Here is a 57671-nt window from a genome sequence, read left to right on the forward strand (position 1 = left end):
GGACTGTCCGGCGGGCTCCTCCGGTGGCAGCGGCTCCGGCGGGGGGATGGCGCGGGGGTGACAGGCGGACAACATGAGCAGCAGCAGGGCGACGTGGCGCATGGGCGAGGGGAAACTCTACCTTGCACCTCTTGGAGCGCGGCGCGTAGATTGCCCGCGCGCTCATGGCCCGCGAAAAGGACAACATCGCTCTCTCCGACGAGCACAACACTCGTGGAATCGAGCTGGCGGACCGGGGTTGGCTCGACGAGGCCATCAAGGAGTTCAAGAAGGCCATTGACCTCGACCCGAGCTCCGCGCACGCCCACGACAACCTGGCGACCGTCTACGCGGAGAAGAAGCTCTTCCGCGAGGCCCTGTCGGAGTACCTCACCGCCCTGAAGCTGGAGCCGGAGAGCGCCACGGCGCACTACAACCTGGCCTGCTTCCTCTCCACCCACGCGGGGGAGATGGCGGTGGAGGAGTACAAGGAAGCCATCGAGCTGGACCCGGAGTATCCGGACGCCCACCTCAACCTGGGCCTCACCTACGCGGACCAGGGCCGCGTGGAGGAGGCGATGCGCGAGCTCCAGACGGCCATCGAGCTGGACCCCCAGGATGCCTTCCCCCGTCACGAGCTGGCCGCGCTGATGATGGACGAGGGCGACTACCGCTCCGCCATCACCCAGCTGAAGGAAGTGGTGCGCCTGGAGCCGGACAACTTCGAGGCGCAGCTGGATTTGGGCATCTGCTACGCGCAGAAGGGCTTCTACGCGGAGGCGGAGCGCGCCTATGAGCGGGCGCGGGCGCTCAATCCGGAAGACCTGCTGCTCAACTACAACCTGTCCGCCTTGTTCGCGCTGTGGGGGCGTCCCAAGGACGCCGTGCAGTACCTGCAGAAGTCGCTCACCGCGGACCGGCCGAAGGTAATGGGGTGGCTCTCCACCGACCCCATGTTCGACGCCCTCAAGGGTGACCCGGACTTCGAAGCCTTGTTCTGAGCCATGGGCAACGAATGGTTGTTCCTGGGGTTGGCGATCCTCCTCGTATTCGCCAACGGCTTCTTCGTGGCGACCGAGTTCGCCATCGTGAAGATTCGGGCCACGCGGCTCCAGGCCCTGGTGGACGAAGGTGCGCCGGGCGCGCCCACGGCCATGAAGATGGTGGAGAAGCTGGACGCGTACCTCTCCGCCACGCAGTTCGGCATCACCCTGGCCTCCCTGGGCCTGGGCTGGCTGGGTGAACCGGCCTTCGCGCGTTTGTTGGAGCCGGTGCTGGTGCAGCTGGTGCCGGAGGGCGCCGCCACCACGTTGGCCCACTCCGCGGCGGTGGTGATTGGCTTCAGCATCATCACCTTCCTGCACATCGTCCTCGGTGAGCTGGCGCCCAAGAGCCTGGCGATTCAGCGGCCCGAGGACACGACGCTCGCGGTGGCGCTGCCCATGCGGGTGTTCTACGTCCTGTTCTATCCGGCCATCGTCCTGCTCAACGGGCTGGCGGCGTGGGTGCTGCGCGTCTTCGGCCTCCAGGCGGTGGGAGAGGCGCACGAGGCGCACAGCGAGGATGAGCTGCTGGTCATCCTCCACAGCTCGGCGCAGGCGGGCGCGATTACGACGGCGCGCGCGGAGCTGCTGGAGCGCGCGCTGGAGATGGCGCAGAAGACGGCGCGGCAGGTGATGGTTCCGCGCAACCAGGTGAAGTTCCTGGACGTGGAAGAGCCGCTGGAGAAGTGCATCGCGGATGCTCGCGCGGCGGGCCACACGTGGCTGCCGGTGTGCCGGGGCAATCTCGACGAGGTCGAGGGCGTGGTGAACGCCAAGGACCTCTTCTTCCTGCTGTCCCGGGGCGAGCTGCGCAGCCTGGCGCAGGTGCAGCGGCCGGTACTGTTCATCCCCGAGGGCGCCACGCTGGAGCAGCTGCTGGCGGAGTTCCGGCGCCGGCGCCGGCAGACGGCGCTGGTGGTGGACGAGCACGGCGGCACGTCCGGGCTGGTGACGATTGCCGACGTGGTGGCGGAGGTGGTGGGCGACGTCGCGGAGCTGGGCCGCCGCATGGATGAGGTCCGCGCGCTGCCTGGCGGCCGCTTCGAGCTGCCGGGCACCGCGCAGCTCGACGACCTGGAGGAGCGGCTGGACGTCAGCTTCGACCTGGACGAGGACGAAGAGGGCGAAGTGACGACCATCGCCGGCTACCTCATGACGAGGCTGGGTCGTGTTCCCGTGAAGGGGGACACGCTGCGGCTCGACATGTGGCGCATCGTCGTGGACGCGGTGGAAGGGCCACGCGTGGTGCGTGTCACCGTGGAGCCGCAGTCGCGGTCGGCGCCCGCGCGCAACGTGTCGGACGGCTCGGCGGGCTCCGGTGAGCCGTCCCCGAGCGGCTCGAACGAGTCCTGAGCCCGTAGACGCTGGTTCCTGGCTGGGGCTTCTTCGCTGCGGGCGACCCGCGCTTCACGACGCGGCGGTTCAGTCTCGCCCTTCCCCTGGTCATGATGCGTGCGTGATGCCCTCCCGCACCCCGTTGGCACGCCTGCCTGTCAGGTGGGCATGGGCGGCGCGTTCGTGTGGGCTCGGGTGGGGCCGTGCCCAGGGCATGTCAGACCGGAATGCTACGTCCCGCGGAAGGTCACGCGCTCGCGTGGCGCAACAGGACTCAACAGGGCTGAAGCAGCCACACCGGCGGGAGGACGTCATGGGAGCGTAGAAGCGCGGTGCACACGCCGCCGCCTCGCAGTGCGCGCGCTACAGCTACAGAGCACGTCTGCTCTGTCGCAGACCAGGCAACCGAACGTATGGCGATGCGTGGCATGGCCATGCTTGATCGCCCGGAAGGTGGCTGGTACTCCTTTCTGCTGAACGCTCCGAGGCCGATTTTTCGGCCTCGCGCGCGATTTTCTCCTCGTACCGAGCCCGCTCTAGGAGCCCGCTGGCATGCGAATCAAGCGGTTGGACATCACCGGCTTCAAGTCCTTCATGGAACGGAGCGTCTTCACGTTCGACGAAGGCGTGACGGGCATCGTCGGGCCCAACGGCTGCGGCAAGTCCAACGTCGTGGACGCCATCCGCTGGGTGATGGGTGAGCAGAGCGCGAAGAACCTCCGTGGCCGCGGCATGGAGGACGTCATCTTCAACGGCTCGGAGAACAAGCCGCCGCTGTCCATGGCGGAGGTGTCGCTCACGTTCATCGTGGATGACACGGACCAGCTGGCGCCCCAGTACCAGGGCTTCTCCGAAGTGACGGTGACGCGGCGCCTGTTCCGCAACGGCGACTCCGAGTACCTCATCAACAAGACGGTGTGCCGCCTGCTGGACATCACCGAGTTGTTCCTCGGCACCGGCGTGGGCACGAAGGCGTACTCCATCATCGAGCAGGGCCGCGTGGGCCTCATCGTGTCCAGCAAGCCGGAGGACCGGCGCCACCTGCTGGAGGAGGCCGCGGGCGTCACCAAGTACAAGGCCCGCCGCAAGGCCGCCGAGCGCAAGATGGAGGCGACCGACGCCAACCTGCTGCGCGTCACCGACATCACCAACGAGCTGGAGAAGCGGCTCGACGCGCTGTCGCGTCAGGCGAAGAAGGCGGAGAAGTACAAGAAGCTCAAGGCGCGCATGCGGGACATCGACCTGCACGCGGCCACGCACCGCCAGCTGGAGCTGATGGCGGAGAAGAAGATGCTCCAGTCGCGGCTGGAGAACCTGGGCTCCGAGGAACGGGAGAGCCTGGACCGGGTGAAGGAGCTGGAGGAGACCATCACCCGGCGCCGCACGGAGCTGGAGGCGGAAACCGCCGCGCTCCAGGCGCTGGCCGCGGAGGTGCACGCGCTGGAGAGCTCCCTGCAACGCGACACGCAGGAGATGACCTACGGCAAGCGCGACCTGGAGGAGACGCGGGCCCGCGTGGCCGCCGCCCAGGTGGAGCTGGACGGGCTCCTGGCGCGCAAGGCGGAGATGTCCGAGGCCATGGCCGCCCGTGAGGCGGAGCTGTCGGGCATCGCCGGCTCGTGGAAGGAGGACGAGGTCGCGATGCAGGTTGCGCAGGAGGAACTGCGCCGCGTGTCCCAGCTCCAGACGGAGGTGGCGCTGCGCCTGGAGCAGGAGCGCGCCGGCCTGGTGGCCGTGGCCACGCGCCTGGCCAACCACGAGAGCAACCTGGTCAACCTCGCCCGCCAGCGGGGGGATTTGAGCGCCCGCCGCGCGAAGCTCCAGGGCGAGCTGGAAACCCTGCGCGCCCAGGAGCAGACGCTGGAGAACGTCCGGGGCGACGTGGCGAAGCGGGTGGAGGACACCCGGCACCTCGCCGCGGAGCTGGCCGAGCGCAAGGGCCAGGAAGAGGACGCGCTCACCCGCACCCGCGCGGCCTTCACGGAAAACGAAATCGAGGTCATCGCGCTGCGGGAGGAGCTGAGCGACAAGCGCAGCCGCCTCTCCACGCTGGAAGACATCCAGAAGAACTACGACGGCTTCGACCGCGGCGTGCGCGCCGTGATGACGCGCGCCGGTGTGCAGGCCCGCGAGCAGGGCATCTTCGGCCTGGTGGCGGACGTCATCAACGTCACCCCGCGCTACGAGCGCGCGGTGGAGGCCGCCCTGGGGGAGCGGCTCCAGCACGTCATCGTCGAGAGCCGCGACAAGGGCGTGGAGCTGGTGGACTACCTCAAGGGCCACGCCGAGGGCCGGGGCAGCTTCCTCCCGGTGCCCGCGCTGGATGCGCTGCCGGCCCCGCTGGAGCCGGACTTCAGCCAGCCCGGCGTGCTCGCGCATGCCCTGCGTGAGGTGACGTGTGAGGAGGCGCTGACGCCGCTCGTCCAGCTGCTGCTGGGGGATGTCGTCATCGTCCAGGACGTGGCCACGGCGCGCGCGTGGACCGAGTCGGGCGGCCCGGCGTGCACGCTGGTGACGGTGGAGGGCGAGGTGTTCCGCCCGGACGGCACCATCGTCGGCGGTGAGAGCGAGGGCGCGGCGGTGGGCGCGCTCCAGAAGAAGCGCGAAATCGCCGAGCTGGCCACCGAGGTGGCCCGCGTGGAGGAGCGCTACAACGAGATTCTCACCCGGCACTACACGCTCCAGAAGCAGATGGGGCACGCGGAGGGCGTCCTCAAGGGGCTGGCGAAGAACCAGCACGCCGAGGAGCTGAACCTCGCCAGCCAGGAGAAGGACCTGCACAAGGCGGGCGAGGACCTGGCCCGCGTGCGCGAGCGGGTGCGGGCCCTGGAGGTGGAGGAGGGGCAGCTCACCCAGAGCCACCAGGCCCTGGAGCACGAGGAGGAGGCGAGCCGCGGCGAGGTGGCGCACGGCCAGGCGGACCGCGAGGGCCGCGAGGAGCGGGTGAAGCAGCTGGTGTCCGAACAGGAGTCGCTGCGCCTGCGCGCGGAGACGGCCAACGGCGAGCTGACGGGCCTGCGCATCAAGGTGGCCGCCGGCAGCGAGCGTGGCGAGTCGGCCCGCAAGGAGCTGGACAGCCTCGTCTCCCAGCGTCAGGACATGGAGACGCGCATCACCCGGCTCCAGGCCACGGTGGTAGAGGGTGGGGCGCGCGTCGAGGAGTTGGAGCGACGCACGACGGACACCGAGGGCGGCCTGTCCCAGCGCGCCGAGGAGCACCGGCTCGCCGCGGAAGGGCTGGAGGCGCGTCGCGCGGCGCACACCGCGGCCTCCGCGGAAGTGCGTGAGCAGGACGCGACGTTCCGCGAGCTGCGCGGCCGCGTGGACGAGCTGATGCAGGGCCTGTCGCAAATCTCGCTGCGGGAGCGCGAAATCGCCCTGGAGCTGGAGCACCTGGCGGCGGGCATCCGCGAGCGGCACCAAGTGGAGCTGGCGAACGAACTGCACAAGTACCACATGCTGGCCGCGCTGGCCCCGGAGACGGAGGCGGAGCTGAAGGACCTGCGCGCGCAGGTGGAGAAGATGGGGGAGATCAACCTCACCGCCATCGACGAGCACGCGGAGCTGTCCAAGCGCTACGACTTCCTCACCGCGCAGAAGAAGGACCTGCAGTCCTCCATCGAGCAGTTGAAGGAGGCCATCCAGCGCATCGACGCCACCAGCCGCGAGCGCTTCAAGCAGACCTTCGACGTGGTGAACGAGAAGTTCCAGGCCATCTTCCCCCGCCTGTTCGGCGGTGGCCGGGCCAGCCTCATCCTCACCAACGAGGGGCCGGGCGGGGAGCCGGGCGTGGAAATCGTCGCCCAGCCGCCCGGCAAGAAGCTGCAGAGCGTCAACCTGCTGTCGGGTGGCGAGAAGGCCCTCACCGCCGTGGGCCTCATCTTCGGCATCTTCCTCATCAAGCCGACGCCCTTCTGCCTCCTCGACGAGGTCGACGCGCCGTTGGATGAGGGCAACGTGGGCCGCTACAACGACATGGTGAAGGAGATGAGCAAGCAGTCGCAGTTCATCCTCATCACCCACAACAAGCGGACCATGGAGGTCTCCAACACCCTCTATGGCGTCACCATGGAGGAGCCGGGCATCTCCAAGCTCGTCAGCGTGCGCATGCGCGAGGCGGGCGCGGCCAACGACGACAAGGTGACGGCGGCGTAGGCCCGTCCCGGGCGGGCAGGGCACCGGGCCTCCGGTGTCCGCCCCGCGGCGACGGTTTCCCCCTAGAAACACAGAAGGCGCGGGCCCCGGCTTCCGGGCTCCCGCGCCTTCGTGTTTTCCGCCGTGGGGCGGGGGACTACTTGAAGTTCTTCTTCGGGCAGGCGGCCTTGTCCTGCGCGGCCATCTTCTCCGCGTCGGCCAGTTCCTTCACGGACTCGTCGACGTTCTTCTGGGTGGCGGTGACGACGTCACCCCAGTTCTCCGCGTCCTTCGCCGCCATCTCCGTGGCCAGCGCCAGCGCGGCCTGGTCCGTGGCCTGGCGGGCCTTGATGGACTCGATGACGTCCGTGTCCGCCTTCACCAGCGCGTCGCACTTGCTGGACATCTCGTCGAACAGGCGCCAGTTCTTGGTCTTCTGGTAGCGGTCCACGACCTCGGCGTAGGCCAGGGCCGCCGGGGTGCGGGCGCCATCGGCGATGGCCGAGTCCGCCGCGCGCTGGGTGCGGTTGAGGTCCAGCTGGAGGAAGCGCAGCTCGGGCGGCAGGGCGGCCGACGCGGCGTCCGGCGCGGACGAGTCGAAGTGGACGAAGCGGTAGGAGAAGCCCAGCTCGTCGGAGCTCAGCTTCGCCGGCAGCGCGGCAATCTTCGGCTGGAGGCAGGCGGCCAACTGGTCCGCCTCGGTGTTGCCGGAGGGCGCGAAGGTGACCTCGGCCGGGGTGGGCTGCGCCTTCATCAGCTTGATCTTCGCCGTCAGCGGCGGCGGGACCTGCTCCTTGAAGTTGGCGTAGCACTCACACCAGGACGGCTGCGCCAGGCGCACCGCGCCGGTGAAGTCCGAGCCCTCGTTGATGTTGAAGGTGACGGAGTTGAGGCCGCTGGTGGTGTGCTCGAAGGGGATGGCCGCCTCCACCGGCTGCGCGCCCTTGGGCAGCGCGGACAGCTTCACCTGGGTGTCCACCACCTTCTGGATGCAGGCCTGGCCTTCCGGGGTGAGGTTCGTCCCAGTGACGGCGTGCGAGGCGCCCTGGTCCGTGACGGTCGTCTTGACCTCCACCGTGGTGCTCTTCTCCGCGCCCCGGTGCTTCGGGTCCACCAGGCACTCCATCACCTGGGGACGCGTGGTGAGCAGCGCGCCCAGCACGACGCCCTGGCTTGCCTGCTCCGGGAGCTGGAGCTCGCGCGGGAAGCAATTCACCAGGTCGAACGGGGGCTGGTTGGTGATGCGGACACGCTCCTCGGTCGACGTGGGCTGTCCGGCCTGGGCTGCGGGCTTCTGCTGGCCGGCGCAAGCGGCAGTGAAGACGACGGAGGCTACGGCAACACGACGCAACATGCGGTTGTTCTCCCTAGAGGTGGACCTGCTTGCGGACTTCTTTACTTCTCCAGGCCCTCGGCGTTCTTGAGGTCCTTGAGCCGAAGCCCGTTCTTTTTCAAAAGGCGATAAAGGCTCTGCATGGACAGGCCGGTGCGCTGCTCCGCGGCCTTCATGTCGAAACCCACGGTTTTCATGACCTCGGCGAAATACAGGCGCTCGAAGTCGGCCAGCACCCTGTCCTTGGCCTCGTGGTAGGGCAGGGTGCCCACCAGCGTGGCCACCTGGGTGGTGGGGGGCTGTCCCTCCGCGCGCCGCGAGGGCTGGGCGAGGAAGTCCAGCCAGCTGCTGTTGCCCGTCTCCTCCATGAGGGCGCCGCGCTCCAGCACGTTGCGCAGCTCGCGCACGTTGCCCGGCCACTCATAGCCCTCGAAGAGGGCCAGCGTCTGGGGCGTGAGGGTGATGCTGGCGCGCAGCGTCTGGGCCAGGGCCTGGGCCAGCGCGGGCAAATCGTCCCGCCGGGTGCGCAGGGGCGGCAGGCGCACGCGCGCCACCGCGAGCCGGAAGTACAGGTCCGCGCGGAAGCGTCCCTGGCGCACGTCCTCTTCCAGGTTCCGGTGCGTGGAGGCGATGACGCGCACGTCCACCGCCACCGGCTGACCGTCCAGCGACGGCACCTCGCGCGTCTCCAGCACGCGCAGCAGCTTGCCCTGCACGGGCAGCGGGAGCTCGCCCACCTCGTCCATGAAGAGGGTGCCGCCCCGGGCCGCCTCGAAGACGCCCCGCGCCTCGCGGTCCTCGCCGTCACCCGCGCGCAGGCCACCGAAGAGCTCGCGCTCGGCCTTCTCCTCGGAGATGAGGTTGCAGTCCACGACCTTGAAGGGGCCGTGGCGCCGCGCCGAGTGCTGGTGCACCGCGCGCGCCGCCAGCTCCTTGCCGGTGCCCGTCTCACCCTCCACGAGCAGGCTCATGTCCTCGCGGGCGATGCGGCGCAGCTCCGTGAAGACCCAGCGCATCTTCTCCGAGGCGCCCACCAGCGCGCCGAAGGACTCCGCCCCCGCCACATCCACCTCGGTGGGGCGCGGGGCGACCTTCACGGAGAGCTTCGTCTTGCCCAGCTCGACCTTGTCGCCGCTGGTCAGGTAGGCCTGCAGCACCTGCCGGCCGTCCAGGAAGGTGCCGTTGCGGCTGCCGGTGTCGCGCAGCAGCAGCCCGCGCGAGGTGCGCTCCACCTCCAGGTGGCGGCGGCTCACCGTGGCGTCGGTGAGGACCAGGTCGCAGGCACTGTCGGAGCCCACGCGGACCAGTCCGTCCTGCGTCTTCACCTTCTTGCCCTTGTCAGGTCCGGCAACCACCTCCACCGTCCATTCGGGGATGGGGATTCGGGTGGTGCGGCCTTCCTGCTCCGTCTGAGTGGTCTGGGTGACCTCGGGCCTATCCATATCGGGTCCTCTTTAGGTGCGAGTCGCATGGGCGGGCAAGCCCGACGCGAGCCTCTTCACATCGGGAAAACTCAAGGCAGTACGAGTGGAACAATCCTGCCTGAGGGTTGTTGAACGCGCGCTTCGACTGGCACGAGCGCCAGTCGTGCGCGGGCAAGTGTCTGGGGAAGTGCGGGGCGGCCGTCGAGCGTGAGCACCAGGTCCCCCGCGGAGAGCTTTGCGCCCTCGGGTGCGGCGCGCACATAGAGGCCGCCGGGGCGCCGCGCCAGTGTTTCCAGCAGCGCGGCGTCCGCGTCCGGGTTGGCGAAGCGCAGGCGCTGCATGCGCAGGCTTCGCGGGTCCTGCCCGGCTTCTGTGCGCAGCGGCGCTTCCAGGTCGGTCATGTCCTTGGGCATCCACGCTGCCATGTCGAGCACGTCCCACGGCGCCCACGCCAGGGAGGTGGCCAGCGCGGGGGATGGCGCGCGGGGTGGCTTCAAGTGGCTCGACAGGCCGCGGAGTGCTTCGCGCGTGAGCTCCTCCATGAGGCTCGTCAGCGCCGGAGCCGGGTCCGCGCCCTCATCGAGGATGTCTGCGTAGGGATTCACGGTGGCCTCCCCGAAGACCTCCAGCACCACCTCGTGCGTGGCGGGGTGGAGGACCTCGACACGGCCCACGTACATCACCACCTCGGTGGCGCTCTGGCCCACCGTGTAGCCCTCGGTGTCAATCAGTTCACGTTCACCGGACTGGGTGCGTTTCTCCGCCGAGGGGCGGAGGACCATCAATCCGTCAGGCCGGACGCCGTAGGAGGCCAAGGTCGCCACCACGGCGCGCGTCAGCCCCTTATCGCTGTCCTCGCCGGGCCGCGCCACCTGCAGCTCGGTGGGGCCGAAGAAGAGGGCCGCGTCACCCGTCTGCGCCAGGGCCACGTTCACCAGCCGCTGAGACAGCTCCACGGCGCGCCAGTCGGGCTCCGCCCACTGGAAGTCGAAGGGCTGGACGACCACCGCGGACGCGCCCAGCGATTCGGGCACGGCGCCCCGCACCTGGAAGGGCGTGCTCCGGCAGGCCGCGGCCAGGATGGCCACCATGAGCAGCATCAGGCGCGGGCAAGGGAAGGGAGCGGTGTGTTTCACGACCCCCCATACAAGACGAACGTTCGGCCAGAATCCAGAATCCTGCGTCACTCCCTCGCGGAAGGACGCAGGAATCCGGATGGGGCCTCAGTAGCGGGCCGGCGGGTCGCTTGCGGGAAAGCTCTCCAGCAGCTCCTCGTCCACGGCGTCTCGCGTCGTGTCATTGCCGCCTGAAGCGACGCTCGCGTTGGTGGGTTGCTTCTCCACCGAGTCCGCGCCGCGCCTGCCCCCTTGGGCCGAGCGCTTGCGGCCGGTGCCCGCCCTGGAGACGCCCGCCATGCGGGCGCCGAGCAGATTCTTGGCCCGCTCGGCGAGGTTTCGCTGCTCCTCCTGCCAATCGCGGAAGAACTGGGCGAGCTCGGGGTCGCCGATTTCCTCGGCATCCCGGATGTACGCCTCACTGGTCGAGGCCCCCTTGAGCAGGTGGTACAGGACGCTGATGAGGTTGTATTGCTCGTCCCGGGTCCCCGTCTGCCGCTCTTCGCCTGCCATGCCGCCTCCCGTGGATGAGTGAAGTGCCACGGAGAGAAAGCTATGCACGGCGAGCCGGGAGCCTTGGCGGGGGCGGCTGCCCGCCTGCCTGGGGTGCTCAGGCCTGGAGCATCGGCTCCAGGCGGCCCTCGGTGTCCAGGCGGGACAAGTCGGAGTAGCCGCCGACGTGCGTGTCGCCAATGAAGATTTGCGGCACGGTGCGCTGGCCACCGCTCATCTCCACGAGCTTCGCGCGCAGGTCGTCGTCTCCAGTGACATCCACCTCTTCGAAATCCACGCCCTTGCGCTTGAGCAGGTCCTTGGCGCGGACGCAGTAGCCACAGTAGGTGGTCGTAAAAATCTTCACGGGCTTCACGGGTGTCTCCTCCCTCGTATTCACCAAAGTAAGGGCCAGGAGGGCGTGCCGCCACCCAGCCCGCAAAGACGACGGCCTCCGGATCCCCATGAGGGAGCCGGAGGCCGCGTTCAGGACGTCACCCCGGACGGATGCCGGGGTGAGGGGCGGACTACATGCCCATGCCGCCCATGCCGCCCATGCCACCCATCCCGCCCATGCCACCGCCGGCGGGGAGGTCCTTCTCCTCCTTCGGACGCTCCGCCACCATGGCCTCGGTGGTGAGCATCAGCGAGGACACGGACGCCGCGTTCTGCAGCGCGGTGCGGCTGACCTTGGCCGGGTCGATGACGCCGGCGGCCAGCAGGTCCTCGTAGGTGCCCGTGGCGGCGTTGAAGCCGAACGGACCGGAGGACTCCTTGACCTTGTTCACCACCACGCTGCCCTCCAGGCCGCCGTTGCCGACGATCTGGCGGAGGGGCTCCTCGACGGCGCGGCGGATGATGTCCACGCCGAACTTCTCACCGCCGGACAGCTGCAGGCCGTCCAGCGCCTTGAGGCAGCGGATGTAGGCCACGCCGCCGCCAGGGACGACGCCCTCTTCCACGGCCGCGCGGGTCGCGTTGAGCGCGTCCTCGACGCGGGCCTTCTTCTCCTTCATCTCCGTCTCGGTGGCCGCGCCGACGTTGATGACTGCCACGCCGCCCACGAGCTTCGCCAGGCGCTCCTGGAGCTTCTCGCGGTCGTAGTCGCTGGAGGTCTCCTCGATCTGGGCGCGGATCTGCTTCACGCGCGCTTCGATCTCCTGCTGGCCACCGGCACCGTCGACGATGGTGGTGTTGTCCTTGTCCACCGTGATGCGCTTCGCGCGGCCCAGGTCCTGGAGGGTGATGGTGTCCAGCTTGATGCCCAGGTCCTCGGCGATCATCCGGCCGCCCGTCAGGGTGGCGATGTCCTCGAGCATGGCCTTGCGGCGGTCACCGAAGCCCGGCGCCTTCACCGCGCACACGTTCAGCACGCCGCGGATCTTGTTGACCACCAGGGTGGCCAGGGCCTCGCCCTCGATGTCCTCGGCGATGATGAGCAGGGGCTTACCGGCGCGGGCGACCTGCTCCAGGATGGGCAGGAGGTCCTTCATCGAGGAGATCTTCTTCTCGTTGATGAGGATGAGCGCGTCGTTGAGCGCCGCCTCCATGCGCTCCGGGTCCGTCACAAAGTACGGGGACAGGTAGCCGCGGTCGAACTGCATGCCTTCGACCACGTCCAGCGTCGTCTCCAGGCCCTTGGCCTCTTCGACGGTGATGACGCCTTCCTTGCCCACCTTCTCCATCGCGTCCGCGATGATGGTGCCGATGGTCTCGTCACCGTTGGCGGAGATGGTACCGACCTGGGCAATCTCCTTCTTGTCCTTGGTCGGCTTGGCCAGCTTCTTCAGCTCGGCGACGATGGCGCCCACGGCCTTGTCGATGCCGCGCTTGATGTCCATCGGGTTGTGGCCCGCGGCGACCAGCTTCGCGCCCTCGCGGAAGATGGCCTGCGCCAGCACGGTGGCCGTGGTGGTGCCGTCACCGGCGACGTCAGACGTCTTGGAGGCAACCTCCTTGACCATCTGCGCGCCCATGTTCTCGAACTTGTTCTCGAGCTCGATCTCCTTGGCGACCGTCACACCGTCCTTGGTGATGGTCGGGGAGCCGAAGCTCTTCTCGATGACGACGTTGCGGCCCTTGGGGCCCAGGGTGACCTTGACCGCGTCGGCCAGGATGTTGACGCCGCGGAGGATGGCCTCACGCGCGCGCACGTCGAAAAGAATGTCCTTCGCCATTTGGATGGTTCCTTGAAGGAAGAGTGGGGGAAGCCGGATTACTTCTCGATGACGCCGAGCACATCCTCTTCACGGAGGATGAGGTGCTCCTCGCCGTCGAGCTTGATCTCGGTGCCCGCGTACTTGCTGAACAGGATGGTGTCGCCGGCCTTGATGTCCAGCGGACGGACCTTGCCGTCCTCCTGCACCTTGCCGTTGCCCACGGCGATGACCTTGCCCTCGAGGGGCTTCTCCTTCGCCGTGTCGGGGATGAAGAGGCCGCCCTTGGTCTTGTTCTCCTCGGCGACGCGCTTGACGATGAGCCGATCCTGCAGGGGACGAATCTTCATGGCCTGCTCCTTACATGTCGCTTCCGGCGCCGTTTCCGTTGGCAACCGAAAGCTGCTTGGGGGTTGAAAAAGGGCCTCGCGACCCATGGGGTTAGCACTCGCACCTCATGAGTGCTAACGCCCAGGCGCGGCGGATAATAACCAGCGAAGTTGACCCGTCAAGCGACGCTGGCTGACCGCTCCCGAACGTGCCAACTGCGCGGCATTGCTGGGGTTTTTCCGTGACGTCCCCGACCCGCGGCTTCATGCCCGGCGGGCTGCCGTGGGGCGCTGGATTGGCACTCGCGATAGGAGAGTGCTAACGCAAGTGCCTGGAATCACTGGGAGTGGCTTTTGCCGCGCCCGCACCCGATTGCTACGCTTCCCAGGTCTCCTTCGGGCGACGTCCGCCCGGGGAATGACGGGAGGTGTCCATGAGTGGACTGGTGGCGTCCCTGTCTCTGAAGGAGTTCTTCAAGTCTCTTCTGGGCGAGGTCACGGGGCGGCAGCGGGTAGAACTGGCGGAGGTGACGGAGTTCTACCTGGTGAACCTGCTGTCCGAGTTCGCCGTCACCGACAAGCTGTTCACCCGCGAGGAGGACGGGCGCAAGGACCACGAGCCCCTGGCCATCCTCTACCACCAGGCCTTGCAGCAGGAGCGCGCCGAGCGCATCCGCACGCTGCGCCGGCTGGGCGACGTGTCGCTGTACACCGTGGGCTTCTTCTCCGGCGCGCTGCAGAGCGGCGTGGTGGGGCCGGACTACTACATCCAGATGGGTGGCACGGCGTATGGCCACGTGGCGGAGCTGACACCGGCGGCGGGCTTCGCGCAGGTGTACCGGGAGCTGTGCGAGAAGTTCCGCAAGGTGGTGGAGGTGCTGGAGGAGATCTCCGCGCGGGGCATGGTGCGTGCTGGCCCCAGCGGCGTGCTGAAAGTCTATGAGGCGTGGGTCCGCACCGGGAGTGACCGGCTGGAGCGCGTGCTGCTCGACGCGGGGATGATGCCGCGGCCCAAGGGTCAGCTCGCCAACTAGCCGGAGGTGGGGATGATTGGCCGCGTTCAGGACCACCTGGAGGCCATCTACGGCTTCACGTGCGAGGCAAGGGCGGAGGTCTTCGTGGTGGACACGGAGGCCGCCGCCCAACTGGGAGGCACCGGCCGCGCCGACGAGGAGCTGCTGGTGCACGAGGCTGGCGACGCGCTGGAGCTGGCCCTCTACCTGTCTCCGGCGCTGCTCGACAGGCTCAAGCCCTACGAATCCGGTCCGCTGGGTTACGTGCTGGACAGCGACCTGGCGGGTTACTGCCAGCTGGCCGAAGGCGTGAGCCACTTCCTCTACGTGGCCCACACGGCGGCCCACGGCCGGACGGTGTCGCTGCTGGAGCTGGAGGCGCAGGCGGAGGTGGACAAGTTCGCGGTGTGCCTGCTGCACCGGTGGGGCGAAGGCGTGGGGGCCTGGGCGCGTGAGCTGCTCCAGCGTCTCTTCGACCGGGTGTCCTACCGCAAGCAACTCTCCGTCCAGGAGCGGTGGCGCTACGAGGAGGCGAACCGGCTGTCACGCCGCTTCTGCTCGCGGCTGATGGGGCACGTCGCCGCCCGGCGGTTGGATCGGCTGCTGGCGGACCTGCGTTACGCCTACCGGCTGGGGGCGGAGGCCAAGCTTCGCCATTTCGCGCATGGCGGGTGAGCACCTTTCTCCTTCCGCATCGGGTAGGGTGGGCGGGTATGCCACGCGAGGCGTCCGCAGGAGGTGTCGTCATCCGGGAGAGTGCCGGCCATTGGGAGGTGGCCGTCATCCGTCCCCATGGCCGCACGTTGTGGGCGCTCCCCAAGGGGCACGTGGACCCAGGTGAGTCGCCGGAGCAGACGGCGAGCCGCGAGGTGCGTGAGGAGACGGGGCTGTCCGTGTCGCTCATGGCCCCGCTGGGCGAGATTCGCTACGTGTACCAGTTCCGCGGACAGCGCATCTTCAAGCGCGTCCACTTCTTCCTGTTCCGCTATCAGGAGGGAGAGCTGGGGCCGCTGCCGGGACCGCGCATCGAGGTGGACGAGGTGCGCTGGGTGCCGGTGGTCCAACTGGTGCCACTGCTGGGCTACAAAGGAGAGAAGGCCGTTGCCTCGAGGGCGGTGCGCTGGTTGCGCTCCCAGGGCCTGCTCCCCGAAGCCCCCTCCCCGGCGAGCATTGCCGGGAAGGAAGGGGGCTGAAGGGAACCGCGGGACTACTTGGGCTCGTCGCCCGTGTACTTGCCGGACAGCGCCTCGCGCACGTCACGGTCGAACTTCACGCGGCCGGTGGCCACCTCGCGCAGGGACAGCACGGGGGGCTTGTTCTTGGACTGCTCGAGGATGGGGCGGGCACCCGCCATCAGCTGCCGCGCGCGCTTGGCGCCGAGCAGCACCAGCGCGAACCGGTTGTCGACGAGGGGGAGGCAGTCTTCGACGGTAACGCGAGCCATGGAACGTCCTTCGGATTTCGGTGGGGCTACTGGAAGCCTCTGAACCTAAAGAGCACCCCCCGGCGAGTCAAGGAAGGACGCACCGGAGGGCAGCCGGGCGGGTGGCCCGTAGCTGGAAAGACGGCGATGAACAGGGCGACAGGGCCCCAGGCGGCTCGTCTGGGGGATGACCAGGCCCACGCCCAGCAGCACTTCCGCCACGCCGCTCAGGTCGACGCGAACGCCTCGCCGACGATGGCGCGCGCTTCCTGGAGGATGTCTTGGAGGTGGGCTTCGTCGCGGAAGCTCTCCGCGTAGATTTTGTAGACGTCCTCGGTGCCGGAGGGACGCGCGGCGAACCAGCCGTTCTCCGCCACCACCTTGAGCCCGCCGATGTCCGCGTTGTTGCCGGGCGCGCGGGTGAGGCGCTGGAGGATGGGCTCTCCGGCCAGCGTGGTGGCCTTCACCGCCTCTGGGGACAGCTTCTTCAGCGCGGCCTTCTGCGCGGCGGTGGCCGGCTGGTCGATGCGCGTGTAGTGCGGCGCGCCGAACTTCGCCGCCAGGGACTGGTAGTGCTCACCGGGGTCCTTCCCGGTGCGCGCGAGGATTTCCACCGACAGCAGGTCCAGGATGATGCCGTCCTTGTCCGTGGTCCACACCGTGCCGTCCCGGCGGAGGAACGACGCGCCGGCGCTCTCCTCGCCGCCGAAGCCGAGCGAGCCGTCCAGCAGCCCGTCCACGAACCACTTGAAGCCCACCGGCACCTCGACGACGCGGCGGCCCAGGTCCTTCGCCACGCGGTCGATGAGGCTGCTGCTCACCAGCGTCTTGCCCACCGCGGTGCCGGGCTTCCAGCCGGGCCGGTTGCGATAGAGGTAGTCGATGGCGACCGCCAGGTAGTGGTTCGGGTTCATCAGCCCCAGGCTGCGGGTGACGATGCCGTGCCGGTCCGAGTCCGCGTCGTTGCCGAACGCGATGTCATACGCGTCCTTCAGGCGCACCAGGTTCGCCATGGCATGGGGGGACGAGCAGTCCATGCGAATCTTCCCGTCGTGGTCCAGCGGCATGAACCGGAACGTCGGGTCCACCGTGGGGTTCACGACGTGCAGGTTCAGCCCGTAGCGCGTGGCGATGGGCTCCCAGTACGCGACGTTGGAGCCGCCGAGCGGGTCCGCGCCGATGCGCAGCTTCGCACCGCGCAGGGCCTCCATGTCGATGACGGTGCCCAGGTCCTCCACGTACGGGGTGATGAAGTCGTACGGCTTCACCGTGGGCGCGGTGCGCGCGCGCTCGTGGGGGATGCGCTGCACGCCCACGTTGCCCGCGCCCAGCAGCGCGTTGGCGCGCTTCTCGATGACGGAGGTGACGTTCGTGTCCGCGGGGCCGCCGTTGGGCGGGTTGTACTTGATGCCACCGTCTTCCGGCGGGTTGTGGGACGGAGTGATGACGATGCCGTCCGCGAGCCCCGCCGTGCGGCCGCGGTTGTACGTGAGGATGGCGTGGGAGATGACGGGCGTGGGCGTGGCGCCGTCGGTGAAGCGCACCTGCACGCCGTTCGCCGCCAGCACCTCCAGCGCCGTCTGCTGCGCGGGGGAGGAGAGGGCGTGGGTGTCCATGCCCAGGAAGAGTGGCCCGTCGATGCCCTGTTGCTGGCGGTACTCGCAGACGGCTTGCGTCACCGCGAGGATGTGGCCTTCGTTGAAGCTGTTGCGCGCGGAGGAGCCGCGGTGTCCGGAGGTGCCGAAGGCGACGCGCTGCTCGGCTACGCCCACGTCGGGCCGGCCGGAGAAGTAGGCGGCGCGCAGCTTCTCGGGGTCGATGAGGAAGTCTTCCGGTGGGGGCTTGCCAGCGAGCGGGTGTGCCATGGCCGCGGAACATAGCCACGCCGCAAGGAGGACGGCTCAACGATTCTGGCGAGCGTGCACCGCGTTACATCCGGGCCGTGCCGGCCCCCGGATTCAGGCGGCGATTCAACGGGCCACGGCCACCGCGCTGGATGAGGACTCGCCTTGGGGCGCGGGCTCCGGGGGCTCCTCGGCCGGGGTGGCGGCGTTCTCCGGGAGGAATGCGAGCAGCACCAGCGCGGGCACGGCGAGCAGCACGGTGCCGGCGAAGAAGGTGGGCCAGCCCAGCCACTCGGCCAGATAGCCGGAGGAGGCGGAGATGAGACGGTTGGCCACCGTGCCCAGCGCGGACAGGAGCGCGTACTGCGTGGCGCTGAAGCTCTTGTGGCACAGCGACATCAGGTAGGCGGCGAAGGCCGTCACCGCCAGACCGCCGCAGAGGTTGTCCACGGTGATGGTGGCCGCCAGCATCAGGTCGTTCTTCCCCACCAGCGCCAGTCCCATGAACATCAGGTTGGTGAGGGCCTGCGCCGCGCCGAAGACGAAGAGGCTGCGCCGCGTGCCCAGCTTCACCATCAGCACGCCGGCCAGCAGTCCACCCGCGATGGTGGACACCATGCCCAGGCCCTTGCTGAGCGCGCCAATCTCCGTGTTGGAGAAGCCCAGCTCTTTGTAGAAGGGCGTCACCATCCCGGCGGCGATGGCGTCTCCCAGCTTGTAGAGCACCAGGAAGAGGATGACGGCGACGGCGCCCTTGCGCGTGAAGTACTCCACGAAGGGCTTCACCACCGCGTCCGTCAGGTTGCGCGGTGGCTTCGAGCCCTGGGGCTCCGGGGCCAGGAGCGTGGCCACCACACCCACGCCCATCAGCAGGCCCATGATGAAGTACGTCTGGGACCAGCCGGCGATGTCCGACAGCGTCAGGGCCAGGGCGCCAGCGGTGAGCATGCCCAGGCGGTAGCCGGTGATGTACGTGGAGTTGCCGAGGCCGCGCTCCTCCACGGTGAGGATGTCCGTGCGCCACGCGTCCGCGACGATGTCCTGACTGGCGGACAGGAACGTCACCAGCACCGCCATGGCGGCCATGGTCACCGGCGCGTCCTTGGGATTCACGAGGCCCATGGCGGCAATGGCGCCCATGAGCAGCACTTGCGTCACCAGCATCCACCCGCGCCGCCGGCCCAGGAAGGGCAGGGTGTAGCGGTCCATCAATGGCGCCCAGAGCACCTTGAAGGTGTACGGCATGCTCACGAGGCCGAAGACGCCAATCGTCTTCAAGTTGACGCCTTCGTCCTTCATCCACGCCGACAGCGTGACGCCCGTCAGCCACAGGGGCAGGCCGGAGGCGAAACCAACGGCCACGAGCAGCCAGATGCGCGGGCTCTTGAGAACTTCGAGGATGGAGGGCTTGGACATGGAGGGCGCGGGAGAACAGCGGCCAGCATAGAGAATCCACCCCGCGCGTCACCATTCATGCGCGGGAATGTACGCTCGGCTGCCTTCCTAGCCGTCTAGAGCGGAGAAGTCCCAGCGCCGCCATGCCCCGTCCGGGGACCCGCGCGCCCTGGGGGCGTGTCATCGTGCCAGAGCGGCATGAATCCAGGATGGCGATGCGGATGTCCGAGGAGGCCTCCGCGAGCCGGCACTTGAGGTCGTCGAACCCCAGCCTCGTGTCGCCCAGCCGCAGCAGGAGCGCATGCCTCTTCCGGGCGTCGTCCCGTGCGAAGCGCAGCGGACGCGTGTCTGTGCCGCCCGGGTCATTGCCGGCCACCAGCGCGAAGCGGCGCAGCGTGTCCGCGTCCGCGGCGGACACTGCCAGGGCGAGCACCACCGCCAGGGCGCGCGTGGGGCAGGGCAGACGGCTCATGGCTTCTGCAGCACCCAGTGCGTCTGCGCTCCGGGGACTTCCAGTTCGGCCATCCGGCCGACATCGCCATCCGCCTGGGCAAAGGCGCGCCGGGCGGCTTCCGCCAGCGTCTCCTGGGGCAGGGGCTCGTCACTCAGCACGACGATGACGCGCTCAGCTCCGGAGCCGGTGAACTCCCAGCCTCCGGGCAGCCAGTGCTGTCCGCTGCCGGGTGCCACGGGGGCGCTGGCTCCCGCCTCCGGATACAGCGGCGTCACCTCGCCAATGGCATCCACTGACAGCGCCGCCACGTAGCGGTGCGTCCCCGCCGTGTAGCCCACCGTCACCCGCTCACCCAGGTCGAGCGCCTCGGGCCTGCCTGGAATGGCCTCGCGCTGCGGCCCCAGTCCCCCTCCGATGAGCAGCTCCGCCGTCGCGCCGCCCTTGAGGCGGTTGAGTCCCTCGAGGACGTCTGACTCCGCGCTGGAGCCCAGCAGCGGGCGCACCAGCACCACCACCACCAGCGACGCGGCGATGGCCACCGTCGTCGCCACCCAGCGGCGCGGCGGAGGCTGGGCGGAGTCGTGCTGCTGCTGAAGGGCCTGCTCCACGCCGGCCTCGAAGCGCCCGAAGGGGCCTTCCGCTTCGAACCGTGTCTGGGCTGCCTGGATGCCGCGCAGGGCCTGGGCGCAGGTCTCGCATGAGGCCGCATGGGCCTGGACGCGGGCTGCCTCGGTGCTGGTCAGCTCTCCGGCGCTCAGGCGGCGCAGTGTCCATTCCGATTCGTGCGCGCTCATGGGACCTTCAGCTCCTCTCCGCCCAGCACGGCGACGAAGTGCTCCAGCCGCTTGCGGATGGTGGGTACCGAGCGGCTCCGCAGCGCGGCCACTGCTTCCGGCGTCATTCCATCGACGTGGTGGTGGATGGCGGCCGCCTGTGTCTCCACGTCCTTGGAGGACAGTCCTTCCTGGAAGGTGTCTTCGTCGCTCGTCGCGTTGTCGCGGCCCGTCATCCGCGAGGCGGTACACAGCAGGCTCTTGCGCAGCATGGTCCACGTTCCCTTCGAATCGAACGGCCCCCGGCGGGCCGTGCAGCAGCGTGCCTGCCTGTATGGACACTGCTCGGCCGGAAAACGGAAAAGGCGCCCGCAGGGTGCGTGAAACGTCCGGAATCACGATGCTTGAAGTTTGGTTGCCCGCTCCCCAGGCATCTATTCCGTACCAGCGGACGGCCGAAATTCTCAGTCCCTACCTTTCGGCCATGGAAAAGAGACACCCCAACCATCCCGGCGAGATGGGTACGGACGCGCAGCTGGCAGAGCGTGAGCGGGCCCCGGACGAAATCAACGCCCGGGCCAGGGCCGTCGGGTTGCTTATCGACGCCGGGGTTCCCTTCGTCGTGGGCGGTGCCTACGCCTATGCGACGTACACCGGCATCTACCGCGACACGAAGGACCTGGACCTCTTCCCTCGCAAGGCGGACGCGCTCCGGGCGCTGCAAGTCCTGGAGAAGGACGGCTGGCGCACCGAGCGCGCGGACGAGGTCTGGCTCTACAAGGCTTTCAAGGGCGACTACTTCGTCGACTTCATCTTCTCCTCCGGCAACGGCGTGGCGGTGGTGGACGACGAGTGGTTCGAACACGCCCCGCGCGCCACCATCTTCGGGCATGAGTGTCTGGTGGCTCCCGCCGAGGAGATGATCTGGTCCAAGGCGTTCGTGAACGAGCGCGAGCGTTATGACGGCGCGGACGTGAACCACCTGCTGCTGAAGGCGGGCCGGAACATGGACTGGGAGCGGATGATGCGCCGGTTCGACCGGTACTGGGAGGTCCTGCTCAGTCACCTGATGATGTTCCGCTTCGCCTATCCGTCCGAGCGGGACGCCATTCCCGAATGGGTGATGGCGGAGCTGATGAGCCGCACGCTGCACACCCTGCGCGAGGGGTGCTGGGAAGAGAAGCTGTGCCGCGGCAACCTGATTTCCCGCGTGAACTATCACGTGGACATCCACCACTGGGGCTTCAGTGACGGGAGGTCCTGGGACGAGAACGAACGACAGCGAGGGGACGAGAGTGGCGCGCGATCCGGGCTCGAAAATTCGGTTGGCGGCGGTCGGTGACCTGCACTGTCGGGAGGACCACCACGGTCGCTTCCGGCAACTGGTCAAGCAGGTGAACGCCACGGCGGACCTGCTCGTGTTGTGCGGCGACCTCACCGACCGCGGAATGATTGAAGAGGGCAAGGTGCTGGCGGAGGAGCTGTCCGCGCTCCGCGTTCCCTGCGCCGCGGTGCTCGGCAACCACGATTATGAGCACAACCAGGTGAAGGAGATTTGCGGCGAGCTGGCCAAGGTTGGCGTCCACGTGTTGGACGGGGACCACTTCATCTTCGAGAAGGTGCTGGGTGTGGCGGGAGTGAAGGGCTTTGGCGGCGGCTTCGGCAACGCGACGCTCCAGGCCTTTGGCGAGGGCCAGACGAAGGCCTTCGTGCAGGAGGCCGTCACGGAGTCGCTCAAGCTGGAGGCCGCGCTGAGCCACCTCGACGTGGAGAAGAAGGTGGTCATCATGCACTACGCCCCGGTGCCGGACACGCTGGAGGGGGAGAACATCGAGATTCGCCCCTTCCTGGGCACCAGCCGCCTGTCCATGCCCATTGACCACTACGGCGCGGAGGCGGTGTTCCACGGGCACGCGCACCATGGCGCTCGCAACGGAAAGACGAAGAGCGGCATCCCCGTCTACAACGTGGCCATGCCCTTGTTGACGAAGCACACCCCGGACCAGCGGTATGTGTTGCTGGAGGTGTAGCCACCCCTCGGGGCAGCACAGTGTCGCGTAGCCGATATTGTGCGAGATGCATGGCGAGTGGACGCCTGAGGACCCAGCGCGGCCTGTGGTACGCGGTGACTTGCTGCGTCGCCCCCCGCTACCGGACGCGTTTCAACATGACAGGTGTTCCTCAGTGCCCCAAGAGTGGCCTGGCTGGCCGTTCGTGCTGTCGCGGAAGTGAGCGCGCCCTCTCGACCGTGCGGGAGGTTCGATGAGCTCCTCCACCCCTCGCGTCAATCGCTTTGGACCGCCGCTGCCGCCGCCGACGCTCGTTGGCTACGTGGTGGCGGCGCTGGCGGTGTTGCTCATCGCCGTCCTTACGTATCAGGCGCTGGAGACGCGGACGAACGCCGTGGAGATGGTCCGCCACACCATGGGGGTGGTCGAACGTCTCAAGACGCTCCTCTCCACGGTGAAAGATGCGGAGAGCAGCCAGCGCGGCTTCCTGCTGACGAGCGAGGACAGCTACCTGGAGCCGTACACCAACGCCAATCGGTTGCTGCCCACGCAGTTGGCGCAGCTCCAGGCGTTGATGGACGACAACGAACTGCAGCAGCGGCGGCTGGTGACCCTCAACGCGCTCATGACCGAGAAGCTGGCGGAGATGCAGCGGACGGTGGAGCTGAAGCAGATGGGCCAGCCGGATGCCGCGCTGGCCCTGGTCCGGACCGGTGAAGGCATCGAGCTGATGAGCCGCATCCGAGCCCTGGTGGAGCAGATGGAGACAGAGGAGCGGCGGCTGCTCGAGTTGCGCAATGGCGACTTCCAGCGCGCGGCCGCCACGTCGCTGACCGTCACCTGGATGGGGTCGGCGCTGCTGCTCGTGCTCATCACCATCGCGGGATACATGACGTCGCGCGAGTTCCGGGCGCGCTCCATCCAAGCCTGGATTCAGCGCGGCCAGTCGCAGCTGAGCGCGGCGATACAGGGCGAGCAGCGCCTGGAGCAACTGGGCGACAACGTGCTGCGCCTGCTGGCGGGGTACCTGGATGCACAAGTGGGCGCCATCTACCTGTCAGATGGGGCGGACCGCTTCCGCCGCTTCGCGGGTTATGCGCTGCCCGCGTCCGTCCCGAACTCGGGCGCGGTGCTCCAGCCGGGGGAAGGGCTCGTCGGCCAGGCGCTCAAGCACCGCCGAACCTTCCACGTCCGGGACGTGCCCGAAGGCTACCTGCCCGTCAGCTCCAGCCTGGGGCGCGGGACGCCGCGACACCTGCTGGTGGTGCCCGCGCAGGTGGACGGCAAGGTCAACGCGGTGGTGGAGCTGGGCTTCCTCCACCCCGTTCATCCCTCGGACCTGGAGCTGCTCGAACGGGTGTCGGAGTCGGTGGGCATCGCGGTGCGGACCTCCCATGACCGCACGCGGCTGGAGGAGCTGCTGGAGGAGACGCAGCGCCAGTCCGAGGAACTCCAGGCCCAGCAGGAGGAGCTGCGCGTCTCCAACGAAGAGATTGAGGAGCAGAGCCGCATCCTGAAGGAGTCCCAGGCCCGGCTGGAGGAGCAGCAGGCGGAGCTGGAGCAGACCAACTCCCAACTGGAGGCGCAGACGCAGTTGCTGGAGAAGCAGAAGGACGTCCTCACCCGGGCCCAGGCGGAGCTGACGGAGAAGGCCGAGGAGCTGGAGCGCACCAGCCGCTACAAGTCCGAGTTCCTGGCCAACATGAGCCACGAGCTGCGCACGCCGCTCAATAGTTCGCTCATCCTGGCCAAGCTGCTGGCCGACAACAAGGACGGGAACCTCACCGAGGAGCAGGTGAAGTTCGCGCAGACCATCTCCGCGGCGGGCAACGACTTGCTCGCGCTCATCAACGACATCCTGGACCTGTCTCGCATCGAGGCGGGGAAGCTGGACCTCCAGCCGGAGGCGGTGAGCCTGCCGCGCTTCGTGGAGAACCTGTCGAGCACCTTCCAGGTGCTGGCGCAGGAGAAGGGCATTGGCTTCACCGCGCAGGTGGAACCGGGAGCGCCGGCCTTGGTGGAGACGGACCCCCAGCGGCTGGGTCAGGTGCTGAAGAACCTGCTCTCCAACGCGCTCAAGTTCACGGAGAAGGGGGCGGTGTCCCTGCGCGTCCTGCCCGCCGGTCCGGGCCGGGTGGCGTTCGCCGTCACGGACACTGGCATCGGCATTCCCGCCCACCTCCAGGGCCTCATCTTCGAGGCCTTCCGGCAGGCGGATGGCAGCACCCACCGCAAGTACGGCGGCTCGGGGCTGGGCCTCTCCATCTCCCGCGACCTGGCGCGGCTGCTGGGCGGTGACGTGTCGGTGGAGAGCACGCCCGGCCAGGGAAGCACTTTCACCGTGACGCTGCCGGTGGCGCTCAGCGACCGGACACTGGTGGTTCGCGAGTCCCCTGGCGCGGCGGCCTCCTTCCGTGCGCCCCCGTCGCCGGTGGCCCCGCGGCCCGCGCCTGTTCCCGTCTCGCGGGTGGAGACCGCGCCGCGCCCGCTGGCCGCCAGCGCGGTGGAGGACGACCGCGAGCAGTTGGCTCCGGACGCGCGCATCATCCTCGTCGTCGAGGATGACCGGCGCTTCGCCCTCATCCTCCGGGACCTGGCGCGGGAGCTGGGCTTCTTGGCCATCGTCACCGACAACGGTAGTGACGCCTACCAGGCCGCCGTGCAGTACCAGCCGAGCGCCATCCTGCTGGACATGAACCTGCCGGACCATTCGGGCCTGGCGGTGCTGGACCAGCTCAAGCGCAACGCGAAGACGCGGCACATCCCCGTGCACGTCATCTCCGTGGCGGACCACACGCGTGAGGCGCTGGAGCTGGGGGCCGTGGGCTATGCCCTCAAGCCGGTGCAGCGCGAGCAGCTCATGGAGGCCGTGCGCAAGCTGGAGACGAAGTTCTCACCCGGCGTGCGGCGCGTGCTGGTGGTGGAGGACGACGCCCGCCAGCTCGAGAGCATCCAGCACCTGCTGGAGAGCGACGAGGTGGGCATCGTCGGCGTGGCCACGGCGGGGCAGGCGCTGGAGAAGCTGCGGGAGCGCACCTTCGACTGCATGGTGATGGACCTCAACCTGCCGGACCTCAGTGGCTATGAGCTGCTGGAGCAGATGGCCGCGCTGGAGAACGTCTCCTTCCCGCCCGTCATCGTCTACACGGGCCGCTCGCTGACCCGCGACGAGGAGCAGCGGCTGCGGCGCTTCTCCAAGTCCATCATCATCAAGGGCGCGCGCTCGCCCGAGCGCCTGTTGGACGAAGTCACGCTCTTCCTCCATCAGGTGGAGGCGCGGATGCCTCCGGAGCGGCAGCGCATGCTGCAGGTGGCGCGCGACCGGGAGGCGGCGCTGGAGGGCCGGCGCATCCTGGTGGTGGAGGACGACGTGCGGAACATCTTCGCCCTGTCCAGCGTCCTGGAGCCGCGGGGCGCCAAGGTGGAGATTGCCCGCAACGGAAGGGAGGCGCTGGAGCGCCTGACGCGCAGCCTCGCCCAGCCGTCTCAGACGGTGGACTTGGTGCTGATGGACATCATGATGCCGGAGATGGATGGGCTGACGGCCATGCGCGAAATCCGCAAGCGCACCGAATGGCACAAGCTGCCCATCATCGCCCTGACCGCGAAGGCCATGCGGGATGACCAGGAGAAGTGCCTGGCCGCTGGCGCCAACGACTACATCGCCAAGCCTCTGGATGTGGAGAAGCTGCTGTCGCTCATCCGCGTCTGGATGCCCAAGGCCTAGGGACGGGCGGGCGGCATGAGGGCATCCAAGGACCTGGACATCGAGCTGAGGCTGCTGCTGGACGCCATCTACTTGAAGTACCACTACGACTTCCGTGGCTATGCCATGGCGTCGCTCAAGCGGCGCATGACGTTGGCCGCGGACCGCTTCGGCTGCCGCACGTTGTCACAGCTCCAGGGCCGCCTCATTCACGAGCCGGACCTGTTCCCGGAGTTGCTCAACTACCTCACCGTGCAGGTGAGCGAGATGTTCCGGGATCCGTCCTACTTTCGCTCGCTGCGTGAGAGTGTCGTCCCGCTGCTCAGGACGTACCCATCCCTCAAGGTCTGGGTGGCGGGGTGCAGCACGGGTGAGGAGGTCTACTCGCTGGCCATCCTGCTGCGCGAAGAGGGGCTGCTGGAGCGCACGCTCATCTACGCCACGGACATCAACACCCAGGCACTCCAGAAGGCGGAGGCGGGCGTCTACGCCGTGGACCGCATCGCCGCCTTCACCCAGAACCACAGCCAGTCCGGGGCTTCGGCCTCGCTCTCCGATTACTACACGGCGGCCTATGGGAACGCGGTGTTCGACCGCACCTTGAAGAAGCACATCGTGTTCTCGGACCACAGCCTGGCCACAGACAGTGTCTTCGCGGAGGTCCAGCTGCTGTCCTGTCGCAACGTCCTCATCTACTTCAACCGTGAACTGCAGGAGCGCGCGCTCGGGCTGTTCAAGGACTCGCTCTGTCGCAGGGGGTTCCTGGGCCTGGGGGCCCGTGAGTCCTTGCGATTCTCTCAACACGCGTCGGCTTTCTCCTCCCTCGTCTGGGAGGACCGCCTCTTCCAGAAAGTGTAGGCCGCTCGTGGACTTCGAAAGCCTCAGGGGCCGCATCGACGCCGTGGTGGTGGGCGCTTCCGCCGGGGGCGTGGATGCGCTGGTCACGGTGTTGCCCTCGCTTCCCCGCGCGTTCCGCCCTTCGGTGCTCGTCGTCATCCACCAACCTCGGGAGCGACGCAGCATGCTGGTGGACATCTTCTCCGCGCGCTGCGCGCTCCCCGTCCGGGAAGCGCAGGACAAGGAGTCCGTCCAGCCAGGGACCATCTACTTCGCGCCGCCCGACTACCACCTGCTCGTGGATGAAGGACCTTCGCTGGCCCTCTCCGCGGACGACCCCGTGCTCTTCTCCCGGCCGTCCATCGACGTACTCTTCGAGTCGGCCGCGGACGTTTACGGTCACCGCCTGGCGGGCCTCATCCTCACGGGCGCGAATTCGGACGGTGCGCGCGGGTTGGCGGCTGTGCGGGACGCGGGCGGCGTGACTTTGGTGCAGCGCCCCGACACGGCCCACGTCGCCACCATGCCCGCCGCGGCGCTGGCGCGTGGCCCCGCGGATTTCGTGCTCTCGCTCGAACAGCTCGCCGACCTGTTGCGGAGGGTAGGAGGTGGACATGAAGGTTGACGGTACCGGGAAGGACTCCGCTCCCATGACGCCCCGGGTGAAATGCCTCCTCGTCGATGACCTCGAGGAGAACCTCATCGCGCTCGCTGCGCTGCTGCGCCGTGAGGATGTCGAGGTGCTCCAGGCCCGCTCGGGCGCGGATGCACTGGAGCTGCTGCTGGAGCACGACGACGTCGCGCTCGCCTTCCTCGACGTGCAGATGCCGGAGATGGATGGCTTCGAGCTGGCGGAGTTGATGCGCGGCTCGGAGCGCACGCGTCACATCCCCATCATCTTCGTCACCGCGGGGGCACACGACCAGCGTCGGCGCTTCAAGGGCTATGACGCGGGCGCGGTGGACTTCCTCTACAAGCCGCTGGAGCCGCACGTCCTGCGGAACAAGGCGGAGGTCTTCTTCCAGCTCCACCGGCAGAAGCAGCAGCTGGCCCACCAGTTGGAGGAGCTGACGGAGACGCTTCGCCTCAACGAGATGTTCACCGCCGTGCTGGGCCATGACCTGCGCAACCCGTTGAGCGCCATCCTCACGGCCGCGGACCTGCTCTTCCGCCGCACGGAGGACCCCGCTGTCCGCAAGAGCGCCAGCCGCATGCTGACGAGCGGCAAGCGCATGGGCCGGATGATTGAGGACGTGCTCGACCTGGCGCGGGCCCGGCTCGCGGGTGGCATCCCGCTGCGCCGGAGCGAGACGGACTTCGGTCTGCTCGTCCAGCGAATCGTCCAGGAGCACCACGCGGCATTTCCCCAGCACTCCCTCGACGTGCGGAAGGAAGGGGACCTGGTGGGGGACTGGGATTCGGACCGGCTCGCGCAGGTGGCCTCGAACCTGATTGGCAACGCGCTTCAGCACGGGGACACCAGCGAGCCGGTGCAGCTCCGGCTGGATGGCAGCCACGCGGACACCATCACCTTCTCCGTGACCAACGTGGGCGTGATTCCCGCCGAGCAGCAACCCTACCTCTTCGACCCATTCCGGGGATGCTCACAACAGCGGGCTCGCACCGGAGGCCTGGGATTGGGGCTCTACATCGTCCAGCAAATCATTCACGCGCATCACGGCAGCGTGGACGTGGAGTCCGGCTCCGGGCGTCACACCGTGTTCCGCGTCGTCCTGCCCCGGCGGGGGACGGAGGTCATCAAGCTGTGAGCTTCGCCAGGTCCTTGTTCCGCACCGGCGCTCGTGAAGGGATGCCAGTGACGGGCGCTGTCTGACGGTGAGTCGGGGACGGGGTGCTCAGGGCGCCTGCTCCGTCTTCGCGGGCAGCTTCGGTGCGTCGGGTGCCTTCGCTGCTTCCTGCAAGTCCTCGGGCCTGGTGGGCAACGTCAGTCGTGACTCGGGCACCTTGAGGACGTCGGGGCCGGAGCCGCGGGCGTAGCGCGTGCCGGGCTCATCGGGGACTTCTGAGCCGAGCCAGAGCCGCGCCAGTTCGCGTCCGTCCGCGCCTAGCAGCACGGCGCCAGGGGAGTCCTCTGTCACGCCATACCGGGCCCAACTCTTGGGGTTCGTCTCGCCGTAGCCCGTGGCCTTCAGGCCTTCCAGCGCGCGCAGCAGCGAGGCGAGCTTGAAGTGCTGTGCCTTGCCCCGCTGCGGGGCCTCCATGTCCCAGTGCCCGGCGCCTTCGTTGGCTTCCGACGTGCTCACCACGGTGATGGCGGGCGCGCCACCGCCCGGGTGGAACACGATGCGGCGGACGTCCTGGCGCCGGAACTCCAGCACGCGCCGGTCCTTCAGCTCCCGGACGCTCACGTCCAGCACGCCGAGGGCGTCCTCGGGCACCTCACCCAGCACGGCTTGCGTTCCCTGCTCGCGCAACGCATAGGCGCGCACGGCGCCATCTTCCGTCACGCGGGACATCCGCACGCGCACCGGCTCGCCCGGGCCACCGGTGAAGCGGGCGTCCACCACCGGGGCCTCCAGACCCAACCGCTTCCGGGACTCCGGCGTGTCTTCGGGGAAGGACAGTGCCCGCTGCTCCACCAGGGCCTTCAGCAGCTCCGCGACGCGTGTCGCGTTCGCGTTGGCGGCCACGGGCGTGACCAGTCGCCAGCCCGCGCCGTCCGCGTCCCGCGTCAGTTGATACGCACCCTGCGGCGCCTTCACCTCGATGCCCTTCAGCGCACGCTCGTCCAGGGGTGTCAGGAGGTCCTTGGCGCGCAGGGCGAAGGTGTCCCGGTCCAGGGCCCAGCGCACCGTCCCCGCGGCGGCGTGGACCGCCGGCTCCGCGTCTCGGCGTACGTAGACGGAGCCGTCGTAGGTGTTCTCCTTGCCACAGTGCAGCGTCACCGTGCGCTGGCGAGCGGGGTCCTGCGCCCCCTGGCCTCGAGCATCTGGCACGAAGGCCCGGGCCGTGACGGTGAAGAGGGGCGGTTTCAGGCCGTACGCGTCCAGGTCGGCGTCGGTGGGCGCCTCCTTCACGGTGGCGCTGAAGCTCGAAGACGCCAGCGTGCCGAGGATGGTCTCCACCACGGCCGCCTCCGCGCGAGCGGACACGGGCGCCGTCAGCTTCCATGTGCCGTCCTGCTCGCGAACCAGCTCCGTGATGTCGCCCCGGGCCCGCACCGTCAAGTGCGTGAAGACAGGCTTCGCGGCAGGCGCCCCGTCGTCCTGGCCGCGCGTCTCCTCCGTCCCCGTGACGAAGAGGCGCTGCTGGGCGTCGGCTTTCCGCCGGGCCTCGCTCGCTTCGGACGCCTTCTCCCCGGTGCATGCGGTGAGCCCCAGGCCCGCCGCGACGACGGTGAGGATGCTCCACCACCACCTTCCGCGGGCCGGCGTCACTTGTTGCGCCTCGACAGCCAGATGGCCAGGCCCACGCCCAGCAGCGTCAGCGGCATGAGGTCCGTGGCGAAGAATCGGATGCGGCTGAGCGTCGCCGCGTCCAGCTCCAGTGTGGACACCTCGCGGTCCGGCGGGCGGATGGTGATTTTCGTGAGCTGGTTGGACGCCCAGCCCAGCGCGTTCATCACCAGGTTGCGGTTGGGCTCATGGCCCCAGTTCGGGTCCAGGAGAAGCTCCGAGTCCCCCATCACCACCAAGCGCGCTTCATCAAAGCGCTTGCCCGGCGAGGCCTGGGTATCACGCGTCACGGCGGCCACCAGCACCAACTGGCCCGTCTTCTCGCCATCCGAAGGCACCGCGTTCTCCTCTGGCGTGCTCTCCACCCAGCCGTACTGGGACGTGAGGACCACCGGCTGCACCTGGACGCCCGGCGCCATCCCCATGCGCAGCAGGGTCAGGCTGCGCGGGGTGGGGAACTCCACATTGAGTCCTCGCTGGTGCAGCGGCTTGCCAATCTCGTGGTCGCTGTAGAAGAGGGACAGCACCACGAAGGGATTGCCGCTGTTGTACTGAGCGTCCGCGACGATGCCCTCATCCACCTGCACGCCGTGCTCCGCCAGCAGTCCGTCCAGGCCATCACGGAGGCCGGCGTCAGCGAAGTAGAGCATGCGTCCTCCGGAGGCGAGATAGCGCTGGAGCAGCTCCTTCTCCGGCGCGGTGTAGGGCCCCCGGGCCCCCGCGATGATGACCAGCGCGGCGTCCCGTGGCACGTCTTGGACACCCGCGAGGTTCAGCGGTTCCGCGGTGTAGCCCTCCTGGAGCAACTGCCTCCGGAATTCGGACAGGCTGGCGCCCGGGTCATGGGGCGGCGCCTGCTCCTTGTCCAGGGGCCACTCCCCGTGGCCGGTGACGAAATAGACCTTCTGGGTGCCCACCGCGTTCAGCTTGAGGACCGCGTGTGTCAGCTCCTGCTCGGACACGGTGGCGAGCAGCGTGTGCGTGGCGTGCTCGCCCTCGCCGCGTACCAGCACCACCGCCGTCTGGCCCTCACGCACCTGGTACTTCGCGGCCAGGTCCGGGCTGCGGCGCGGGTCCTTGAAGGTGTACTCGAACTTCCCCGGCGCTTCGGCATGGTAGAGCGCGAAGAGGGCTTCCAACTGGCCGTACTGGGCATGCGCCGGGGTGATGAACGCGATGGCGCGCACCTGGTCGGGAATGGCGGCCAGCGTGGACACCGTCTGCGGCGCCAGCGTGTGGATGCGCGCCTGCGTCAAATCCCAGCGCCGGTTCTGCTTGAAGGCCAGGTAGTTCACCGCCACCAGCACGGCCAACACGCCCAGCGTGGTGAGCACCGTGGTGGCGAAGAAGCTGCTGGAGCGGCGCGTGGCGAACTGGCCGAACTGCCGGTAGTTCGTCGCGCCGTAGATGCCCACCAGCACCAGCCCCGCGCCCGCCTTCACGGCGGCGGTGACGGCGCTGTCCGAGGTGATGAACAGGGTGAACGGACTCGACAGCAACAGCAGCAGTCCGAACGCGCCCAGGACCTTGCCGACATGAGCTGCCTTCATGTCAGGCCCACCGCTGCGCATCCACCGTGCGGTGGGTGAGGAAGAGGGAGAAGCCGATGACGGAGGCGAAGAACACCAGCGACTGCGCGTCCAGCACGCCCTTGATCATCCCCTGCAACTGGAGGTCGCAGGCGACGTAGGACAGCGCGGAGCGCAGCGGCTCCTCCGCGCGGCGGGCCACCTGGCCCAGCAGCATCCACGCCAGCAGGGCACAGAAGGTGAGGAAGGCCGCCAGCATCTGGCTCTCCGTCAGCGCGGAGATGAACAGACCCACGGCCATGCAGGTGGCGCCCCACAGCAGCAGCGCGCCGTAGCCCAGCAGGACGGTGGACCACTCCAGCACGAGCCCGGACTCGCTGTGGCCCAGTACGGACAGCAGTAGCGGGAAGACGAGCGTGAGCGCCAGCGTGGCGGAGATGACGCCCAGGCCGCCCAGGTACTTGCCCAGCACGATTTCAATGGGCCGCACCGGGGCCGTCATCAGCAGCTCGAAGGTGCGGTTGCGCTTCTCCTCCGCGAACAGCCGCATGGACAGGAACGGCGTGACGACCAGGGTGATGACCAGGACGCTGCCCCACAGCTCTACCACCACCCCGTCCGTGAGGTTGCGGTACATGTTGAAGTCCGGGGACATCTGCGCCCAGCCCACCCGGCGCGCCACGCCCTGGACGTCGTTGAACGCCTGCAGCAGGTCCATGAAGTAGAAGGCCGTCAGCGCCGCCATCGCCGTGAAGACGGCGTAGGCCCACGGCGTGGTGAAGTAGATGGACAGTTCCTTGCGGGCAATCGCCAGGGCGGTGCGCATGGAGGCGGGGTCCTTGAAAAAGGGGCCGCGCTCAGGCGGCGGTCAGCTTGATGAAGACTTCTTCCAGCGACGCGTTCTCCGCCTGCCCGTGGATGCGGGCCAGCTGGGAGATGTCGTCGTACGCGGCCATCTTCCCCTGGTGGATGATGAGCACCTTCTGGCACGTCATCGTGACCTCCGGGAGGATGTGCGTGGAGAGGATGACGGTGTGCTTGCCGGCCAGGCCCTTGATGAGGGCGCGCAGCTCGGCGCGCTGTGCGGGGTCCAGGCCTTCGGTGGGTTCGTCCAGGATGAGCACCGGCGGGGAGCCGAGCAGCGCCTGGGCGATTCCCACACGCTGCTTGTAGCCCTTGGACAGGTTCTGGATGACGCGGTCCATGACGTGCGTCACGCCCATGAGGGCGGCCACCCGCTCCAACTCGGCCTTGAGGGCGCTCCCCGACAGCCCCTTCAGCGAGGCGACGAAGCGCAGGTAGCCTCGCACCGTCATCTCCACGTAGAGCGGCGGCATCTCCGGCAGGTAGCCGATGCGGCGCTTCACCTCGAGCGGCTGGGCCTCCACGTCATAGCCCCCGACGCGGACCACCCCCTCTGACGGCGGGAGGAAGCCGGTGAGGATTTTCATGGTGGTGGACTTGCCCGCCCCGTTGGGGCCCAGGAACCCGAGAATCTCACCCGCCTCGACCTGGAAGGTGAGGTCGTCCACGGCCACCCGGTCTCGGTATCGCTTCGTGAGGTGCTGGACCTCGATCATCGGCATGGGCGCGGCATTAAACCCGACATTGGCGTGTCAAGGCGACACCGACTCCGGGTGTGGGCGTCGTTCAGCGGCTGGCCAGACTTCTGCAAGGAGGCCTACCAGTGTGGTTTTCCGGACACGCCGAACAAGGGTAGTGAGTCGAATCATGCCAATCGTGGTCCAGAAGTACGGCGGCTCGTCGGTCGCCGGCGTGGAGAAGCTCCGCAAGGTCGCCCAGCGGGTGAAGGACAAGCGCGAGGCGGGCTACCAGGTGGTGGTGGTGGTGAGCGCCATGGGCGACACCACGGATGAACTGCTGGCGCTGGCGAAGGGCGTTTCGGTGGACCCGCCCCGTCGCGAACTGGACATGCTGCTCACGTGTGGCGAGCGCATCTCCATGGCGCTGCTCTCCATGGCGCTCCAGGAGATGGATGTGCCGGCCATCAGCTTCACCGGCAGCCAGAGCGGCATCATCACCACGGACGCGCACGCGCAGGCCCGCATCGTGGAGGTGCGGCCGTACCGCATCCACGACGAGCTGGCGCGCGGCAAGGTCGTCATCGTCGCGGGCTACCAGGGTGTCTCCTTCAAGAAGGAAGTGACGACGCTGGGGCGCGGCGGCTCGGACACGACGGCGGTGGCGCTGGCGGCGGCGCTGGACGCGGAGGCGTGTGAAATCTACTCGGACGTGGACGGCGTCTTCAGCGCGGACCCCCGGGTGGTGCCGGACGCGCGCAAGCTGGAGTCGCTGAGCTACGACGAGATGCAGGAGCTGGCGAGCGCGGGCGCCAAGGTGCTCAACGCGCAGGCGGTGGAGTGGGCCAAGGCGCGCGGCATCACCATCCTCGCGCGCACGGCGCACGGCCAGGGAACGGGCACCGCGGTCCAGGAGCTGGCCGTCCCCACGGACCACCGCCTCAAGGGTGTCACCGCCGACGCGGAGATGGCCGTGCTTTCCGCCTCCGAGCCCATCCGCTTGGCGGAGCTGCTGGAGTTCCTGGATGCGCGCGCCGTGCGCGGGCGGACGCTGGACTTCGAGGGACAGGTGGGCGGGGCACGCAGGACGGTCATCACCGTGCCCCTGGCGGACATCCACGGCGCGGACGCGCTGCGCCGGGAGCTGGCCACGCGCTTCGGTGACGCCGTGTCCTGGCGCGAGGACCTGGGCACCGTCACCTGCGTGGGCGTGGGGTTGAACGCGGACTGGGCGCCGCTGCGCCGCGCGCTGGCCGCCGCCGAGGAGCTGGGGGCTCACGTCCACGCGGCCCATACGTCGCCTTTGCAACTGACGCTGCTGGTGGACAAAGCACACCTGAAGGCGCTGACGGCCCGGCTGCACCGAGAGCTCCTGGGAGGTTAGGCCTTTTCCTACCCTGGGCTTTTGTCCGGGTGATCCATCCCAATCATTGCTCCAGGAGGGCACCCGCTTCCCTCCTGAGTGTTCGTGGCTACCCTCCGGTCGAATCACCGTGGCTTGGAGGAACGGGATGGCTCAAGCAGGCCGTTGGGCGGGCTGGGTGTGTGGGCTTGCGCTCATGTTCGGTGGCATTGGCTGTGAGGATGCGGCCGTGCGGCCGGTGATACCGGGTGACAAGCACGACACGCCTCCCCTGAACGACGGCTATGACGGCGGCGACGGTGAGCCGCATCCGGGCATCATTGATGCGGGGATGCCGGACGCCGGCACCGGGCAGCCCGAGCCTCCCGACGCGGGCCCGGTGGAACTGCCCGCGCGAGACGCGGACGCCGTGCGCAAGGAGAACCGCCGCCCGGGGACCACGGCGTGGCGCATCACCCGCAACGCCCACAGCCGCGAAATCGAAGGCTATGCACTGAAGGCCACGCTGACGCAGGGCGAGACGCTGCGCGTCGCCGTGTCGGTGTCCGAGGCCCGGACCTTCCGCTGGTATGTGTACCGGATGGGGCACTACGGCGGCACGGGCGCCCGTGAGCTGGCACGCGGAGGCCCGGTGGCCGGCGTGCGCCAGGGCGACTGCCCCGCGGACCGATCCACGGGCCTCGTCGCCTGTCGCTGGGCACCCACGCTGGAGATACCCGTTGGTGAACACTGGGTGCGCGGCGTGTACGTGGTGAAGCTGGTGCGTGAGGACAACCACCAGCGCTACGTGCCCTTCTTCGTGCGCGACGCGAATCCGCGCGCCGAGGTTGCCGTCCTCATCCCCACCGCCACCTGGGCCGCCTACAACACCTGGGGGGGCACCAGCCTCTATGACGACCGCGACCGGGTGATGCGCGAGCACGGCGTCAGCCGCGCCTTCCGGGTGTCCTATGACCGGCCCAACTACCGGGGCCATGGCAGTGGCCACTTGCTGACGGACGACCTGAGCCTGGTTCAGTGGCTGGAGTCGCAGGACCTGGACGTGGGCTACTTCACCGACGAGGACCTGGACGCCAGCTATGACTTCCTGGCCGGCGCCAAGGCCTTCATCATGTCGGGCCACGACGAGTACTGGAGCCCGCGCATCCGCGAGCACGCGGACCGGGCGGTGGCGGAAGGCCGGTCGCTGCTCAACCTGGGCGCGAACAATGCGTACTGGCAGGCGCAGATGGAGCCGTCCCAGGACGGCCGGCCGCGGCGCATCATCGCCTGCTACAAGGGCCACGCGAACGACCCGTACACGGGCGCTCAGCGCACGGTGAAGTTCCGCGAGCGCGTCGTGGGCCGTCCGGAGAACGCGCTCCTGGGCGTGCAGTTCTCCTCCCGCTGGCACCAGTTCGGCTTCCCCGCCGTCATCACCAACCCGGGGCACTGGGCACTGGCGGGCTCGGGGCTGAAGGCCGGTGACACGCTGTGGATGGCCAACGGCTACGAAGTGGACCAGTTGGTGAGCAACGGCAACTCGCCGGAGGGCCTGGAGGTGCTGGCCGAGTCCCCGCTGCTGTCGCTTCAGGGCGCCTTCGGCTTCGGCCACATGGTGCTGCGCAAGCAGGGCAGCGCCTACATCTTCTCCGCGGGCGGCATCGACTTCGTGCGCACGCTGGCCTCCGAGGACATGGCGGACCCACGCGCGGCCCGCATCGTCGCGAACGTGCTCTACAAGGCGCTGGGCCGGCCGGTACCCGACACGCTGGTGCGCTTCGAGCGGCAGAACGCGTCGAGCCCCCAGGGGCCCTCCGCGGCCGACGTGCGCACGGTGGCGGGCGTGCCCGGAAAGCGTGTCCGCGCCGGTGTCCCCGTGGCGGGCAACTCGCTGGGGGCGCCCACCGCGGTGGCCCTGCTGCCGGATGGAGGCATCGTGGTCGCGGACGGCCTGGGCAACACGGTGAAGCGCGTGACGCCGGGGGGCGAGGTGAAGACGGTGGCCTCCGGCCTCAATGGCCCCATGGGCATCGCCGCGGACGCCGCGGGCAACGTGTACGTGGCCGACACGGACCACTACGTCATCCGCCGCATCGACCCGGAAGGGAAGGTGGAGGTGTTCGCGGGCGGGACGCCGGGCCTGATGGACGGCCCCGCGAAGCAGGCGGCCTTCAACCAGCCCACGGGTCTGGCGGTGACGCCGGATGGCACCGCGCTGCTGGTGGCGGACATGAACAACGGCGTGATTCGCCGCATCGACCTGGTGGCGGAGGGCCACCCGGTGACGACGCTGCAGGGTGACTGGCTCTACCGGCCCTCGGGCGTGGCGGTGAGCGCGGATGGGAACACGCTGTTCGTCGTCGAGTCCGGCATGTCCCGGGTGGTGCGCATCCGCGACGGCCTCACGTCGGTGGTGGCGGGCACGACGCCGGGCTTCCGTGACGGAGCGCCGGAGTCTTCCCAGTTCCTGCCGTACCTGGGCATCGCGGTGCTGAAGGATGGCTCGCTCGCGGTGTCGGACCCGGGCAACTACCGCGTGCGCCGCGTCGTCCTGAACGCGGACGGCAGCGCGCGGAAGGTGACGACGCTGGCCGGCAGCGGGCGCTACGGGCACTCGGACGGGCCGGGCGACGAGGCGGACCTCGTCCTCCCGGCCGGTCTGACGGTGGGGCCGGATGGCCGCCTCTACGTGGCGGACGCCGGCAATTCGCTGGTGCGCGCGATTACTCCATGAGCGCGGCGGCGGTGGCCTCGGGGCAGTCCGACTCCACCGCGCCGATGTCCGGCGCGGCGCCGCAGTAGGGCAGCCCCAGGTCCGTGCCCCGGTCCACCGCGCGCTCGCCGGGCATCAGCGTGTCCAGGTCCACCAGCGGCTCGCCGCTCTCATCCGAGTCCAGCTCCACGCCGTTCGACAGCCAGTGGGCGAGCGTGCTGCCCACCCACCCGCTCTGCGGGGCGACGAAGATGCCCGTGTTGAACGCGGCGTCGGCCAGGTAGAGGTTGGACGTCATGCTGAGGCCGGGGGCGGACAGGCCCATGCTGACGGCGTTGCGCGTGGCGAACAGGTTGTTGCGCACCGCGATGTTGGTGGACGGCCCACCGGTGCCGTGGCCCACCACGAAGGCGAAGCCGTCCGTTCCCACCACGGTGTTGTGCAGCACGCGCACGTCGCTGCCATTCTCGATGCGGATGCCGGAGCCCTCGGGCGTCTTCAAGTCGTGGATGCGGTTCCGGCGGATGGAGATGTTGGTGGGCGGCGCGCCCACGCGGTTGCCACCCACGGCGATGCCCAGCGAGGAGTCCGAGATGTCGTTGTCTTCGATGACGACGTTGCGCGCGGAGTAGTGCACGACCACGGCCTCGCCACGGGACGAGGTGGACTTCTCGAAGCCGTACATGCGGTTGCCGCGCACGACGACGTCGTGGCACGTCTTGAGGTCCACCGCGTTCTCCCGGTTGTCATACATGTCGTTGTCCTCGATGAGGACGCCGCGCGCCGGGGCGTTGTTGCTGAAGCCCTCGGGGCCCAGGCACTGCACCGAGTCGCCCGAGTTGTCGTGGATGTCGTTGCCCCGCACGGTGATGTCCACCGACGTGGGCGCGATGACGACGCCATGCGAGTCGTCGTTGCCTCGCGCGAAGTGGTGGATGTGGTTGTTCTCGATGGTGATGCCGTTGGCGCCCGCGTCGGTGCTGATGCCGCTGCCGAACGCGCCGTGGTGCAGCTCGTTGCCCGCGAGCACGGTGCCCGTGGTGTTCCCAGAGAACGTCACGGCGACCTGACGCTGACCCCGGACGTCGAACTCGAAGCCCTCGATGCGCCAGTGGGGACGCTGCACGTGGGCCATGAACCAGCCGCTGTGGGTGGGGACGAGCTTGGGCAGGCCCTCGCCACGCAGGGTGATGGGGGCCTCGGCGGTGCCGGCCTTGGCGCTGGCGTCGATGATGAGCTTCTCTGCGTAGGTGCCCTTCTGGACGCGGATGATTTCCCCCGGGCCCACCCGCTTCAGGGCCTTGGAGATGGTGCGCAGCGGCTTTTCTCGCGAGCCATTCGCCGAGTCATTGCCAGACGGGCTGACGTACCACTCCCGAGCGTAGGCGGGCGGCTCCGGTGCCTGTGGCGCAGGGACAGGAGGCGGCTGCTGCACCACGGGCGTGTCGTCTTCGTCATCGCCGTCGTGGCCAGAAACGTCGTCGTTGTCGTTCCGCGGCGGGGGCGTCGGCATGTTGGGGGCCGAGGGCTGCCGCGAACCAGGGTAGCTGGGGAGGGGGCTCGAATCGGACGCTGGAGCAGGTGCCTGCGCGCCGTTGGAGCAGGCGACGCCACCCACGGACACGAGTCCGAGGAGGCACAAACTGCGCAGTCGGGACATGGGGGTCGGCTCCTGGGGGAAGGGGGCGAGCCGACAACGCTCCTTTCGCCGCGCCGTATTCTGTCGGAGGCCGCGCACGAGCCCTTCTTGAGCGCCGCTCCCTCACTGTTCCAGCCGCAGGCGGAGCGCTGGCTACGCCAGTCAGCCGAGCAGGGGAGCGGGACTTCAGTCCGGCGCGCGGGTGCTGCCCAGAATCCAGGAGAGGTACGGCGCGTGCCCCTCCGCGATGTCCACGCGCAGCACCTCCGGGACGTCGTAGGGATGCAACTCGACGATGCGCGCGCGCAGCGGCTCGAAGAGGGCCGCGCGCGTCTTGAGGATGAGGAGGACCTCGGGCTCGTCCTGGACCTTCCCCTCCCACCGGTAGATGGAGCGCAAGCCGGGAACGATGTTGCCGCACGCGGCCAGCTGCGCTTCCACCAGCGCGCGGGCCAGCTCGGCGGCCTTGTCCGCGGTGGGCGCGGTGACGAGGACGATGATGGCGTCAGTCATGGGCGCAGGATGCGCGAAGCCTCCGCTGGCCGTCGAGCGGGATGGCGCAGACAGCCGTCCCGCGTGACTACCGTCCCAGCGTGCGCCCGCCGCCCGGCGCATGGTGCATGGGCGCGTCCATCTCCTGCCGGGTGCGGCGCCGGTCCGGCGTGTCCTTTGGAAACTCGACGAAGGTGCACAGCTCGCACAGCCGGCTGTAGATGCGCTCACCCACGCGCTCTCGGAGCAGCTCCGTGTCGCGGACCGCGCTGCGTGAGTCCTCGGTGGTGCGGTAGCCTGTCGGCGCCGCGCTTCGGATGGCGCGCTTCTCCGGCTCCAGGGAGTAGTTCGACGCGAACAGCGTGGTGCGGCCCGCGTTGTAGCGGCGGGCGATCAGCTCATCGAGCGTCTCCATCTCGAAGGGGCTGCCGCGGCCCTTGCCCATCTCGTCGATGGCCAGCACCTCCACCTCCGACAGGGGCCCGATGATTTCGCCGCCGCTCTTGCCCTCCTGGAAGCCACGCCGGATGGTCGCGTAGAGGAGGGAGATTTCGACGTAGCGCCCACGCACGCCCAACTCCAGAGCCAGGTGCGCCAGCGTCGCGGCCAGGAGGTGTGTCTTCCCGGTGCCCACGGGCCCGCTGAGGATGAAGCCCTTGGACGAACCACCCGGCACGTACTGGAAGGCGAACTGCATGGCCACATTGCGGCCCCTGTCCTGCTCCTCCTTGGATGCGCGGTAGTTTTCAAAGGTCGCATGCGCTGCTGAGGCAGGCAGCCCCAGCGCATCGAAGCGTGCAATGCGATTTCGCAGCTTGGTGCAGGTGCACGTCTCCATCACCTCATAGCGCCGGGGGCCCATCTTCTGGCTGAACTCGCCCTCGCGCTCGACCAGCACGTGCCCGCGCCCGCCGCACACCGAGCAGTGCTCGGAGCACGCGCAGACGCGCGCCTGGGCCTGGTCCCCGCGGCGCTCGATGACATAGGTCCGCCCGCCGCACACACCACACGCCTCGCCATTCGCCTTTGGAGCCATCTCACGCACCGCCATACCAGAGCCTCTCCTCGGCCGTCAGTCCACTGAACGGGCAATCAGGCGTCCCGCCCACCTACATCTCCTTCACGCCCAGCCGCCGGCGCACCGTCGCCAGCACCCGGAAGCGCCGGGACACCTTGCGGGCGCGCGGCGACATCACCTGTTGTTCAGCGGATGCCGCCAGGGCCTCACGCCACACGGCGCACCGATCCAGGAAGGGCAGGGCGCGCAGCACCAGCAGGAACGCCAGCGCTTCCTGGGCATCCATGGCCGCCGGTTCTTCCGGGACATGCGCCAGGACGGTGATGCGCAGGTTGCGCACACGGTGCGACAGCGCTTCGTTCCGCCCCGCCAGGTCCTCGAGCGCCGCGCACAGCCGCGCGTGCCGCGTCTCCTCCCAGGAACGGGCCCGCTTGCGCTTGGGGCTGGAGGAGGGTTCCTCACCCGCGCCCGCCGCCAGCTCCCGGTACTTCTTGATCTCCGACTCCACCTGCCGCCGGCACGCGCGCAGCGAGCGCAGCACCGGTTCTCCGGGCCGCGCGTCCCAGAGGGCCTTCTCCGCCGAGCGGGAGATGCCGCGCGCCACCACCTCGAAGGGAACGCCTTCCCGGGCCCAGGTCGTCAAAAGCTCGGTGTCCAGCGCAGAGAGCATCAGCCCCGCACCACGCACAGCAAGGAAGTAGTCCTGCACCAGCTCTTCGAAGCTGGCGCTTTCGGGGAGGAGACTCATGATCCGACGCGTACTCCAGTGCAGGGAGGCCGGGCAACCGACCGTCCGTTCCCCCATACCTGGCAGGTCCGACATGGCAACTCCAGGGCGCCGATTTTCACAGCGGATCTGGAAGATTTTGAACCGACGCTCCCCGAGGAAAGCAGGCGGCCAGTCAGTGTTGACCCGCCGCGCGGAAACCGCGCATAGTGAGGGTCCCCGAATGGAAATTCCCGAAGATTCCCGGACACTTGCCTACCAAGCAAGCAACTGGGGACGCCGGTGCCCCTCTCCTAGGAAGACCATGCGCCGTTCGCTTCTCGTCTGCCTCGTCCTCCTGGCCACGGCCTCCGCCGCCCAGGAGAAGAAAGCCCCGCGCGATGCCGATCTCGGCCGGAAGTCCGCCACCGCGGTGGACAAGTCCCTGGCTGGCGACATCACCCGTGAAAAGAAGAAAGAAGAGGTCGCCCCCGCGCTCCAGTACGACCAGTTCCGGCTGGGCGTCGAGCTGCAGGTGGCCTCCAAGCGGCGCGAGCAGATCCAGTCGCTGAAGAAGATCATCTCCCTGTCGCCGGATCCGAAGGAGGCCCCCAGCCTCCTGTTCCGCCTGGGCGAGTTCTACTGGGAGGAGTCCAAGTTCTTCTTCTTCGAGGCCAACCGGAAGGATGACGACCTCATCCAGGCCATGAACCGCAACGACGCCGCGGGCCAGCAGCGGGCCAAGGCGGAGAAGGCGGAGTTCATCGCGAAGCAGAAGGAGTACGGCAAGCTCGCGGTGGAGCAGTACACGAAGATCGTCCAGGAGTACCCGAAGTTCGAGCGCACCGACGAGGTGCTCTTCTTCCTCGGCCAGTACCTCATGGAGGATGGCCAGGACCGCAAGGCGCTGGTGGCCTTCAAGCGCCTGGTGGAGAAGCACCCGCAGTCGAAGTACATCCCGGACGCCTACTTCGCCTTCGGCGAGTACTACTTCAACAACTCCAAGGGGAAGCGCCCGGAGCTGGAGAAGGCGCTGGCGGCGTACAAGAAGGCCGCTGAGTTCCCCGAGAGCCAGGTGTACGCCTTCGCCCTCTACAAGCAGGGCTGGTGCCACTACAACATGGGCGACTTCGAGTCGGCCAAGGACAAGTTCAAGACGGTGGTGCTCTACGGTGAGCTCGCCGGCGCCAACGCCCTGGAGAAGGACGGCGGCAAGGGCGGCGGCCGAAGCTCGCTGCTGCGCGAGGCGCGCGCCGACTACGTGCGGGCGTTCGCGCACCAGGGTGACGTGGCGCAGGCCCGGGCGGAGTTCGGCAAGGTGGCCACCAACCCGGAAGACCGCTTCACGATGCTGAAGCAGCTGGCCAACCTGTACTACGGCGATGGCAAGGACCGTGAGGCGGCCATCACCTACAACGGCCTCATCAAGGAGAAGCCGCTGTCCCCCGAGGCGCCTGGTTTCCAGGGCCGCATCGTCGACTGCATCCTCCGCATGGGCAACAAGGAGCGCACCGTGGTCCAGGTGCGCCGGCTCGTGAAGATCATGAAGGAGGTCGAGGGCTCCGGCGTCATCAAGGAGGACAAGGACAAGAAGCTGCTGGCGGAGGCGAAGGAGCTGTCCGAGCGCACGCTGTCCAACCTCGCCGTCACCTGGCACAACGAGGGCAAGAAGACGCGCAACGAGGAGACGTTCCGCTACGCGGACGCGGTGTACAGCGACTACCTCACGCTCTTCCCGGAGAACCCCAAGGCGTACGACCTGCGCTTCTTCTGGGCCGAACTGCTCAACGACAACCTGCAGAACTTCGACAAGGCCGCCGCCAACTACACGCTCGTCGTGCTCCAGGACGCCAAGGTGCTGGAGGCCAAGGACGACAAGGGCAAGCCGAAGCCGGGCAAGCCGGGCAAGTGGCTGCAGAACGCCGCCTACAACGCGGTGCTGGCCTACGACGAGGTCGTCAAGGCGGGCGAGGCGCGGGGCGAGGGCAAGAGCGAGGCGGTGGGCTCGGACATCACCAAGAAGGCCGCCATCCCCACGCTGAAGAAGGCGCTGCTCGACGCGTGTGAGCGCTACCTCAAGTACGTGCCCAAGGGCGAGAAGCGGGTGGAGATCGCCTTCAAGGCGGCCAACATCTACTACCGCCACAACCACTTCGACGAGGCGGTGCTGCGCTTCAGCGAGATCGCGCTCGGCTACCCCGAGTACAAGTTCGAGAACGGCGAGCGCGCGGCGGAGATCTCCGCCAACCTCATCCTCGACTCGTACCACCTGCTGCAGGACTACGCGAAGGTGAACGAGTGGGCGCGGCGCTTCTACGCCAACGACAAGCTGGCGGTGGGCAAGTTCCGCGACGACCTGGCGAAGCTCATCGAGCAGTCGTCCTTCAAGCTCGTCAGCCAGCTGGAGGAGAAGAAGGAGTTCGAGAAGGCCGCCGAGGCGTACCTCGCCTTCGTGAAGGACTTCCCGCAGACGGAGATCGCCGACCTGGCGCTCTACAACGCGTCCGTCGACTACTACAAGGCGAAGCGCCTGGATAAGGCCATCGAGGTGCGCAAGCGCCTGTTCGCCGAGTACCCGCGCTCCAAGCACGTGCCGGACTCCATCTACGCGAACGCGGAGGCGCTGGAGGCCATTGGCGACTTCGAGGACGCAGCGGCGACGTACGAGGCCTACGTGCGCGGCTACGAGCGCAGCCTGGGTGAGAAGGGCAACGCCAAGGCGCGTGGTGGCGGCAAGAAGAAGCGGGGCGCGGCGGACGACAACAAGCCCGCGGTGGTGCAGAAGTGGGACGAGTCCAAGGCGCAGGTGGCGCTCTTCAACGCCGCCACCTACCGCGAGGGCCTGGGCCAGGTGAAGGCGGCGCTGCGCAACCGCGAGCACTACCTGACGCTGTGGCCGCGGGCGAAGGACGCCGACGAAATCCGCCTCTCCATCATCGACCTGACGGCCAAGAGCGGCGCCGCGTTCAAGGCCATCAAGATGCTGGAGGAGTACGAGCGCGACAACATGCGCTCCCCCAGCCGGTTCCTGGCCGCCGAGGGCCGCATCGTCGACCTGTACAAGAAGATGGGCAAGACGCGTGACGTGGCCCGCATGCAGAAGCGCATCTTCGAGCACTTCGACCAGCTGCCCCGCCGCGTGCAGGGCTCGCTGGAGAAGCCGGCGCTCGCCACGGCCGCGCAGGCGCAGTTCCTGTCGGTGGACCTGGACTGGAACGAGTACCGGCGCCTGAAGCTGTACTGGGGTGTGCCGCCGTCGCCGGACCGCTTCAAGGCGAGCATCCAGGACAAGAGCCGCGCGCTCCAGGTGGTGGAGAAGAAGTACGTGCAGACGGTGACGCTGGGCGCGCCCGAGCCCGCCATCTGCGCGCTGCACCGCATTGGCCTGGCGTATGACCACTTCGCCGACCGCCTCATCAACGCGCCCATGCCACGCGGCCTGGACGAGGAGTCGGAGCAGGCGCTGCGCGACGAGTTCGCCAACCAGGCGCAGCCGCTCAAGGACAAGGCGACCGAGGCGTTCTCCGCCACGGTGGCCAAGAGCCGGGAGCTGGACGTCTACAACGACTGCGCCGCGGAGAGCCTGAAGCTGCTGCGCACCACGTACCAGCCGGACCGCTACCCCGACATGCACGAAGAGAAGGTGGCGCTGAAGGGCCGCGTGCAGCTCATTGGCGGCGACCTGCTGGCCACCATCCAGGACGTGCCGCCGCCGGCGCCCAAGGCGGCGTCGGACTCGCAGCAGGCCCGGGCGGAGACGCTGCAGGAGGACCTGACGGACCTCACCGCGCAGCTGCGCTCGCAGACCGAGACTCAGGTGGACGCCCGCCCGGCGGCCACCACCGACGGCGCCACTCCCGCGAAGCAGGGCGGGAATGACGAGGAGCCGGAGGACTTCCTCTAATGAACCGGACGACCCGCACCATGCGCCTGTTCCCCCTGTTGGCGGCTGTCTCGCTGGCCGCCGCCGGTTGTACTTCCTCCAAGGCCACCGGCCCCGGCTCGGCCAAGACGGCGGATCCGAACGCCGGCAAGACGGAGGCCCTGCAGCCCATCTCCAACACGGCCAAGGCCCGCTTCGAGGACGCGCTGAAGGCGTTCGACACGCAGAAGAAGGCCAAGGCCATCGACTACCCGTCGCTGGAGCGGAAGTTCCAGTCCGCCCTGGAGGCGGACGGGAACCTCGCCGAGGCCGACTACAACCTGGGCGTGCTCGCCGAGCGTCAGGGCAAGCTGACCGAGGCGCGCAACCACTACAAGACGGCGCTCACGAAGAAGCCCTCGCTGCGTCAGGCCTCTGAGAACCTGGCGGTGATGGAGCAGAACGCGGGCAACGTCGCCGGCGCGGTGGCGCTGTACCAGGAGGTGCTCCAGCGCTACCCGGATGACGCGCAGTCACGCGCGCGGCTGGCGGAGATCTTCCGGCAGCAGGGGGACCACACCAAGGCCATGGACCTGACGCGCGCCGCGCTGATGCGCGACCCGCAGTCCACCACCGCGCTGAAGGTGATGATCCGCAGCTACCTGGATCGCAAGCAGCTCGCCATGGCGAAGCTGGTGGCCCTGCGCGGCGTGAAGCTGGACGCGGCGGACCCGGAGCTCCACCACGCCGTGGGCCTCATCCTCCTGCAGGAAGGCGACGTGGATGACGCGCGCCTGTCCTTCAAGAAGGCGCTGGAGGTCCGCGAGGACTACGTGCCGTCGCACGTGGAGCTGGCGCAGCTGGCCCTGGCCGCGGAGAACTACCCCGCCGCCGAGCAGCACCTGCGCCGAATTCTCCAGGCGGACGGGAAGAACGCCGCCGCGCACCTGGACCTGGGCGTCGCCTACAAGGGCATGGGCCAGTTCGACAAGGCCATGCAGGAGTACGACGAGGCGGAGAAGCTCGACCCCGAGCTGGCGGCCGTGAACCTCAACCGCGCCATCATCCTCCACAAGGTGAAGGACGCGCCCGAGCGCGCCTCGGAGCTGTACCGCAAGTACATCGCCATGGCCGGCGGTGAGGTGGCGCTGCCCGCCGAGGCCCCCGTGTTCGCCCTGCTGCGCGAGGTAGAGGTCGTCGTCAACGCGAAGCGCGAGGCCAAGTTCGCCGAGGAGCAGGCGAAGCAGATGGAGGAGCTGCAGAAGCAGCAGCAGGCCCAGATGCAGGCCGCGGAGAAGGCGGCCGGAGCGGCGAACCCGCCCGCCACCGCCGCGACGCCGGCCTCCGGCACGGGCCCCGCGCCCCAGGTCACCCCCGCCAGCGGCAACACGCCGCCGGCGCCAGCCCCCGCGAACGGAAACTCCGACCAGAAGAATGCAGGCTCGGCGGAACCCGGGGAGCCGGAAGACGACCTGCTGTGAAAGTTGGGACGCCCCCGAGTGCCTTCGCTGTGGCGGGGGCACGGGGGATGATGCGAACCTTGTGTTTCCCCCTCATCCGGGGATTCGGTGTGCGAAGGGGCCTTCGGGTCCCTTCCGGGAGGCAGTGATGCGTAAGGCGTTGATGCTGTGTGCGGTGCTCGCGGTGACGCCCGCCCTGGCCCAGGACGAGGGCTCCAACCCGGGTGGTCCAGGGGAGGGCAATGTGCGCTACTCCAAGACGACCAACATCGACTTCGAGGACGACACCATCGAGGGCGACCTCACGAAGCCGGATGGCGAGTACATCGATGCGCGTGAGCGGGTGAAGCACTCGAACCTCATCCGCATCCGCGAGGACTTCGAGGACAAGGTGATGCAGTCCGTGGGCGAGCTGTAGCCAGCGCCACAACGCGGCGGGAACCCACCGCCGCGCGCGTTGTCTGACGCCGTACCCACTTTACGTTGGAGCCCCCATGGCCGTTCCTCTGACACTCAAGGTCTTCAAGGGCGACTCGCTGGTCGCCTCCAAGGACTACGAGCGCGACATCATCAAGATTGGCCGTCTCTCCTCGGCGCACCTGTGCCTGGAGGACGAGAAGGTCAGCCGCATCCACTCCGTCATCGAGGTCGCCAGCGACGGCGCCATGTCCATCATCGACATGGGCAGCGTCGAGGGCACGTACGTCAACGGCAAGCGCGTCACCAAGGGGCTCCTCTCCTTCGGTGATGAAATCCGCGTGGGTGGCACCACCATCCGTCTGGAGAACCCGGCCGCGGTGGCCGCGGTGAACCTGGCGGCCGCGGCGGCCAGCTCTGAGGTGGTGACGGAGAAGAATCCGGTCATCGCCGCGCCGGCGCCGGCCGAGAGCCTGGCGCAGGCCGCGGTGGCTGCTCCGGCCGCGGGCGCCATCGACCCGTCCTTTGCCGCCACCCAGCAGAACCCGGTGGCCGCTCCCGTCGCGCCCGCTCCAGTCCCCGTCGAGGCCGCGCCGGAGGAAGCCGCGCCGCGCGTGCGGAAGGTTCGCCGCACGAAGTCCAGCGGTCCGCTGGGCGTGGGCCTGCGCTTCGCCTGGGGTGACCAGCGCGTGGGCGAGTTCTTCCTGGGGCCCGGCAGGAAGGGGGCCTTCGTCGTCGGCAGCGCCGCCGGCGTGGACTTCGTCATGGGGGACGCCCGCCTGGGCGCCCCGACGTTCGACGTGGTTCGTTCGGACGGCCAGTCCTTCAGCGTTCGCTTCACCGCGAAGATGAAGGGCGAGCTCACCCGCAAGGGCGAGACGCTGGACCTGAAGGCCGTCATCGAGTCCGGCAAGGCCTCGCATGAGGGCGAGGCGTACTCGCTCACGCTGGACGCGGAGGACTTCATCTGGGTGGACCTGGGCGGCGTGACGCTCGAGGTGGCCTTCCAGCCCGTGCCCAAGCGCGTCGTGGTGCCGCTGGGCGAGTCCATGGACTACACCGCGCTCAACATCTTCCTGGTGCTGTTCTTCATCGCGACGGCGTTCGTCATCACCGCGATGAACCGCACCGTCGCGGGGGACGAATACGCAGACGAGCTGTCGGCGGACAACGCCCGCATCGCCAAGCTCATCATCAAGCCGCCGGAGGCGCAGAAGAACAAGTTCCTCGAGCGCCTCAATCAGCAGAAGGAGCAGAAGAAGAGCGGGGAGATGGCGGCGAAGAACCGCGGCGACGAAGGTCAGATGGGCAAGAAGGAGGCGCCCAAGACCAACAATCGCACCGCGCCCAAGGGCGACCCGAACAAGAAGGACGAGGCGCGCGCGCTGACGGCGAAGATCTTCGGCGGCGGCAAGGGCGGCATCTCCACGGTGTTCGGCAAGAGCGGCCTGGGCGGCGACCTGAAGAGCGCCATGGGCAACATGTTCGGCGCCAAGGCGGGCAACTCCGGCGGCTTCGGTGGCATGGGCCTGCGCGGCACGAGCGGCGGCGGCGGCGGCACGGGTGACACCATCGGCATTGGCGGCATTGGTACCAAGGGCCGTGGCGGCGGCACCGGCACCTACGGCAGCGGCGTGGGCGTGCTGGGCGGCAAGCAGAGCGTCGACGTGGGCATCACCTCGTCCGACCCGGAGGTCATGGGCTCGCTGGACAAGGAGCTCATCCGCCAGGTCATCCATCGCAACCGCGGACAGATCCGCTATTGCTTCGAGAGCCTCCTCAACCGCTTCCCGAAGCTGGGCGGCAAGGTGGCGGTGAAGTTCGTCATCGCGGGGAATGGCTCGGTCGCCTCGTCGTCGGTGGCGCAGTCCACGGCGGCCAACGCGGAGCTGGAGACGTGCGTGGCCGGACGCGTTCGCACCTGGAAGTTCCCCGAGCCGAAGGGCGGCGGCGTGGTGGTCGTCACGTATCCGTTCATCTTCAAGCAGTCCGGCGAATAGCGCCGGGTGGCCTTTCTCCGGGTGGGCAGGCCTGACGCAGGTCTGCCCACCGCGCCTTTCCCCGGCTCCCACTCCCCCGAGGGGGCCGGGCCAACGTCAGGACCGCATGAAAGCCCTCGCCTCACTTGCCCTGTGCGCCTCGTTCGTTCTCCCCACGGTCGCGAGCGCCCAGCAGCCCACCACTGCCCAGGGTGACCGCCCGGCTGTCACGTTCGATGAAATCGAGCGAGGCATCTATTTCGCGGTGCTCGGTGGCCCCCTGTTCATCACCAACCCGCCGGCCGCCGAAGGCACGCCGCGTCCGTTCTCCTCCGGGCCCATGGCGCAGGTGGAGGTGGGCGTGGACCTGGGCGAGCACGTGTCCGTCGGCCTGTTCCTCATGGGCTCGAGCGTGCGGACGGGCGCTCAGTACGTGGGCAACTCCGGCGGCGCGGTGTCGGGTGACTTCTCCACCCTGATCCCCGGCGCGGTGTTGCGTGCTCGCCTGGTGGGGTTTGCTGACAGTCAGGAAGTGAAGCGCACCTGGTTCTATCTCCGTGCAGGTGCTGGCTATGCGATGTTCTCGCCGCAGCGGCTCCTCCCCGATTCCGACATTCTTGTGTTTGCCGGGCCCGGAGTGGAGTACTACACACGGCTGCGCCACTTTTCCGTAGGGCTCGAGGTGACGGGGCAGTACCTCGTCTCCGGGGGCTCGTTCGGGTTCGCGGTGGCGCCGAACATTCGCTACGCGTTCTAGCGGGAGAAAGACGTGCCTCAGGAGAATGGAAGCGGTGGGCCGCGCCCGGGTGGGCGTGGTCGTGACGGGGGTGCACCGGGCCAAGGTCCTCGCCGTGACGGACCGGGTGGTTTTGGTGGCCGTGGCGGGCCCGGACGCGGTGACGGCCGTGGACGTGGAGATGGCCGTGGACGTGGGCGCGATCGCGAAGAGGGGCCGGTGGGCCCTGGCCAGCGTGTCATCTCCGAGCTGAGCATCCTGGAGAAGGCGCTCTCCAAGACGGATTTCGGGGCGGAGAAGGCGCCGCTGCAGGCCATCGTCCGCTCGCTTCGGCCCATGCGGCTGAAGTCGCTGGACGACCTGGACATGAACACGCGTGGCCGCCTCATCACCACGCTGCTGCGCGTGCAGCGTCAGCCGAAGCCGGCCGCGCCCGAGGCGCCCGCCGCCGCGGAGGCCGCTGCTCCCTCCGAGGCGCCGGCTCCCGTGGAGGCCGCCGCGCCCGCCGAGGGTGAGGCTCCCGCCGAGGGTGGGGCGCCCGCTGAGGCACCTGCCACCGCCGAGGGTGAGGCACCTGCCATCGCCGAGGGTGAGGCCGCTGCGCCCACCGAGGCTGCTGCGCCCGCCGAGGCCGCTGCTCCCGCCGTGGACCCGGCGCGGGAGAAGTTCGATGCGTGGACGGACGTCATCTTCCTCGTCGGTCAGGCCTGGCGTGCCGCGGGTGATGCCGAGCGCGCGGAGGCGGCCTTCGCGGCCAGCGGCCGTCAGCCCGGTCCCGAGGCCGAGGAGCCCGTCGCGGCGCCTCGCTCCGAGGAGCGCCGTGAGCGGGGCGAGCGTCCCGAGCGTGGGGAGCGCCGTGAGCGTGGCCCTCGGCCTGAGCGCGGTGAGCGTGCCGCTTCGGGTGAGCGCCGGGAGCGTCCGGAGCGCCGCGAGCGTCCTGCTCGGGGTGAGCGTCCGGAGCGTGGCGAGCGTCCGGAGCGTGGCGAGCGCCCGCTGCCGGAGCTGACGGGCACCTGGGACGAGCAGGCGAAGCAGCTCGAGACCATGGGACGTACCCGCGACGCGGGCCGGCTGCACGAGCGCAACAACTCCTTCGCGGAGGCGGCTCGCCTCTTCGAGGCGGGGGGCGACCTCAAGAGCGCCCTGCGCAACGCCCTGGCTGGGAGCGACAACGACACGGCCCGCCGTCTGGTGGGTACGCTGCCGCCGGATCAGCTCGCGCCCACCCTGGAGAAGGCCGGCGCCTACGAACTCCTCATGGAGCACTTCGTCGGCAAGGGTGACTTCGAGAACGTGGCCCGCCTCTATGAGCGCGCCCGTCAGTTCGACCAGGCGGCGCTCGCCTACGAGCGTTCCGGGAAGCTCACCCTGGCGCGCAAGTCGTACGAGCGCGCACGGGACATCGCCAGCGCCAACCGCATCCGCGGGCTCGAGGTGAAGAGCCTGGTGGAGCGGGGTGACCGGCTCGGTGCCGCCACCCTGCTGGCGGCCGTGGGCCAGCGCCGCGAGGCGGTGGAGGTCCTCAGCCCGCTGCCTCCGCCCAAGGCCTTCCACTTCATGCAGCGTCTGAAGCTGGACGACGAGGCGAAGGAGCTGGCGCAGAAGGAGCTGGCCCGGGCCGAGCAGGAGCAGAAGCCGGCCGGCCGCGCCCGGTGGCTGGAGCTGCTGGGTGACATCGCCGCCGCTGCCGAGGCGTGGGAGGGTGCTGGCCGCAAGGACAAGGCGCTCCCGCTCCACGAGAAGCTTGGCAACCTGCCTCGCGCCGCTCAGCTCGCGGAGGAGCTGCAGCAGCGTGACAAGGCCATTGCCCTCTACACTCAGCTGAACGACAGCGCGGGTGTGGAGCGTGCAAAGGCGCTTCCGGAGACGACCGCACCTGCCCAGGCCCCCGCGGCGGATGCGGCGGACGGAAGCGAGGGTGGCGAAGGTGGCGAGACGCCGCCTGACGCTCCCTCGGCCGGGTAGCAAGAAGGCCAATGATTCCCGCCGTTTGGCGGGTTTTGCATGATTGCTCGGGGGCGCTGGCGACCGGTAGAGTTCCGGTCTCTGGCGCCCTCGCTGCTTTTTCTTTCCATTCCAAGGCCCGCCCCTCCATGCAACAGCCCACGCCCTCGTCGCGTCCCACGCTGCGCGTGTCCGATGACCGCACCTTCGTCGAAACCGAAGCGGCACTCGACAAGGCCGGCCGTGTCGAGGAATTGATTCGCCTCTACGAGGGGCGCTCGCGCGATGTCGCCTCCGATGAAGCGGTGCGCCTGCTGTGCCGCGCCGCGGAGCTCGCGCATGATCGGCAGCGCAACACGCAGCGCGCGGAGGAATTGCTCAAGCGCGCGTTGCTGGTGGCGAAGGATCCAATCCCCGCGCTCCGAGGCCTGAAGCGGCTGCACGAGTCGCGGCAGGATGGCGCCGCGCTGGCGGACGTCCTGGAGCGGCTGGGCGGCGTCACGCAGGGCGAGGAGTGCGCGGGCCACTACCTGAAGGCGGCCGACGTCTACGAGCAGAAGTTGTTCCGGCGCGACCGCGCGGTGCTGTGTCTGCAGCGTGCGGCGCGCGCGAAGCCGGACCGCGCCACCTTCCGGCGCGTGCGTCAGTTGTTGTTGTCGGAAGAGCGCTTCCAGCCGGCCTTCGAGGCTCTGGAGCGCGAGCGCGCGGCGCTGGGGGACGCGGGCATGGCGGAGGAGTACGCCGCGCTCGCCGAGCGGCTGGTGGACGACCCCACTGAGCATGAACTGGCGCAGCGGGTGGTGGATGTCGCCCAGGCGTTGGAGCCGCAGAACGCGCGGCTGGAGAAGGCCGCGCGCGCGTTGCAGCGCTTCGAGCACACGTGGCGTGACCGCGTGCGAATGCTGCGCAGCATGTCGCTGGAGGAGCGCGACCGGAAGAGCGCGGCGCGCCTGTCGCTGCTCGTGGCGAAGCTCTTCGCCTGGTACGACCCGGGCGCGGCTGCGAAGGTGAAGGAGGCGCTGGACCGCTGCTTCCTGCTGTGGCCGGGCATGCCCGAAGGGCTGTCGCTCATCGAGAAGCTGACGGTGCGCTCGGGCGGTGATTTCGCGCCAGCGATCGAGCAGATCGAGGCGATGGCGGGCGAGGTGAAGGACCGCACCGCGCAGGTGGACCTGTGGCTGCGCGTGGGCACGCTGCGCCTTGGCCGGATGAACGACGCGGACGGCGCGCTGGCGGCCTTCGAGAAGGCCGTGGCGGCGGACCCGTCCCGCGCGGACGCGGCCAGCCTGACGGCCGAGCAGCTCCTGGAGAAGGGCCGGGCTCCGGAAGCCGTCGCGGTGCTGGAGCGCTACCTGGGCACGGTGAAGGACCGTTCCACCCAGGCGGGCATGCGGCTGCGGCTGGCGGACCTGTTCCTGACGCAGCTCAAGGACGCGGACGCCGCGCGTGAGCACCTGGAAGCGGCGCTGAAGCTGGACCCCACGCAGGCGTTGGCGGCCTTCCAACTGGCGCGGCTGTTGGCCGAGGACGACGAGCTGGAAGCGGTGGTTCCGCTGCTGGACCTGGCCCTGCTGGCGCCGCGTCCGCGCCCGGAGCGGGTGGCCTTCTGCGAAGCGCTCGCGCTGATGTTCGAGGAGAAGGACGACGCACGCGGGGCCTTCGAGGTGCTGTCGCGCGCCCTGGAGCTGGAGCCGGGCCGTCCGTTGCTGTTGGGCACGGTGGTGGAGCACGCGGAGAAGGCCCAGGCGCAGCCCGCGCTGGCGCTGGCGCTGCAACGCGCGGCGGAAGCGGCGCCGGTGGCGGAGGTGGCGGCCACGATCTGGCGGCAGCTGGCCCAGTTGCTCCAGGGCCCCCTGGCGGACCCGTCGCGCGCGGAGGCCGCATGGCGGGAAGTGCTGGCGCGTGCGCCGGGTGATGCGGCTGCCGTGGAGGCGGTGAAGTCGCTGCAGGCGGCCGCGGCGCTCGCGGACGACCCGAAGGCGCGGCTGGAGGCAGACGTGTCCCGGCGCGAGGCGGCCGGCGCGGCGCCCGAGGAGCTGGAGCCATTGGTGCGCCAGTTGGTGCAGCTCGCACCAGAGGATGCGGCGGGCGTGCAGCGACTGCAGGCGCTGTGCGTGGCCCAGTCGAAGTTCGACGAGGCGGCGGCGCTCGCGGGGCGGTTGGCGGGCCTGGCGGAGACGCAGCTGGAGCGCAACGAGTGGACGGCGCGCCAGGCGAAGCTGTACGCCGAGCGGCTGGGGCGTCAGGAGGACGCGACGGACCTGTTCCTCGGCCTGCTCTCCGAGAACGTCTCCACCGGCGTGGTGGTGGGCGGACTGGAGCGGCTGGCGGCGGCGGGCATTCGCACGGCGGAGGTGACGGAGGCGCTGGCGGCGCACTACGGGCGCAGCGGCGACCACCAGCGGCAGGTGGCGGCGCTCCAGCAGCAGTTGGAGGTGACGACGGAGCCCACGGCCCGCAAGCGCCTCTTCTCGTTGCTGGCCAGCATCCATGAGAAGCAGCTCGCGGACAGCCGCGCGGCCTTTGACGTCCAGGTGCGCGCGCTGCGCGAGGACGCGAAGGACGAGGGCTCCCGCGCGGAGTCGCTGAGGCTGGCCAGGGACTTGTCCGCGCACGCGGAACTGGGGCGTGTGCTGCGCACGCTGGCCTCCGAGTCCGAGGACCCCGCGGTGGCCGTGCCGTTGCTGCTCGAGGCCGCGAGCCTGGCGGAAGAGGGCGCGCTCGCCGCAGAGGCCATCGCGGCGCTGGAAGCGGCGGTGACCCGTGCGCCCGAGTCGAACGCGGTGCTGCAGCGGCTGGTGCGTCTGTACGGACGCGCGGGCCGGTCCGCGGACGCGGAAGGACTGCTGCGCAAGCGCATCCAGGGCGCGCGTGGGCAGGAGCGGCTGGAGCTGCTGCTTCAGCTGGTGGACCTCAACTCGGAGCTGGGACGCGATGCGCAGGCGGCCGAGGCGCTGCAGTCCGCGCTTTCGCACGGCGCCGAGGAAGGCCGGCATCTGCCGCGCCTGGCGGAGCTGTACGAGAAGGCGGGCCGGACGCGCGAGCTGGGAGACACGCTGGCGCGGATGATTGCGCTGGCCGAGTCCGCGGGTGACGCGGACAGAGTGGCGCGGCTGAAGCTGCGTCGTGCGCACCTGCTGCAGGAGTCGCAGGACGGCAGCGCGGAGGCGGTGCAGAGCTTCGCGGACATCCTGCTCCAGCGCCCCACGGACCCGGATGCGTTGGCGGCGCTGGAGGCCATGCTCGCCTCGGGCCCGGCGCGCGAGGCCGCTGCGCGTGTGCTGGTGCCTGCCTTCGAGCGCACCAAGGACCACCGCAAGCTGGTGGCCACGTTGGATGTTCTGGCGGAAGTGGCGAAGGACGACGCCGCGCGAGTGCAGGCGCTGCGACACGCGGCGCAGGTGCACCTGACGCACCTGCGGCAGCCGGAGCTGGCCTTCGCGGCGTTGGCGCGCGCACTGCGCCTGGCGCCCGGTGACGCGGGGCTGCGCTCGTCGGCACGGCAGGCGGCGGAGGACGCGGACTCGCTGGACAGCTACGCGGAGATCATCGCGGAGCTGGCGGAGGAAGGGGACATCGGCACCGCGCGACTGGCGCTGCTGCGCGAGCTGGCCGAGGTGCAGGAGAAGAAGCTGGACGACAAGGCCGGCGCGGTGAAGGCGCTGCGCGACCTGCTGGCCATCGAGCCGGGCAACCTGGACTGCCTGCGCGCCCTTCAGCGGTTGCATCGCGCGGGGGAGGAATGGGCAGCGCTCGCCGAGGTGCTGGAGAAGCTGGCCGCGGCGTCGCCGGAGCCCGCCGAGCAACTGGCCTTCTTGCGCGAGGCGGCGCTGCTGCACGAGACGAAGTTGATGGACAAGGAGAGCGCCGCGGACGCCTGGCGCGTCATTGCGGAGCGCGACCCGGCGAGCCGTGAAGCCGCGGCGACCCTGGACCGGCTCTACACCGAGAGTGGCCGTCACTCGGACCTGGCCTGGGCGCTGGCGCTGCGCCGCAACCAGGAAGGGCAGAGCCCGCAGGGGCGTGAAGTCTCCTTCCGTCTGGCGGAACTCCAGCGCACGGTCCTGGATGACCCGAACGCGGCGCTGGGCCTCTACCGGAAGATTCTGGCCGAGGACTCGGGCCATCCCGGTGCGCGCGCGGCGCTCGAGGCCTGGGTGAAGGCAGCGGTGCCCGCGAGCGGCGCGGCGCTGGATGTGCTCGACCCGGTGCTGGTGCAGGTGGGCGACCACGCCCGCCGTGTGGCGCTGCGTGAAGCGCGGATGACTTCCGCGCTCACCGTGGAGAAGATCCTCCTCTCGGGAGAGGTTCGCCGCATCTACGAGCGCGACATGCTCCAGCCTTCGCTGGCGTTCATGTCCGCGGTGAAGTCCTTCGCGCAGGGATTGGACCGGGAAGGCGTGCAGCCGGACCTGGAGCGGCTGGCGCGCGAGACGGGCTCGCACGAGGTGCTGGCCGAAATCTACGAGACGGCGGCGACGGAGCTGAACGCGGGAGACCCCGCGGCGCTGGAACTGCTGCGGCGCTCGGCGGAGCTGCGTGAGTCGCTGGACCAGCCCGAAGAGGCCGCGCGGCTGTGGAAGAGCCTGCTGGCGGACGCGCCCCAGGACCGGCAGGCGCTGGAGGCCCTCTCCCGCCTGTACGAGAAGGGGCAGAACGCCAAGAGCCTGTCCGAGGTCTACACGCGCCAGGCGCAGCTCGCCACCGACCCGGAGGAGCGCGTGGGGCTGCTCCTCAAGGCGGGCGAGGCGTACGCGAACGCGGGTGAAGACGCGAAGGCCATCGAGACGTATCGCTCCGCGCTGGCGCTCCGGAAGGTGCCCGAGGGCCTGCTCGCGCTGGAGAAGCTCTACGCGAAGTCTCGGCGCTTCGTGGAGCAGGCGGACGTGCTGGACCAGCTCGCGGATGGCGCCGCGGATGAAGGCGCACGGCGCAACTGGCTGCTGAAGCGCGCCCAGCTCCTGGAGAAGGAAGTGGGGCCGGCGGAGTCTCTGCCGGTGTACCGGCGTCTGCTGGAGCTGGCGCCTGGAGACGGACAGGTGGTGGCGGGCCTGGAGCGGCTGATGGCGCACGAGGCGCCTCGCTCCGAAGCGGCGCGCCTGCTGGAGCCTGTCTACCGTGGCGTCAACGACACCCGGAAGCTGGTGGACGTACTCGAGGTGCTGCTGCCGGGCGTGGCGCCCGAGCGGCGGCTGGAGCACCTCCAGGAGATCGCCACCCTGCGCGAGGCACTGGGGCAGACGTCGCTCGCCTTCGTCGCACGCCTGCGCGCCTTCAACGAGGCGCCGCAGGAGGCCGCGGTGCGCGACGAGCTGGAGCGGCTCGCGGCCGACTCCGGTGCGTTCGAGGAGGTGGCGGCGGCCTACGAAGACCAACTGGAGCGCGGCGCGCAGGAACCGCTCGCCGGTGACTTGTGGCGACGCCTGGCGGGCATCTACGACAACCGCCTCAAGCGTTACGACCTGGCCGTCCGTGCGATGGAGGAGATGTCGCGCAGGGACCCGAAGAACAAGTCGGTGTTGGACGCCATCGCCCGGGTCCACCGCCGCACAGGCGCGCACCGCGAGCTGGCGCTCATCATGCGCCGTCAGGTGGCGGCCGAGGCGAACCCGTCCTCGCAGGTGAACCTGCTCTTCGAGCTGGCCCACCTGGCCGAGGAGACGCTGGCGGACAAGTCGCTGGCGGCGCAGTCGTACCGGGAAATCCTCGGCCTGCGGCCGGAGAACGCCAACGCGCTGAAGCTACTGGGGCGGGTGCTCGCGGAGATGGAGCGCTGGCCGGAGCTGGCGCAGCACATCGAGCGGGAAATCCAGCTCGCGGACGAGCGCGGCGCCCAGGAAGAGGCGTCCGACCTTCGAGTGCGCTTGGGCCGGCTGAAGGTGTCGCGTCTGGACGACCCGCGCGGCGCACTGGAGCTGTACCAGGCCGTGCTGGCGCGCCGGGAGGGACATGCCGGCGCGGTGGGCGCGCTGGAGGAGATGGCGCGCTCGGAGAGCCCGCTGCGTGGCGCCGCGGCCAGTGCGCTGGAGCCCGTCTTCGCCTCGGTGGGCAACCACCTGAAGCAGGTGGAGATGCTGGAG

General features: G+C 69.1%; 43 protein-coding genes (1 of these 43 running past the window's edge). 22 read left to right on the top strand and 21 right to left on the bottom strand.

All coding sequences use genetic code 11. The features are described 5' to 3' along the window. Positions 1-164 precede the first annotated feature (164 nt). The 3 genes from FL344_RS06800 to smc all read left to right on the top strand — a co-directional run bounded on the left by FL344_RS06800 (position 165) and on the right by smc (position 6512). Complete coding sequence (locus tag FL344_RS06800) at positions 165-980, top strand: lipopolysaccharide assembly protein LapB (RefSeq protein WP_090493140.1); 816 nt, start codon at positions 165-167, stop codon at positions 978-980. A gap of 3 nt (positions 981-983) precedes the next feature. Further along, positions 984-2375, top strand: a complete 1392-nt coding sequence (locus FL344_RS06805) for a hemolysin family protein (RefSeq protein ID WP_141591394.1) — start codon at positions 984-986, stop codon at positions 2373-2375. A gap of 534 nt (positions 2376-2909) precedes the next feature. Next, positions 2910-6512 (top strand): chromosome segregation protein SMC, encoded by a 3603-nt coding sequence (gene smc / locus FL344_RS06810; RefSeq protein ID WP_141617956.1) that lies wholly within the window; start codon positions 2910-2912, stop codon positions 6510-6512. Positions 6513-6648: 136 nt separating this feature from the next. Here smc and FL344_RS06815 read toward each other — a convergent pair whose 3' ends face one another. From FL344_RS06815 to groES, 7 genes are all read right to left on the bottom strand, one after another. Beyond that, a complete protein-coding gene (locus FL344_RS06815) occupies positions 6649-7845 on the bottom strand; it encodes a hypothetical protein (protein WP_141591390.1) in 1197 nt (398 codons plus the stop codon). 41 nt (positions 7846-7886) lie between these two features. Next, entirely contained in the window at positions 7887-9266 is a 1380-nt protein-coding gene (locus tag FL344_RS06820; protein ID WP_090493132.1) for a sigma 54-interacting transcriptional regulator, read from the bottom strand. A gap of 71 nt (positions 9267-9337) precedes the next feature. Continuing rightward, complete coding sequence (locus FL344_RS06825; protein WP_228564840.1) at positions 9338-10384, bottom strand: hypothetical protein; 1047 nt, start codon at positions 10382-10384, stop codon at positions 9338-9340. An 87-nt stretch (positions 10385-10471) separates the two neighbouring features. Beyond that, positions 10472-10876, bottom strand: a complete 405-nt coding sequence (locus tag FL344_RS06830; protein ID WP_194863020.1) for a hypothetical protein — start codon at positions 10874-10876, stop codon at positions 10472-10474. 97 nt (positions 10877-10973) lie between these two features. Beyond that, a complete protein-coding gene (gene grxC, locus FL344_RS06835; RefSeq protein ID WP_090493126.1) occupies positions 10974-11231 on the bottom strand; it encodes a glutaredoxin 3 in 258 nt (85 codons plus the stop codon). A 151-nt stretch (positions 11232-11382) separates the two neighbouring features. Next, complete coding sequence (gene groL / locus FL344_RS06840; RefSeq protein WP_011554876.1) at positions 11383-13032, bottom strand: chaperonin GroEL; 1650 nt, start codon at positions 13030-13032, stop codon at positions 11383-11385. Between the two features lie 38 nt (positions 13033-13070). Then, on the bottom strand, positions 13071-13361 hold the full coding sequence (gene groES / locus FL344_RS06845) for a co-chaperone GroES (RefSeq protein WP_002640434.1): 291 nt from the start codon (positions 13359-13361) through the stop codon (positions 13071-13073). Positions 13362-13774: 413 nt separating this feature from the next. Between groES and FL344_RS06850 the strand changes: the two genes are divergently transcribed. Genes FL344_RS06850 through FL344_RS06860 form a run of 3 tightly spaced genes read left to right on the top strand, consistent with a single transcriptional unit; the run spans position 13775 to position 15546 of the window. Then, positions 13775-14374 carry a hypothetical protein gene (locus tag FL344_RS06850; RefSeq protein ID WP_194863021.1) on the top strand — a complete coding sequence of 200 codons (600 nt, stop codon included), beginning with the start codon at positions 13775-13777 and terminating at the stop codon, positions 14372-14374. 12 nt (positions 14375-14386) lie between these two features. Continuing rightward, positions 14387-15028, top strand: a complete 642-nt coding sequence (locus FL344_RS06855; protein WP_141617960.1) for a hypothetical protein — start codon at positions 14387-14389, stop codon at positions 15026-15028. Between the two features lie 38 nt (positions 15029-15066). Continuing rightward, positions 15067-15546, top strand: coding sequence for an NUDIX hydrolase (locus tag FL344_RS06860; RefSeq protein WP_090493118.1), 480 nt, complete (start codon positions 15067-15069; stop codon positions 15544-15546). A gap of 14 nt (positions 15547-15560) precedes the next feature. Here FL344_RS06860 and rpoZ read toward each other — a convergent pair whose 3' ends face one another. The 6 genes from rpoZ to FL344_RS06890 form a co-directional block, all read right to left on the bottom strand. Beyond that, complete coding sequence (gene rpoZ / locus FL344_RS06865) at positions 15561-15797, bottom strand: DNA-directed RNA polymerase subunit omega (protein ID WP_011554872.1); 237 nt, start codon at positions 15795-15797, stop codon at positions 15561-15563. Between the two features lie 206 nt (positions 15798-16003). After that, positions 16004-17641 (bottom strand): phosphoglucomutase (alpha-D-glucose-1,6-bisphosphate-dependent), encoded by a 1638-nt coding sequence (gene pgm / locus FL344_RS06870; RefSeq protein WP_141617961.1) that lies wholly within the window; start codon positions 17639-17641, stop codon positions 16004-16006. A 105-nt stretch (positions 17642-17746) separates the two neighbouring features. After that, on the bottom strand, positions 17747-19036 hold the full coding sequence (locus FL344_RS06875; protein ID WP_141617962.1) for an AmpG family muropeptide MFS transporter: 1290 nt from the start codon (positions 19034-19036) through the stop codon (positions 17747-17749). A gap of 55 nt (positions 19037-19091) precedes the next feature. Continuing rightward, complete coding sequence (locus FL344_RS06880; protein ID WP_141617963.1) at positions 19092-19487, bottom strand: hypothetical protein; 396 nt, start codon at positions 19485-19487, stop codon at positions 19092-19094. After that, positions 19484-20263 (bottom strand): DUF4384 domain-containing protein, encoded by a 780-nt coding sequence (locus FL344_RS06885; protein WP_141617964.1) that lies wholly within the window; start codon positions 20261-20263, stop codon positions 19484-19486. Before FL344_RS06885 ends, FL344_RS06880 begins: the two co-directional genes overlap by 4 nt. After that, complete coding sequence (locus FL344_RS06890; protein WP_141617965.1) at positions 20260-20514, bottom strand: hypothetical protein; 255 nt, start codon at positions 20512-20514, stop codon at positions 20260-20262. Before FL344_RS06890 ends, FL344_RS06885 begins: the two co-directional genes overlap by 4 nt. A 245-nt stretch (positions 20515-20759) precedes the next feature. On the opposite strand from FL344_RS06890, the gene FL344_RS06895 reads away from it, so the two are divergent. The 6 genes from FL344_RS06895 to FL344_RS06920 all read left to right on the top strand — a co-directional run bounded on the left by FL344_RS06895 (position 20760) and on the right by FL344_RS06920 (position 28563). After that, a complete protein-coding gene (locus FL344_RS06895; RefSeq protein WP_171443731.1) occupies positions 20760-21584 on the top strand; it encodes a nucleotidyltransferase in 825 nt (274 codons plus the stop codon). Then, entirely contained in the window at positions 21568-22272 is a 705-nt protein-coding gene (locus FL344_RS06900) for a metallophosphoesterase (RefSeq protein WP_141591371.1), read from the top strand. The genes FL344_RS06895 and FL344_RS06900 overlap by 17 nt, the downstream gene beginning before the upstream one ends. Positions 22273-22504: 232 nt before the next feature. Beyond that, complete coding sequence (locus tag FL344_RS06905) at positions 22505-25978, top strand: response regulator (RefSeq protein WP_141617966.1); 3474 nt, start codon at positions 22505-22507, stop codon at positions 25976-25978. A gap of 15 nt (positions 25979-25993) precedes the next feature. Continuing rightward, on the top strand, positions 25994-26815 hold the full coding sequence (locus FL344_RS06910; protein ID WP_141617967.1) for a protein-glutamate O-methyltransferase CheR: 822 nt from the start codon (positions 25994-25996) through the stop codon (positions 26813-26815). 7 nt (positions 26816-26822) lie between these two features. Next, positions 26823-27419 (top strand): chemotaxis protein CheB, encoded by a 597-nt coding sequence (locus FL344_RS06915; RefSeq protein ID WP_141591365.1) that lies wholly within the window; start codon positions 26823-26825, stop codon positions 27417-27419. Then, the gene (locus FL344_RS06920; RefSeq protein WP_228564841.1) at positions 27409-28563 is read left to right on the top strand and encodes a HAMP domain-containing sensor histidine kinase; all 1155 of its coding nucleotides are present in this window, start codon (positions 27409-27411) and stop codon (positions 28561-28563) included. Before FL344_RS06915 ends, FL344_RS06920 begins: the two co-directional genes overlap by 11 nt. Before the next feature lie 87 nt (positions 28564-28650). Here the strand turns inward: FL344_RS06920 and FL344_RS06925 are convergent, their stop codons facing one another. From FL344_RS06925 to FL344_RS06940, 4 genes are read right to left on the bottom strand one after another with little or no spacing between them, the layout of a single operon-like run. Continuing rightward, on the bottom strand, positions 28651-30192 hold the full coding sequence (locus FL344_RS06925; protein WP_141617968.1) for a DUF4340 domain-containing protein: 1542 nt from the start codon (positions 30190-30192) through the stop codon (positions 28651-28653). Beyond that, positions 30189-31760 (bottom strand): GldG family protein, encoded by a 1572-nt coding sequence (locus FL344_RS06930; RefSeq protein ID WP_141617969.1) that lies wholly within the window; start codon positions 31758-31760, stop codon positions 30189-30191. Before FL344_RS06930 ends, FL344_RS06925 begins: the two co-directional genes overlap by 4 nt. A 1-nt stretch (position 31761) precedes the next feature. Next, a complete protein-coding gene (locus FL344_RS06935; protein WP_090493090.1) occupies positions 31762-32565 on the bottom strand; it encodes an ABC transporter permease in 804 nt (267 codons plus the stop codon). Positions 32566-32596: 31 nt separating this feature from the next. Beyond that, complete coding sequence (locus tag FL344_RS06940; protein WP_011554860.1) at positions 32597-33319, bottom strand: ABC transporter ATP-binding protein; 723 nt, start codon at positions 33317-33319, stop codon at positions 32597-32599. Positions 33320-33470: 151 nt separating this feature from the next. On the opposite strand from FL344_RS06940, the gene FL344_RS06945 reads away from it, so the two are divergent. Then, entirely contained in the window at positions 33471-34664 is a 1194-nt protein-coding gene (locus FL344_RS06945; protein ID WP_141617970.1) for an aspartate kinase, read from the top strand. Between the two features lie 127 nt (positions 34665-34791). Then, a complete protein-coding gene (locus FL344_RS06950; RefSeq protein ID WP_141617971.1) occupies positions 34792-37359 on the top strand; it encodes a N,N-dimethylformamidase beta subunit family domain-containing protein in 2568 nt (855 codons plus the stop codon). On the opposite strand, the gene FL344_RS06955 is transcribed toward FL344_RS06950, so the two are convergent. From FL344_RS06955 to FL344_RS06970, 4 genes are all read right to left on the bottom strand, one after another. Continuing rightward, the gene (locus tag FL344_RS06955) at positions 37349-38851 is read right to left on the bottom strand and encodes a nitrous oxide reductase family maturation protein NosD (RefSeq protein WP_228564842.1); all 1503 of its coding nucleotides are present in this window, start codon (positions 38849-38851) and stop codon (positions 37349-37351) included. The genes FL344_RS06950 and FL344_RS06955 overlap by 11 nt on opposite strands. A 312-nt stretch (positions 38852-39163) precedes the next feature. After that, positions 39164-39490, bottom strand: a complete 327-nt coding sequence (cutA, locus tag FL344_RS06960) for a divalent-cation tolerance protein CutA (RefSeq protein ID WP_090493083.1) — start codon at positions 39488-39490, stop codon at positions 39164-39166. 67 nt (positions 39491-39557) lie between these two features. Next, positions 39558-40520, bottom strand: coding sequence for an ATP-binding protein (locus tag FL344_RS06965; protein WP_141591348.1), 963 nt, complete (start codon positions 40518-40520; stop codon positions 39558-39560). Between the two features lie 58 nt (positions 40521-40578). Next, on the bottom strand, positions 40579-41235 hold the full coding sequence (locus FL344_RS06970; RefSeq protein ID WP_171443714.1) for a hypothetical protein: 657 nt from the start codon (positions 41233-41235) through the stop codon (positions 40579-40581). A 283-nt stretch (positions 41236-41518) separates the two neighbouring features. On the opposite strand from FL344_RS06970, the gene FL344_RS06975 reads away from it, so the two are divergent. The 8 genes from FL344_RS06975 to FL344_RS07005 form a co-directional block, all read left to right on the top strand. Continuing rightward, complete coding sequence (locus FL344_RS06975; protein ID WP_194863022.1) at positions 41519-45097, top strand: tetratricopeptide repeat protein; 3579 nt, start codon at positions 41519-41521, stop codon at positions 45095-45097. After that, a complete protein-coding gene (gene gltE / locus FL344_RS06980; protein WP_141617974.1) occupies positions 45097-46536 on the top strand; it encodes an adventurous gliding motility TPR repeat lipoprotein GltE in 1440 nt (479 codons plus the stop codon). Before FL344_RS06975 ends, gltE begins: the two co-directional genes overlap by 1 nt. Positions 46537-46663: 127 nt before the next feature. Beyond that, a complete protein-coding gene (gene cglF / locus FL344_RS06985) occupies positions 46664-46933 on the top strand; it encodes an adventurous gliding motility protein CglF (protein WP_020478881.1) in 270 nt (89 codons plus the stop codon). Between the two features lie 76 nt (positions 46934-47009). Further along, positions 47010-48932 (top strand): adventurous gliding motility protein GltG, encoded by a 1923-nt coding sequence (gene gltG / locus FL344_RS06990; protein WP_141617975.1) that lies wholly within the window; start codon positions 47010-47012, stop codon positions 48930-48932. A 106-nt stretch (positions 48933-49038) separates the two neighbouring features. Continuing rightward, entirely contained in the window at positions 49039-49668 is a 630-nt protein-coding gene (cglE, locus tag FL344_RS06995; RefSeq protein WP_011554849.1) for an adventurous gliding motility protein CglE, read from the top strand. 25 nt (positions 49669-49693) lie between these two features. Continuing rightward, on the top strand, positions 49694-49900 hold the full coding sequence (locus FL344_RS39890; protein WP_194863023.1) for a hypothetical protein: 207 nt from the start codon (positions 49694-49696) through the stop codon (positions 49898-49900). Beyond that, complete coding sequence (locus FL344_RS07000; protein ID WP_194863024.1) at positions 49867-51612, top strand: DEAD/DEAH box helicase; 1746 nt, start codon at positions 49867-49869, stop codon at positions 51610-51612. The genes FL344_RS39890 and FL344_RS07000 overlap by 34 nt, the downstream gene beginning before the upstream one ends. 128 nt (positions 51613-51740) lie before the next feature. Continuing rightward, positions 51741-57671: the 5' portion of a tetratricopeptide repeat protein gene (locus tag FL344_RS07005; RefSeq protein WP_141617977.1), read on the top strand. The gene runs 6351 nt beyond the window's last position; the window shows 5931 of its 12282 coding nt (coding positions 1-5931); it begins with the start codon at positions 51741-51743; its stop codon lies beyond the right edge, outside the window.

The sequence above is a fragment of the Myxococcus sp. AB036A genome (genome assembly GCF_006547355.1).
In the GTDB taxonomy this organism is placed as follows: Bacteria; Myxococcota; Myxococcia; order Myxococcales; family Myxococcaceae; genus Myxococcus; species Myxococcus virescens.

Coding starts and splice junctions, on each gene's coding strand:
- FL344_RS06800 (WP_090493140.1), top strand. CDS start 165: ATGGCCCGCGAAAAGGACAACATCGCTCTCTCCGACGAGCACAACACT.
- FL344_RS06805 (WP_141591394.1), top strand. CDS start 984: ATGGGCAACGAATGGTTGTTCCTGGGGTTGGCGATCCTCCTCGTATTC.
- smc (WP_141617956.1), top strand. CDS start 2,910: ATGCGAATCAAGCGGTTGGACATCACCGGCTTCAAGTCCTTCATGGAA.
- FL344_RS06815 (WP_141591390.1), bottom strand. CDS start 7,845: ATGTTGCGTCGTGTTGCCGTAGCCTCCGTCGTCTTCACTGCCGCTTGC.
- FL344_RS06820 (WP_090493132.1), bottom strand. CDS start 9,266: ATGGATAGGCCCGAGGTCACCCAGACCACTCAGACGGAGCAGGAAGGC.
- FL344_RS06830 (WP_194863020.1), bottom strand. CDS start 10,876: ATGGCAGGCGAAGAGCGGCAGACGGGGACCCGGGACGAGCAATACAAC.
- groL (WP_011554876.1), bottom strand. CDS start 13,032: ATGGCGAAGGACATTCTTTTCGACGTGCGCGCGCGTGAGGCCATCCTC.
- groES (WP_002640434.1), bottom strand. CDS start 13,361: ATGAAGATTCGTCCCCTGCAGGATCGGCTCATCGTCAAGCGCGTCGCC.
- FL344_RS06850 (WP_194863021.1), top strand. CDS start 13,775: ATGAGTGGACTGGTGGCGTCCCTGTCTCTGAAGGAGTTCTTCAAGTCT.
- FL344_RS06855 (WP_141617960.1), top strand. CDS start 14,387: ATGATTGGCCGCGTTCAGGACCACCTGGAGGCCATCTACGGCTTCACG.
- FL344_RS06860 (WP_090493118.1), top strand. CDS start 15,067: ATGCCACGCGAGGCGTCCGCAGGAGGTGTCGTCATCCGGGAGAGTGCC.
- rpoZ (WP_011554872.1), bottom strand. CDS start 15,797: ATGGCTCGCGTTACCGTCGAAGACTGCCTCCCCCTCGTCGACAACCGG.
- pgm (WP_141617961.1), bottom strand. CDS start 17,641: ATGGCACACCCGCTCGCTGGCAAGCCCCCACCGGAAGACTTCCTCATC.
- FL344_RS06875 (WP_141617962.1), bottom strand. CDS start 19,036: ATGTCCAAGCCCTCCATCCTCGAAGTTCTCAAGAGCCCGCGCATCTGG.
- FL344_RS06880 (WP_141617963.1), bottom strand. CDS start 19,487: ATGAGCCGTCTGCCCTGCCCCACGCGCGCCCTGGCGGTGGTGCTCGCC.
- FL344_RS06885 (WP_141617964.1), bottom strand. CDS start 20,263: ATGAGCGCGCACGAATCGGAATGGACACTGCGCCGCCTGAGCGCCGGA.
- FL344_RS06890 (WP_141617965.1), bottom strand. CDS start 20,514: ATGCTGCGCAAGAGCCTGCTGTGTACCGCCTCGCGGATGACGGGCCGC.
- FL344_RS06895 (WP_171443731.1), top strand. CDS start 20,760: ATGGGTACGGACGCGCAGCTGGCAGAGCGTGAGCGGGCCCCGGACGAA.
- FL344_RS06905 (WP_141617966.1), top strand. CDS start 22,505: ATGAGCTCCTCCACCCCTCGCGTCAATCGCTTTGGACCGCCGCTGCCG.
- FL344_RS06910 (WP_141617967.1), top strand. CDS start 25,994: ATGAGGGCATCCAAGGACCTGGACATCGAGCTGAGGCTGCTGCTGGAC.
- FL344_RS06920 (WP_228564841.1), top strand. CDS start 27,409: ATGAAGGTTGACGGTACCGGGAAGGACTCCGCTCCCATGACGCCCCGG.
- FL344_RS06930 (WP_141617969.1), bottom strand. CDS start 31,760: ATGAAGGCAGCTCATGTCGGCAAGGTCCTGGGCGCGTTCGGACTGCTG.
- FL344_RS06935 (WP_090493090.1), bottom strand. CDS start 32,565: ATGCGCACCGCCCTGGCGATTGCCCGCAAGGAACTGTCCATCTACTTC.
- FL344_RS06940 (WP_011554860.1), bottom strand. CDS start 33,319: ATGATCGAGGTCCAGCACCTCACGAAGCGATACCGAGACCGGGTGGCC.
- FL344_RS06945 (WP_141617970.1), top strand. CDS start 33,471: ATGCCAATCGTGGTCCAGAAGTACGGCGGCTCGTCGGTCGCCGGCGTG.
- FL344_RS06950 (WP_141617971.1), top strand. CDS start 34,792: ATGGCTCAAGCAGGCCGTTGGGCGGGCTGGGTGTGTGGGCTTGCGCTC.
- FL344_RS06955 (WP_228564842.1), bottom strand. CDS start 38,851: ATGCCGACGCCCCCGCCGCGGAACGACAACGACGACGTTTCTGGCCAC.
- cutA (WP_090493083.1), bottom strand. CDS start 39,490: ATGACTGACGCCATCATCGTCCTCGTCACCGCGCCCACCGCGGACAAG.
- FL344_RS06965 (WP_141591348.1), bottom strand. CDS start 40,520: ATGGCGGTGCGTGAGATGGCTCCAAAGGCGAATGGCGAGGCGTGTGGT.
- FL344_RS06970 (WP_171443714.1), bottom strand. CDS start 41,235: ATGAGTCTCCTCCCCGAAAGCGCCAGCTTCGAAGAGCTGGTGCAGGAC.
- FL344_RS06975 (WP_194863022.1), top strand. CDS start 41,519: ATGCGCCGTTCGCTTCTCGTCTGCCTCGTCCTCCTGGCCACGGCCTCC.
- gltE (WP_141617974.1), top strand. CDS start 45,097: ATGAACCGGACGACCCGCACCATGCGCCTGTTCCCCCTGTTGGCGGCT.
- cglF (WP_020478881.1), top strand. CDS start 46,664: ATGCGTAAGGCGTTGATGCTGTGTGCGGTGCTCGCGGTGACGCCCGCC.
- gltG (WP_141617975.1), top strand. CDS start 47,010: ATGGCCGTTCCTCTGACACTCAAGGTCTTCAAGGGCGACTCGCTGGTC.
- cglE (WP_011554849.1), top strand. CDS start 49,039: ATGAAAGCCCTCGCCTCACTTGCCCTGTGCGCCTCGTTCGTTCTCCCC.
- FL344_RS39890 (WP_194863023.1), top strand. CDS start 49,694: ATGGAAGCGGTGGGCCGCGCCCGGGTGGGCGTGGTCGTGACGGGGGTG.